The sequence below is a fragment of the [Borrelia] turdi genome (assembly GCF_030439285.2).
Lineage (GTDB): Bacteria > Spirochaetota > Spirochaetia > Borreliales > Borreliaceae > Borreliella > Borreliella turdi.
Genome location: NZ_CP179621.1, coordinates 1 through 42,127, shown reverse-complemented (window position 1 = coordinate 42,127; position 42,127 = coordinate 1). Strand labels below are relative to the sequence as shown.

34 protein-coding genes and 7 pseudogenes are annotated in these 42,127 nt (G+C 25.5%); 21 read left to right on the top strand and 20 right to left on the bottom strand.

Annotated elements, in window-relative coordinates; genetic code table 11:
• Nucleotides 1-426: 426 nt before the first annotated feature.
• From QIA31_RS05300 to QIA31_RS05285, 4 genes and pseudogenes are all read left to right on the top strand, one after another.
• Nucleotides 427-1,395 (top strand): hypothetical protein, encoded by a 969-nt coding sequence (locus QIA31_RS05300; protein WP_418905358.1) that lies wholly within the window; start codon nucleotides 427-429, stop codon nucleotides 1,393-1,395.
• 186 nt (nucleotides 1,396-1,581) lie between these two features.
• A pseudogene (locus QIA31_RS05295) lies at nucleotides 1,582-1,831 on the top strand (UTP--glucose-1-phosphate uridylyltransferase); the annotation flags it as partial.
• 196 nt (nucleotides 1,832-2,027) lie between these two features.
• Nucleotides 2,028-2,297, top strand: coding sequence for a hypothetical protein (locus QIA31_RS05290; RefSeq protein WP_418905357.1), 270 nt, complete (start codon nucleotides 2,028-2,030; stop codon nucleotides 2,295-2,297).
• A gap of 307 nt (nucleotides 2,298-2,604) precedes the next feature.
• On the top strand, nucleotides 2,605-3,771 hold the full coding sequence (locus QIA31_RS05285; RefSeq protein WP_418905356.1) for a variable large family protein: 1,167 nt from the start codon (nucleotides 2,605-2,607) through the stop codon (nucleotides 3,769-3,771).
• Nucleotides 3,772-4,770: 999 nt separating this feature from the next.
• Here QIA31_RS05285 and QIA31_RS05280 read toward each other — a convergent pair.
• Nucleotides 4,771-5,820, bottom strand: a complete 1,050-nt coding sequence (locus QIA31_RS05280; RefSeq protein WP_418905355.1) for a hypothetical protein — start codon at nucleotides 5,818-5,820, stop codon at nucleotides 4,771-4,773.
• Between the two features lie 374 nt (nucleotides 5,821-6,194).
• Between QIA31_RS05280 and QIA31_RS05275 the strand changes: the two are divergent.
• The 3 genes and pseudogenes from QIA31_RS05275 to QIA31_RS05265 form a co-directional block, all read left to right on the top strand.
• Nucleotides 6,195-6,440, top strand: a pseudogene (locus tag QIA31_RS05275) (hypothetical protein); the annotation flags it as partial.
• A gap of 94 nt (nucleotides 6,441-6,534) precedes the next feature.
• Nucleotides 6,535-7,449, top strand: coding sequence for a hypothetical protein (locus QIA31_RS05270; RefSeq protein WP_418905354.1), 915 nt, complete (start codon nucleotides 6,535-6,537; stop codon nucleotides 7,447-7,449).
• A gap of 254 nt (nucleotides 7,450-7,703) precedes the next feature.
• On the top strand, nucleotides 7,704-7,925 hold the full coding sequence (locus QIA31_RS05265; protein WP_418905353.1) for a hypothetical protein: 222 nt from the start codon (nucleotides 7,704-7,706) through the stop codon (nucleotides 7,923-7,925).
• Between the two features lie 679 nt (nucleotides 7,926-8,604).
• Here QIA31_RS05265 and QIA31_RS05260 read toward each other — a convergent pair.
• The gene (locus tag QIA31_RS05260; RefSeq protein WP_418905352.1) at nucleotides 8,605-9,468 is read right to left on the bottom strand and encodes a S2/P23 family protein; all 864 of its coding nucleotides are present in this window, start codon (nucleotides 9,466-9,468) and stop codon (nucleotides 8,605-8,607) included.
• 1,538 nt (nucleotides 9,469-11,006) lie between these two features.
• Here QIA31_RS05260 and QIA31_RS05255 point away from each other — a divergent pair.
• Nucleotides 11,007-11,297, top strand: a complete 291-nt coding sequence (locus QIA31_RS05255; protein WP_418905351.1) for a DUF261 family protein — start codon at nucleotides 11,007-11,009, stop codon at nucleotides 11,295-11,297.
• Nucleotides 11,298-11,411: 114 nt separating this feature from the next.
• Here QIA31_RS05255 and tnpA (QIA31_RS05250) read toward each other — a convergent pair.
• A pseudogene (tnpA, locus tag QIA31_RS05250) lies at nucleotides 11,412-11,826 on the bottom strand (IS200/IS605 family transposase).
• A 38-nt stretch (nucleotides 11,827-11,864) separates the two neighbouring features.
• Here tnpA (QIA31_RS05250) and QIA31_RS05245 point away from each other — a divergent pair.
• From QIA31_RS05245 to QIA31_RS05230, 4 genes and pseudogenes are all read left to right on the top strand, one after another.
• Nucleotides 11,865-12,997 (top strand): annotated as a pseudogene (locus QIA31_RS05245) (RNA-guided endonuclease InsQ/TnpB family protein).
• Nucleotides 12,998-13,549: 552 nt separating this feature from the next.
• Nucleotides 13,550-13,960, top strand: a complete 411-nt coding sequence (locus QIA31_RS05240) for a hypothetical protein (protein WP_418905350.1) — start codon at nucleotides 13,550-13,552, stop codon at nucleotides 13,958-13,960.
• A 99-nt stretch (nucleotides 13,961-14,059) separates the two neighbouring features.
• A complete protein-coding gene (locus tag QIA31_RS05235; protein WP_418905349.1) occupies nucleotides 14,060-14,320 on the top strand; it encodes a hypothetical protein in 261 nt (86 codons plus the stop codon).
• Between the two features lie 701 nt (nucleotides 14,321-15,021).
• Nucleotides 15,022-15,936, top strand: a complete 915-nt coding sequence (locus QIA31_RS05230; protein ID WP_418905348.1) for a virulence associated lipoprotein — start codon at nucleotides 15,022-15,024, stop codon at nucleotides 15,934-15,936.
• A gap of 377 nt (nucleotides 15,937-16,313) precedes the next feature.
• On the opposite strand, the gene QIA31_RS05225 is transcribed toward QIA31_RS05230, so the two are convergent.
• Together QIA31_RS05225 and tnpA (QIA31_RS05220) are read right to left on the bottom strand one after the other, a co-directional pair.
• Complete coding sequence (locus QIA31_RS05225; RefSeq protein WP_418905347.1) at nucleotides 16,314-16,490, bottom strand: hypothetical protein; 177 nt, start codon at nucleotides 16,488-16,490, stop codon at nucleotides 16,314-16,316.
• 59 nt (nucleotides 16,491-16,549) lie between these two features.
• Nucleotides 16,550-16,964: pseudogene (tnpA, locus tag QIA31_RS05220) on the bottom strand (IS200/IS605 family transposase).
• Nucleotides 16,965-16,992: 28 nt separating this feature from the next.
• Here tnpA (QIA31_RS05220) and QIA31_RS05215 point away from each other — a divergent pair.
• Nucleotides 16,993-18,123 carry an RNA-guided endonuclease TnpB family protein gene (locus QIA31_RS05215; RefSeq protein WP_418905346.1) on the top strand — a complete coding sequence of 377 codons (1,131 nt, stop codon included), beginning with the start codon at nucleotides 16,993-16,995 and terminating at the stop codon, nucleotides 18,121-18,123.
• A gap of 537 nt (nucleotides 18,124-18,660) precedes the next feature.
• Here the strand turns inward: QIA31_RS05215 and QIA31_RS05210 are convergent.
• The 5 genes and pseudogenes from QIA31_RS05210 to QIA31_RS05195 all read right to left on the bottom strand — a co-directional run bounded on the left by QIA31_RS05210 (nucleotide 18,661) and on the right by QIA31_RS05195 (nucleotide 21,608).
• Nucleotides 18,661-19,392, bottom strand: coding sequence for a virulence associated lipoprotein (locus QIA31_RS05210; protein WP_418905345.1), 732 nt, complete (start codon nucleotides 19,390-19,392; stop codon nucleotides 18,661-18,663).
• A gap of 304 nt (nucleotides 19,393-19,696) precedes the next feature.
• Nucleotides 19,697-19,972, bottom strand: coding sequence for a ParA family protein (locus QIA31_RS06270; RefSeq protein ID WP_472842402.1), 276 nt, complete (start codon nucleotides 19,970-19,972; stop codon nucleotides 19,697-19,699).
• Entirely contained in the window at nucleotides 19,956-20,072 is a 117-nt protein-coding gene (locus QIA31_RS06265; protein WP_472842399.1) for a hypothetical protein, read from the bottom strand. The genes QIA31_RS06270 and QIA31_RS06265 overlap by 17 nt, the downstream gene beginning before the upstream one ends.
• A gap of 171 nt (nucleotides 20,073-20,243) precedes the next feature.
• Nucleotides 20,244-20,486, bottom strand: a complete 243-nt coding sequence (locus tag QIA31_RS05200) for a DUF226 domain-containing protein (protein ID WP_418905344.1) — start codon at nucleotides 20,484-20,486, stop codon at nucleotides 20,244-20,246.
• A 208-nt stretch (nucleotides 20,487-20,694) separates the two neighbouring features.
• A pseudogene (locus QIA31_RS05195) lies at nucleotides 20,695-21,608 on the bottom strand (plasmid maintenance protein).
• 1,072 nt (nucleotides 21,609-22,680) lie between these two features.
• Here QIA31_RS05195 and QIA31_RS06260 point away from each other — a divergent pair.
• From QIA31_RS06260 to QIA31_RS05180, 3 genes are all read left to right on the top strand, one after another.
• Nucleotides 22,681-22,800 carry a hypothetical protein gene (locus tag QIA31_RS06260; protein ID WP_472842398.1) on the top strand — a complete coding sequence of 40 codons (120 nt, stop codon included), beginning with the start codon at nucleotides 22,681-22,683 and terminating at the stop codon, nucleotides 22,798-22,800.
• A gap of 717 nt (nucleotides 22,801-23,517) precedes the next feature.
• The gene (locus QIA31_RS05185; protein ID WP_418905360.1) at nucleotides 23,518-23,646 is read left to right on the top strand and encodes a hypothetical protein; all 129 of its coding nucleotides are present in this window, start codon (nucleotides 23,518-23,520) and stop codon (nucleotides 23,644-23,646) included.
• A gap of 156 nt (nucleotides 23,647-23,802) precedes the next feature.
• Complete coding sequence (locus QIA31_RS05180) at nucleotides 23,803-27,624, top strand: Eco57I restriction-modification methylase domain-containing protein (RefSeq protein WP_418905342.1); 3,822 nt, start codon at nucleotides 23,803-23,805, stop codon at nucleotides 27,622-27,624.
• A 415-nt stretch (nucleotides 27,625-28,039) separates the two neighbouring features.
• Here QIA31_RS05180 and QIA31_RS05175 read toward each other — a convergent pair whose 3' ends face one another.
• The 3 genes from QIA31_RS05175 to QIA31_RS06250 all read right to left on the bottom strand — a co-directional run bounded on the left by QIA31_RS05175 (nucleotide 28,040) and on the right by QIA31_RS06250 (nucleotide 29,354).
• Complete coding sequence (locus QIA31_RS05175; RefSeq protein ID WP_418905341.1) at nucleotides 28,040-28,210, bottom strand: hypothetical protein; 171 nt, start codon at nucleotides 28,208-28,210, stop codon at nucleotides 28,040-28,042.
• 877 nt (nucleotides 28,211-29,087) lie between these two features.
• Nucleotides 29,088-29,162 carry a hypothetical protein gene (locus tag QIA31_RS06255; RefSeq protein WP_472842401.1) on the bottom strand — a complete coding sequence of 25 codons (75 nt, stop codon included), beginning with the start codon at nucleotides 29,160-29,162 and terminating at the stop codon, nucleotides 29,088-29,090.
• Between the two features lie 42 nt (nucleotides 29,163-29,204).
• Nucleotides 29,205-29,354 (bottom strand): hypothetical protein, encoded by a 150-nt coding sequence (locus QIA31_RS06250; protein WP_472842397.1) that lies wholly within the window; start codon nucleotides 29,352-29,354, stop codon nucleotides 29,205-29,207.
• A gap of 132 nt (nucleotides 29,355-29,486) precedes the next feature.
• On the opposite strand from QIA31_RS06250, the pseudogene QIA31_RS05165 reads away from it, so the two are divergent.
• Nucleotides 29,487-29,711, top strand: a pseudogene (locus tag QIA31_RS05165) (hypothetical protein); the annotation flags it as partial.
• 6 nt (nucleotides 29,712-29,717) lie between these two features.
• On the opposite strand, the gene QIA31_RS05160 reads toward QIA31_RS05165, so the two are convergent.
• The 4 genes from QIA31_RS05160 to QIA31_RS05145 form a co-directional block, all read right to left on the bottom strand.
• Complete coding sequence (locus QIA31_RS05160; protein WP_418905340.1) at nucleotides 29,718-30,023, bottom strand: amidohydrolase family protein; 306 nt, start codon at nucleotides 30,021-30,023, stop codon at nucleotides 29,718-29,720.
• A gap of 180 nt (nucleotides 30,024-30,203) precedes the next feature.
• Nucleotides 30,204-30,953, bottom strand: a complete 750-nt coding sequence (locus QIA31_RS05155; RefSeq protein ID WP_418905339.1) for a ParA family protein — start codon at nucleotides 30,951-30,953, stop codon at nucleotides 30,204-30,206.
• On the bottom strand, nucleotides 30,929-31,468 hold the full coding sequence (locus QIA31_RS05150; protein WP_418905338.1) for a DUF226 domain-containing protein: 540 nt from the start codon (nucleotides 31,466-31,468) through the stop codon (nucleotides 30,929-30,931). Before QIA31_RS05150 ends, QIA31_RS05155 begins: the two co-directional genes overlap by 25 nt.
• Nucleotides 31,461-32,378, bottom strand: a complete 918-nt coding sequence (locus tag QIA31_RS05145) for a plasmid maintenance protein (RefSeq protein ID WP_418905337.1) — start codon at nucleotides 32,376-32,378, stop codon at nucleotides 31,461-31,463. The genes QIA31_RS05150 and QIA31_RS05145 overlap by 8 nt, the downstream gene beginning before the upstream one ends.
• Before the next feature lie 549 nt (nucleotides 32,379-32,927).
• Here QIA31_RS05145 and QIA31_RS05140 point away from each other — a divergent pair.
• On the top strand, nucleotides 32,928-33,539 hold the full coding sequence (locus QIA31_RS05140; RefSeq protein WP_418905336.1) for a chromosome replication/partitioning protein: 612 nt from the start codon (nucleotides 32,928-32,930) through the stop codon (nucleotides 33,537-33,539).
• Between the two features lie 494 nt (nucleotides 33,540-34,033).
• Here QIA31_RS05140 and QIA31_RS05135 read toward each other — a convergent pair whose 3' ends face one another.
• Entirely contained in the window at nucleotides 34,034-34,153 is a 120-nt protein-coding gene (locus QIA31_RS05135) for a hypothetical protein (protein ID WP_418905359.1), read from the bottom strand.
• Nucleotides 34,154-34,541: 388 nt separating this feature from the next.
• Between QIA31_RS05135 and QIA31_RS05130 the strand changes: the two genes are divergently transcribed.
• The 3 genes from QIA31_RS05130 to QIA31_RS05120 all read left to right on the top strand — a co-directional run bounded on the left by QIA31_RS05130 (nucleotide 34,542) and on the right by QIA31_RS05120 (nucleotide 40,657).
• On the top strand, nucleotides 34,542-38,357 hold the full coding sequence (locus QIA31_RS05130; RefSeq protein ID WP_418905335.1) for an Eco57I restriction-modification methylase domain-containing protein: 3,816 nt from the start codon (nucleotides 34,542-34,544) through the stop codon (nucleotides 38,355-38,357).
• Between the two features lie 1,409 nt (nucleotides 38,358-39,766).
• On the top strand, nucleotides 39,767-39,973 hold the full coding sequence (locus QIA31_RS05125; RefSeq protein WP_418905334.1) for a BB0158 famile outer surface lipoprotein: 207 nt from the start codon (nucleotides 39,767-39,769) through the stop codon (nucleotides 39,971-39,973).
• A 453-nt stretch (nucleotides 39,974-40,426) separates the two neighbouring features.
• The gene (locus QIA31_RS05120) at nucleotides 40,427-40,657 is read left to right on the top strand and encodes a hypothetical protein (RefSeq protein ID WP_418905333.1); all 231 of its coding nucleotides are present in this window, start codon (nucleotides 40,427-40,429) and stop codon (nucleotides 40,655-40,657) included.
• Between the two features lie 132 nt (nucleotides 40,658-40,789).
• On the opposite strand, the gene QIA31_RS05115 is transcribed toward QIA31_RS05120, so the two are convergent.
• Nucleotides 40,790-41,107: a plasmid maintenance protein gene (locus QIA31_RS05115; RefSeq protein ID WP_418905332.1), complete on the bottom strand. Its 318-nt coding sequence runs from the start codon at nucleotides 41,105-41,107 to the stop codon at nucleotides 40,790-40,792.
• Between the two features lie 17 nt (nucleotides 41,108-41,124).
• A complete protein-coding gene (locus QIA31_RS05110; protein WP_418905331.1) occupies nucleotides 41,125-41,832 on the bottom strand; it encodes a hypothetical protein in 708 nt (235 codons plus the stop codon).
• Nucleotides 41,833-42,127 lie beyond the last annotated feature (295 nt).

Below are 42,127 nucleotides of genomic sequence, written 5' to 3'. Positions count from 1 at the left end.
ATCTATCTTTTGTAATCTGTTTCTATTAAATTTTTTAAATCATCAATTGGCATGTTTTTTGTTATTTTGTTAGGATTTTATTTTTGATTTTTATTTACTTCTTGATGGAGGTTGCTTCTATTTTATATTCTAATCCCCTTTTGTCAGATTTTAGGGGAGTTTTTATAAAATTTTGTTTTTTTTTGCTAAGATTGATTCTTAATATCTTTTCTGACGGTGTTAAAATCTGGATTGCAAGTCAAGTATTAAAAGTAGAAAAATAGTAGACATAACTTTACAAATTCTATTTTTAGAATAGCTTAATATAATCATTTTCTTCTATTCTTATTGAGCTTTTTGATTATTATTATTTACATATTATTTGAAATATAGCTGTTATTGCCATATATTTCTATAATATTATTAAAATAAGAGAAGGTACAATGAATGTATTTTTATATTGGAAAAATTACAAAAAAATTCTTTACAGTTATTATAACTTGCGTGTTGTTTGTATTTGAAAGTTGTTCTTCTCAATCTCCATCCAAAGCAACAGAAAATGTTTCATTAGCTTTAAGAGATTCTAAAGGAAATAAAAAGGAAGATAAAAAATATAATAAGGAAATGTTAAAGCCAAATATAAAAATTTTAAAATCAACCCCATACTCGACTTTGTCAGAACAACAAATAGCAGATTACAAAGTTGCAAATGAAAATTCTCTATTACCAAATCTGGAAATGGAAAATAATGATTTAAGAGAAAAAAGTTTGTCAGATGTAAAGGTACAAGATGGGATTATTACTAAAGCAAATCAGCAATTTAAATATACACGTGTTCTACTCACAGAAGATCAAATTAAATCTAACTTGGATAAGTTTGCAGAAAAAGATTATGAGAAAAAATCTCTTATGGAGATTAAAAAAGCAGAACTTATCTTAAAAGATCTATCTAAAAAGAACTTAGATAAAGACATTTCTGATATTAACCTAGATTATAAAAGCTTGTTAGATTACCTTTTTTCCTTTCATTTTTTGTTAGATAAGCTTAATAAAGCTCCTCAGTCAAAAAGATATTTAATCAGACAAATGCAACGCGTTAAGCCCATAATACAGAAAAACTTAGAAGAGATGTATATCCATACCCAAAATGCGCATAATTACTGGGGATCTGCTAAAAACATGTTAGAAAATGCTAAGAATAAATTAGGAGAATCTATTCATAAAAGAATACTTAATGAAAATAGAAAAGAAGATATGATTGATATAGGCTTTAGCAAAAGTGAACAGAAACGTGCAAAAGAATTAGCAAACTATTCAATAGAATATGCAAATACTTGTATAGAAAATATAGAAAAAACAATTAGTTCTCTTCAATATGGAAACACCTGCAAAAAAGAAATAAAAAAATATATATAACGATAAGCCATATAATAAAAGATTCTTAATAAATAAAGAGATATTGAAATAAAATTAGGAATGCGTTATATTCCCTGTATTGGCTTCCTAATATAGGAGCTCTCTTCTTGGATTTTATTTTTATTCGTTTATTTGTTTTTTATAGTAAAATATGCAATCATATACTTATCTGATAAGTATATGAGAGGGATATTGGCAATAAATGCTGAGAATTGTTCAATTTATGTTGATATTGGTGGGGGAGGCATTTCTTCAGAGATTATACAAGAATTTGAGAGTAAAAGGGCAACAGGCTGTTATTTAATTGTGCTACCGGGCTTTTTAATTTAGAGTATTTGATAAAAAAATATTGATGAAATAATAGAAAAAATGCTAACTAGAATTATAGAGCAAGATAAAGAATTCGGGGGAATATATTTTGGTTGAGCAAATAACCTAGGAAGTGTTAAAATTAATGAAAAATCTGTTATAATGATATTAATTTTTCAGAAATTAACTTTAAGCTTTTAACCGTATATTTTTTTCAAACTCTTTGGTTGAATTTTGGGCCTTAAGCTACTTTAGAGAGCATTAAAGAATATAGTAAATAAAAGGGGAAAAGTTTATAAAGAAATTTCAGTAGATTATGTTATATGGGAAAATTTGGTAATTTAAGTGTCATAAACGATAAATATAATAATTTAATTAAAAATCTTGCGGGGCTTGAGTATTATTTTATTATATTTTTCAGCCCATCCTATCTAAAACGTTTTTATTTTTTAGCTATTCTTATAGATAGAATTAATGACAATAGCTATAAAATACTGGATATTGAAGCATCAATAAATAGTATAATGACATTTAAGTCAAAGCTTAAATTTTTAGAGGATTATGGTACAAAAAACATATATATAAAAAAATAAAAAATTTTTTAGATCAAGATCAGCTAGTAACGCGGCATTATCCAAATCTTTTAAAATAAGTAATATAATGGCGATTTATAATAATTTTTAACAAATTGTTATAATTAATGGGTTCTTCTAGACAGCTATAACTATACTTATTATATTAATTCACTTAAATTTTCCTCTTACTTGCCTTGCCTAAAGAAGAAATAGCTATTCTTAAATTACTAATCTTGTTATCACAGAGCATAGCTAATAAACTTGCTAAAGTACTAATTTTAAGCTAAGATAATATTCCTATACTCTTTATATTAAGGAGACTAATATGAAAAAAATATCAAGTACAATTTTTACAATAGCTTTTCTTGTTTTTATCAATTGTAAAAGCGATACTAGAAAAGCTATTAATCCAATCCAAACCCAAAAATTTACTTCCTTTGATGGGCTGATTAACGGCTTTCTAAGCCTTAAGCCAAACCCAAAAAAATCTGAGGTAAAAGATTATTTTAATAGCATGGCCAAAACATTAAATAAGGCCAAAGATAAATTTGCTAAATTTATCAGTGAAAAAGGTGATAAGACAATAGAAGGAAAGAATCCTGATACTGATACAGAAGATAATAGCACAGTAAACCCTGTTGATGATGAAATCAATAAAATTAAAGATATGATAGATAAAATGATAGATGCTGCTAATACTATTGTTGAAACTGTAGCAGAAACTGTAACTGAAGTTATGGGAGAAGTTGTAGAGGTTAAGCATAGTGGTAATGTAACAACCAAAGCTGATGCAAAGAGTGTTATTGCAATTGCCAAAGGAATAAAGAAGATTGCTGGGGCTGCTGGTATTGCTGATAAATTAAAAGCTGAAGCTGATAAAACCACAAAGCCAATCAGCGAAGAAAGCAACAATAGGGACGCGGGCAAAATGTTCTCTGGTAAGCAGGGTGATCAGGGTGGTAGCGTTATTGATAGTGGTGCTATTCCAACTGAGATTGGAGGAGGAGCTAATCCAATGGATATTAATAAGGCTGCTAAAGCTGTTAAAAATGTTAGTGGAGAGCAGATATTAGGAGCCATTATTGCTGCTGCTAAGGCTATTGAAAGCGGTGGTGAGGCGAAAATAGCGGGAAAGAATGCCAATGAGGCTAAAAATCCGATTGATGCTGCCATCGGGGGAAATGACGATTCGGATGCTACTGCATTCACGGGCAATATGGAAAAAGATGCTCAAATTGCAGCTGCTATTGTTTTGAGAGGAATGGCTAAGAACGGGAAATTTGCTGTGAAAATGGGTCGAGAACCAAGTGGTGATGGTAATGCTATAAGAGCTCTTGTTAAAAATGCTGCTAATAAAACTGTTGATGCTTTATCTAAATTAGTACTAAAAGCTATTAATGAAAGCTTAACAACAAAAATAGCTAAGACTATTAAAGCTAGCGGAGAGGCAGCTAACGAGGCAGTTAATTCTAATTCTCCTAGTGTTAAATAAAGAAAAGAGAATAGCAGGATATATATAAGGCATTTCACTGTTTCAAGCGAAAAGATCTAATAAAGCGTTGATAATTAAAAGAAGGAGAAATAGTGCTATTTTATATAGCACTATAAATATAATAATTAATTATGAAAAGCATAGTTGATAATCCTAAACTATACACAAAAGTTAGTAATAATAAACTGCTCAAACCTTGATACAAGAATAAACCCGAGTTACAATTTACTTACAAACAAAACAAAGGTTTACTTGTCCTCAAGATGCTTTATATGAGACATTTTTTTGTGAAATAGATTTTCATATTATTTTATTATTTATTTACTTTTTTAATAAAAACTTATTAAACGTCAAAATTCTATAATTGTTTTACATATAATTCTTCACAATATATGGCAACAATTAATTAATGCTCTAATTTATATGCTTTGTAAGATTGGTTTTTTATAGTTTTATTATTTTGTTATAGTGCTTCAAATGTGATTTATTTTTATCAAATTTGCTTAGATATACTGGGGAATATGCTATACATTCTATTTAAATTGCAAATAGAACACCTTTATAGACTATTATTAGTTGAATTTTTTAGCATTTTTATCTTTAAAATTTAGATATTTTTATTGTTAATATTGATTTGCTATTTTTTATTTTGATTATTATTTTATGAATTTTTGTAGAATTTTGTATGCCATCATTGTTCAATTTTATTGCTTATTTTTGCTTATTTTATTTTCTTTTAAATTTTACATTTGCATGTAATTTTGAATAATAAGCTTTTAGCATTTCTAGAATCAAATTCTTTAAAATAATATTTGAGCACAATAACACTATCTATTGGGTTTACTATGGATTAATACTCCCCTTACTTTCTTTAATCCATTCAAATAAAACATTTCAAGCAACTAAACAAAGATCGCACAATAAAAAATTAGTAATCCATTAGATTAAGGGAAATAAAATCTTGTTTTTAAACTTCATTATTGTTATCTTATTCGCTATTTAAGGCTTAACTTTCTTATAAACAAAGCATAGATTATCAATAGCGGTAATCATACGTTCTACTTCTATGCCACTTTCCCTTTTAGCAAAAATCTTTGCTCTTTTAAATCCATCCTCATATTCACCATGAATACTAGTAATAGCACCCACAATAACATCGACAGCATGGTCTCCCTTTCCATTAGCATATTGATTTGCAGAAACACTAAAATCTTTAATAGCTTTCTTAAATTCCATAGAAGATAAGCTATCTGCTATAGAAGCATAAGCATTGGCATAAGCTATGCTGGCTACTTCTATAGTTTTTTTAATAACAGGAAGAAAATTTCTAACATTTTTTAAATGAACTATATTTTCTTTCTTTTTCTTTTCATCAGCATCTATAGCTTCTTTATAATCTTTTACTTTCTCTATTTTACTTTCAGCCTCAATGGCTTGATTTATGGCTTCCTCATATTCCTTTATTGTATTCTCTAAATCTTTTTTGTCATAACCAAAAGCAGCTTCTTTTAGCATATTGTTAAGACTAGAATATTCTTGGTCTAGATTTAATTTTTTTAATGTATCAAGGGCTTGACTACGCCTTGCAGAAGGCGCTTTACTAAAACATCCAATACTATAACTGTTACAAGCAGTATAGGTATCAATAGTATTATAAGATCCTGTATATTTGTTATAGATATTATCTAGACCATATTGATATGGTCCAGTTTTTTTAAAAAAAGCATTAAGTTTTTTTTCGTCTTCTTTCGTTAACTTAGTATCCTTTTCTTCTTGCTTTTCTGCACTGCTATTGGCAGTAGAATCATCAGCAAACATGGCAAAACTACTGCCACGATCATCAACTTGAGCTAGAGCAGTCTCATCCGTTGTAACATTATTTGTATTTCTTCCTTGTTGACCTGAAGTAACTGAACCTGAATTGCTGATATTGCTAGTAACGTCAAGCAGGAAATCTTCTTCTTTACTTGTAATATTTTTTCCAAAAAACTTGCAAGATATAAATATTATTGTTACTAGTAGTAAAATGCACATATTAATCTTTATCATTAATACTCCTTTTTATTTAGTTATTCTGCTTAAATATTATTTATAATATATCTTAAGTTTAGAAAAGTTTCTAAGAAATTTGTGAAATTTGAATGTGAGTTTACAGAAGAAAATGACCTTATAGCTATACCCCTTAAGTGTTTTATGATTTATATCAATATAATATATTTAATGAAGTCAATGGAGAAGATGTAGCTGCAAGTAGCAGGTATAAAAAATGTCATCGGGTTATTCATTATTCATCAATGGGGAGTTTTAATTTTTCGTTTGATAAATTTGGATACTTAGCAAATATTAGCTTAATAGTATCAGTAAATAGCCTTGGATTTAATGCAATTTCATAGGTTTCATCTTTATTAGTAAAAGGAGTTTACTACACTCCTAGCCCCATTGTTAGTTTTATTGTTAATAGTTTAAATGAAATGCTTAAAAAAGAATTTAAGTTAAATCATGGTCTTACAAATAAAGAAAAAGTTACAGTACTGGACTTTGCAACAGGAACAGGTACATTCTTACTTGAAGTTATTCGTACTATAATGCTAAAGGAAATCCCAGAGGAATCTGGTAGACAAAAAGACTATATTAATCTACATATACTTAAAAACTTATATGGTTTTTAGTTGCTACTTAATTTATAGATTCTAGATAAAGATAAAAGTAATAAAAGTTATTAAGCTGTTATGGTATATTATTTTAATATGTATAGGTGGTAAAATGAAATTAATAGCTAAAGTTTTAATGATAGTTAGTTTAATTAGTAGCAATTTTATGTCGTGTAAGCTATATGAAAAGTTGTTAGATAAAAGGGAAGAGCTTTTAGATAATAAAGGGAAATATTTTAAAAAAAATAAATTAATTGTGGGGCCTACTGATAATGTAGAAACTGATACTTCAACTTATTATGTACAAGATAGTGATAGAGGTGGGCTTAGGACTAGGAGTGTAATTAAAGGAAGAAAAAGTGAACAGAAAGAATATGCATTAGAAAAGCGGATAGACAAGGACATAAATATTAAGTTTTCGGTTGATAGTAGATCAAATAGTAGTAAGAATACTCCTTATAAGTATTATGAACAAGTTGCTAATAAAGTTAAGGAAGCTGAGAATATTAAAAATAAAGCCTCTTTTTATATAGCAGGGGCTGACGTAATGGCTGCTAGTTTAAATAAGATAAAGTTAGAACTTGATGAAATAAAGACTAAGATTGATACTGCTGAATCTGATCTTCATAAAGCAAGAAGAAAATCTGGGATTAGTGAATCTAAGAAAAAATTATTGCCCGACTTGCATAAAGCAATTGTTAGGGCTAAAAATAGTAGGGATTATGCTGACAAAATATGTTATAGCGATGCAGTTGGTGTATTAAAAATTGTCAGGGATGGTTTTGAAAATGCAAAGAAAAGAGCGGTTGATGCTTTAAAAGAAACCCAATATGACGGTTCTTCTATGACATATCGTGATTATTCTTACTTTTATTGGATGGAAGAAGCCAGAGAAGCAATGAATAATGCAGAAAGAATGTTTAATAATGCGAGTAAGTATCAAGAAGATCTTAAAGCTAAGATGGATCAAGTAAATAAAGAATTTGCTCAGTTGGAAGAAAAAATATTAAATTTGGGAAAAATATGAATCTAATATTTATAGGTAATATTTGAGCATTGTATTATATATGTTTTTTGCATTGCTTTTAGTATTAATAGACTTGGCTAATTGATATAATAGGGATAGGACATGTGTGAATAATTTAGCGTATAAACAAACACCAGAATATAAATATATAAAGAAGGCGTTTATTGATAAGGGGGGGTTGAATCTTTTGTTTATAAATAGCATAATTTATTTAATATTTTATTTTAAATATTGAAAAAACTTTTTTAAATTATATGAAATTTAAAATTATTAAAAAAATTTTCACATTAATATTAATTTTTAGTTTAACAATGCAGATCTTTGCACAAGACAAAATTGAAAAAGATGTTGGGTGTGTTGTAGCCAAGATGAAATATGAAAGCAAAAAAACAAGTGCAATTATACCAGTTCACTTTGAATGCAGCTTTAACTTTAGGGGAGTACTTTGTCCTCCAAGAGGATTATATTGGTGGTAACGCGGTACTTGAAACTCAAATATTGGGGGTTGATTATAATTTTAATTATTGTGACTTAAAAATAGATTTAGATCGGGATTAATTAATAGCTTAATTAAATTAACAGAAAGATATAGTATATTAAAAAATGAAGTTGGATTTTTTATGTAAATCATTTTATGCCTTATAATATTTAAGACCGGGAGATCAAATATTAGAAATAATTTAATCAAGCCTAGTCTAAATATTAATTAAATCCCTTACCTAGCATAATCACAACCTCCATTACATTATTATAACTATAAATTATAATAATATGTAGCAATATGCAACACAATAAATAAAAATAATCGACTCTTCAAGAATACTAGCTAAAATAGACCTAGAAATCTATTTGCCCTTTGCTTTGAATTCTTTTTCATATATATTTTGCGATTCTAAATGCTATAAAGTAGCCAAGTCTCTCGTATAGCATATTTCTTAGGGTTTTTTATTATTATATAATAATGTCTCCTATTCTTATGAATTTATTTTTTGCTATAAATGCCGCTGGCAACCCAAGATTCTAAAAATTATGTAAAATATATGATTCAAAATCAACTTATTATTTATAATTTTTTATTACGGTTTTATCTACAAAAACACACTGGATATCGATATTGTCAATTGCTGATTTTTCAAATAAAAATTACGACCTCTATTATTCATCAATAGGAAGTTTTAATTTTTCTTTCGACAAATTTGGATACTTGGCAAATAGCAACTTAACAATATCATTAAATAGTTTTAGATTTAATGCAATTTCGTAAGTTTTATCTTTATCCGTTTCTTTATTTCTTATAGTAAGATATGCCAGCATAATATTACATTTCTTCTTTTTATAAAAAAGTTGAAAAGAATCTGTTAAGGAATTGTCAAAAACACCAAAATTATATGAATTAATGTATCCAACTTCTTTAGAAGCTTCTTTTAGGCTAATTTTAGGAAAACCAATTCTATATTTTTCAAAATTAACATTCGAACCTTCGGAATTTAATTTTAAACTTCTAACTTCGTATTTTTTTTCAAACTCTTCAGTCGACTCAAATGCTATTATCTTAGCTATGGGTATTTCGTAACCAAATATCTTATAATTATCCTCGTTAACACTATAGGTGTAACTATTACTAAGCCATGAAAAAGTTTTGAATCGAATTGGTGAAAAAATATAAGAATACTTAAGTTCTTCAAGATCTTTAATTAAATTATTATATCTATCTTTTAGAACACTTAAATTATTAGATTTTACCCATGTAACATAACCTCCTGCAAGTAATTCAAACACCTTCCCTTCTTTTATCCCAGATTCTTCATAGAAAGAACAAATATTTTGATTGCTTTCTTCCATGTTTTTTTTGATATATTTGCTATATTCTTTAACATCTTCTCTGATTGTCTTAGACTTAGAATAAAAACTTCTGTTTGAATATTTGATACTTTTTGAAGATTTTGGTGATGTCAAAAAACACGAAAAAAATAATAATATAAATACAAATACATTCAAAATGTAAGCATATTTTTTCACAAAATCTTCCCATTAAACTTGACACTAAAAATTTATAAAATGTTTTTTCATTATATCATAAATATCAAAAAATAATTGATAAAAAACAAAAAATTATGTATATCAATATCAATTGAATAACGCTCTCTTGTCCCCATATTTTGAGTGTAATGCACAACGCTACCATTTCTAGTCCTATCTTTTCCAAATTTTATTAGTCTGGTTTTAATCAACCCAAGCTCCGTTAATAATTTTTAAATCCCAATGCACAGTGCGTATGCAAACACCCCTCCCTTTTCCTATCTTTTTGTGAGGAGCAAATAAGCGACTATTCTATACACATATCACAAGCTAAGTAACTCGCAACCCCCAGATGTTTTTTTATAATTTTATTTTTAGTGATAATTGCCCAATAAACTTTTAAAAAGTATATTGCATCGGTTTGATCTCATTTTCTTAATCAAATATTCGACTTGAGACGCTCCAATAGCCTTTGCCGCAACTCTTTTAGGATTTGGTGATACAAATTAAAAAGCATGCTATTTATAGATATATTGTTGTAATAATCAGCTTATGGATATAATGCCTGAAAAACATTTGCCTTTCGGGTTATTAAGTTTTGGGTGCTTCAGCAACACCTGGACTTATTATTCATCCTTCCTTTAATTTTTTCTTAGGATACATTTCTCTATACTAATAGATGTTAAGTATATTATATAGCAATTCATTATTTTATCTAAAAAAATTTTAACAAAAAATTTTATTATATATATAATATTTTTTTTACAAAAACGATATAGAATTATCAAACATCTAATATGGTCAACGCCATATTAGATGTTTGTAAAATAATCTAGCTGCTAATCTAGCTTCTTTTTATTTTTATCCGTAATAAAAATATAGATTTTTTACTGATAAAAATAAAAAGAAGAATTAAATGATAAAAACCAGAAAACAAATAAATATTTTTACTAGCATTGCAGCAATTGACAATATCTATCTCTAGAATAGGAACATACGCTTTTAAAGAAATTCTAGCTGATTTAAAAACCTCAGCCTTGATTTTCAAGATTGAGGTTTTTAAAGAATTTTAGAGCTACTATAATGTTACGATTAAAAACGAATTCGAAGAAATAAAAAATTTTATTAAAGAATATCTCAGAAAAACCACATCTCTTATAAATTCTGTTAACAAAGAAAATCTGGCACTAGAAATTAAAAATATTCTTTCAAGAAAACGAATTAAAATACAAGCGCTGTTAAAAGAAGAGATAGAAAAATATTTTAATCCGGTTAATTTGGGAAAAATTAATGAATAACAAAATGTTTCTATGCATTTACAATTTTTTCTATAAGCTGCTCAAAGACTACTTTATAAAAAGTACAAATCAAAATTATTTAAAAGTGAGCCATGTTTTCAAAGCTCTCACAAATAAAATACAAAAGAAGTTGAAATTAATAGACTTGTGGTGCCACTACAAATGAAATTCAAATAACAAAACAGGATTATATCTCAATTTGGATGTTATTTTCTTTATATTTTGTTCATTTAACCTGTAGTGAAAGAAATTAAAAACAGTGTTGAAAAATGTTTTGATTGTTTTGAAATCGATTTCCTTTTTAAAGGACTTGTAAACAAAGGCTGTTTAAGGGGTGCTAATGCCTACATTAATTCTCTAAATGCTATATTTGCAAATTTGGGTATTGATGAGGATATTTATTTTGACAAAAAACATCATCCCACTTCTTATGTTCCAATAGAATCCAATATTTTGATTGTGGAGTACAAAGATGAAAGTTCTGGTTTTTATCATTTTGCAATATTAAATAATGATAGAACTATAATTTAGAATTAACTTAACAATTCCAAAACCGTTTCTAACGGACACTTAGAATCTTTAACACGAAATAACAAAGAATTCTCCACCTATAGTTTCTATAAAATTTAGGTGGAGATGAATTTGTTAATAAATGGATTTTCTTTGATTTTGAATATATTTTTTGATGATATCAATAGAACCCTCCCCCAGTAGAAATAAGACAATAACTTCTAGACCAAAAATAAGGTTTCCAATAATACTTATATAAATAAGTAGAATATTTTTTTCTTATAAGCCTTGAAGATACTGTTTTTAGATTATTGATAAATTTAGAAGGCTGAATATTGGGAGTAAATTCTAGTAACAAATGAATATGATCTTTATCATGGTTGAATTCATTACGGCTCACTTTCCATAAAGAACATATATTAAGTATTATTTGGTAAAGAGAAGATGAAATCTCAGTATTTATACATTTATGCCTATATTTAGTAACCAATACTAGGTGGTAATTGATAGAATATACTCGGTGATTATTAAAAGTTAGTTTATGCGACATATACACTAATTATAAAATATTATAAAATAATAGAATATATGGGTACTAATAAAGCTTATAAGTACAGAATATATCCTGACACTAAGCAAAAGAAATATTTTTCAAAGGTATTTGGATGTGTAAAATTTTTATATAACAAAATGTTAAGTGATAAGAAAGATTATTTTAAAAAAAACAAATAAGGGCTTATTACTTATCCTAGTAAGTATAAAGAAGAATTTTTCTTTTTAAAGGGGAAGTTGATAGTTTAGCTCTTTGCAATGCCCAAATTGACTTAAATTCTGCATATAGTAATTTTTTTAGAGAAATTAAGAAAGGAAATAGAACGCAAGGATTTCCTAAATATAAAAGTAAAAAAATAGACAAACCTATAGAACTAATAATCAAAAAAACTCTATAAGAATAGAAAATGATTATATAAAGATACCTAAAATAGGATTTGTAAAATTGGCGTTACATAGAAATATTAAGAGCAATGAAGTTATTAAAAATGTAGTAGTAGAAAAAGATGCTAATGATAAATATTATATTTCAGTAGCAGTTGAGTGCTTGGATGTTAAAAATAACGATAAAACTAAAGATAATAAAAAAGAGGTAGTTGGCATTGATATGAGCATGAGGCACTTTTTAGTAAGTAGCGAGGGTGAGAAAATCAATCATCCTAAATATTTACTAAAAAATGAAAGTAAACTTAAGAGATACCAAAAAAAACTATCAAAAAAACAAAAGGGTTCTAGAAATAGGGCTAAATCTAGATTAAGACTTGCTAAGTTGCATAGGAAAATTTCAAATCAAAGAAAAGATTTTTTACATAAATTATCTTATTATTTTGCAGCTAATTACAAAAATATAGTAATAGAAAACTTATCAATTAAAGGTATGCGAAAAGGAATGTTTGGCAAAAGTGTTAATGATTTAGGATGATATGAGTTTGTAAGGCAATTATCATATAAATCAGAGTGGTATGGATCCTACTTGCATAAAGCAGATAGATATTTCCCATCAAGTAAGCTATGCAACAATTGCAGTATTAAAAATACAACTCTAAAATTAAGTGATACTAGGTGGACTTGTAGTGGCTGCAATACTTTTGCATGATAGGGATATAAATGCGGCCCTAAATCTTAAAAATTATTACAAAGAAATAAAAACTAAGGCAGGAACTGCCTGAAGTTAAGCTTGTGGACCATGCTCTAGTGGATGATCGTTCTTTTAGAACCTAAAAAGCTATCATGGGATGAAACAAGAAGCTATTTCTATAATCTTTGATTTAGAAATAGTAGTTCACGGATATTTAAAATTCAAAATAAAGTCATTTTAAGACCAGTCAAAAACAAGCAAGCTAGAATTTTACACTACGAAATTTAGAAGCAATTTGGGGGTAATATAAATTCTTTTAGTAGTGACAAATTAGATATTGTAAGGGGAAAATATGACATTTATAAGCTCAATTTTAAGATTGGTTTTTCTATTAAAGACAAAATCGAAAAAACAATGAAGATAGCGCTGTTGTTGAGCAAATTGACACCCGGCTAAAAAATACAATTGAATATTATATATAAACTCTACATAAATAAAACTGAACCGATTGTAATAGAGTGTTAAAAAAAATACAGTAAAAGATAATCGTGGTTTTTACTAAATACAAGATAATGGCATAGAAAAATCCCAAAATACCTCAGAATTTGAAAATAGTAACTATTCTTTACAAAATTCAACTGCCTTGAAATTATCTAATGATGCAAATATTAAGGCTGATAATTACAATTTAGAAAATATTGATACAAGTTTGAAGCCCGAAGCCTACAATTCAAGTGAAAAAATCTCAAATTTAAAAGAAGACACTTCAAAAAATTGTGTTTCTTTTGGCCCCGATATTGTATTTTTTACAGATGCGGGGAAAGTTTTCAAACTTGCTCCTTTTTATAGATATTGCAAGTATTATTTTATAAGAAAAATAGTTGATCCAACCTTAAAAACAGCTGCAAGCAAATTAAGCTTCAATATAAGTAGACTTTCAGAAGAGTCCTTAAATTTTTTATTTTTTAGAAACGAAGACGTATTTGTGAAAATAAATTATCAAAACAAGCCCCCCTTTTTTAGAGGAATTTTAGAAAAATTTTTCAGCAAATAACTTTTCAATAGTACTAAAAGCGTATCTTTAACGGTTAATGACTATTCAGGTCTTTTAAAAATTGTATTCTAAAATCCAGTTCAATCTCTAATCAATTTTATGCCAGACTGGCTTTTTGTATATAATCCTTTAGTAAAAGAACTTTTACTTGTTCATTTAATAATAGAAAAAACCAAACTAAAAAACCTTATTGATGATGAAGCTAGTGGAGCAATCCTCGACAAAATTCCAGATGTAATTATTGATTCTGGAGAAGATATTGAGACTATTTTCAAGCCTTGTTGTATGAATTTGGATATGCATATACTTTCTCAAAAACAGGTAAATTATAAACTTTACCAATTTGGAAAAGCAAGGTAATTAAGCAAGATGTTGAAATCTGCTCTTTAGATGCGTCTAGTTATATTATGTCAAAAAGTAGTTCTAGTAGTTGCAATTCAACTAGAGTCATTTGGAGAGAAGATAAGTCCCAAAGCAAAGAAGAAGCAATATATCAAAAAACGACCATTATACTCAACGCCAATAAATGTGGCTGGTTCTTACAATTCACCTTAAGTAGCGGTACTTCCAAAAGGTATGGTGTATCCCAACTTTGTTTGTAAAGTCGGCAGCAGCGGTGTTTTTTCAGAATATGACCCTAGTAGCTGGTTAGATACAGTTTACAAATGGACTTCAAAAAACACAAAGTTTAGCACGACCACTAAATCATAAATGAACATTTGGCAATAATTTTCACACATAATCTAGAAGCAAGATTTAGTACTGATTCTACCATCAAGCCTGGTAAATAAAGAATATTTTCCAACTAAAGCTAAGCTTTGATTTAGAAACGCTTCAAATAATCAAGGTTCTCGTTACATCTACTATTTTGACATCTATAGTGACGTTTTTTATACCACAACTATATTGTAATACATAATATTATACATTATAATATATACATATTCTATTAAATAATTCTATTAAATAATTCTATTAAATAATTCTATTAAATAATTCTATTAAATAATTCTATTAAATAATTCTATTAAGTATTAGATTTTAGGCAAAGGAGAATATTTATGAAATATAATACAATTATAGGGATATTTGTATTTTTATTTTTGTTAAATTCCTGCAATCCGGATTTTAATAACGTAAAACAAAAAAAAGAGTTTGATGAAAAAACAGCCCTAAAAAAAGAAGATCTTACTGATAAAGGAACAGCTCCAAAAGAACAAGAAGCGCGTGATAAAGAAGCAACTCTAAAAGAAGAAGAAGCGCGTGATAAAGAAGCAACTCTAAAAGAAGAAGAAGCGCGTGATAAAGAAGCAGCTCTAAAAGAACAAGAAGCACGTGATAAAGAAGCAGCTCTAAAAGAAGAAGAAGAGCGTGATAAAAGAATAAAAAATGAATTGATTGGTGATTTAAGAAATTTAATAGAAATAAGTAATACAGATAGAGAAAAATATGTAAAAAAAATAGAAGAAGAGCCCGAAAATCAATATGGAATAGAAATTTTCAAAAGATTGAATTGGGGCAAGCCATCAAAAGATACGGTAGAGTCTAATAACGAAAAATCTATAGAATATAGAAAATTTGTTTATATCGCATTAAATGATATCGATACTAATGACTTGGGTGAATTTTCAAAAATTTTACTGCTTTCAGGACAGTTAGAAATCTTAAACTATTTAACTGGCTTCGGAAGAGCTTTAGATCCCTCGATTGTTCACTTATATTCTAAAAAAGAGACTTTAGACAAGCTAGACATCTCAGATTTAGAGAAGCTTAAAAATTCTTTTAAAGAATTATGGTCTATAAAGACAGACTTCTCAAAAACGTTTAACCAGCTTTTATTAGATTATCGAAATGATAATAATCTTATAAAAACAGATAATGGCAAGCTTAGATCTTATGTAATTGCATTATTTGATCAAATTAAAGAAAAAATCATAGAAGCAGAGGAACTAGTGGGTAAAATAATTTCAATATAAATTCAAAAAAATACAAATAAATAATTTATAAGCTCAATTATTCGTTGAAATATACCTTTAGTTTGCTTTTTCATTGTTGCTTTTAGTAAAAAAATAAGTAATTTTGGATAGAAAGGAGTAAGATAGATAACAATCTTAATAAAATGATATAAGTCTAACCTGTAAGGAAGTTTTAAATATGGGAAGTATATTTAAATAAATTTAAATATACTTCCCATAACGTCTTGTAAGTTATGGCATTCAAAATTAAACGACATCATGGAAAAGATGATACAAAAATAGGGATAGATGGTTTTTTACTGGAAAAATATTAGAAGTGTTAAATAAGAATGGCAATATTGAGTCTGATAAAAATTGGTTATGATTTATGCGAAAAGTCAAATAAAGTAATAGAAAAATTTACAAAAGATTGCTGTGAAATATCTAAAAAGATTTGAATTACTACCATTAAAGAATCCTTGAAAATCAAGTTTGTAGAATTTGCTAGTTGTATTTGCATTGATTTTTTCTTTATTGTATTCAATAGCTAAAGGCAATTTGTCATTATTTAACACGAAATAACAAAGAATTCTCCACCTATAGTTTCTATGAAATTTAGATGGAGATGAATTTGTTAATAAATGGATTTTCTTTGATTTTGAATATATTTTTTGATGATATCAATAGAACCCTCCCCCAGTAGAAATAAGACAATAATTTCTAGACCAAAAATAAGGTTTCCAATAATACTTATATAAATAAGTAGAATATTTTTTTCTTATAAGCCTTGAAGATACTGTTTTTAGATTATTGATAAATTTAGAAGGCTGAATATTGGGAGTAAATTCTAGTAACAAATGAATATGATCTTTATCATGGTTGAATTCATTAAGGCTCACTTTCCATAAAGAACATATATTAAGTATTATTTGGTAAAGAGAAGATGAAATCTCAGTATTTATACATTTATGCCTATATTTAGTAACCAATACTAGGTGGTAATTGATAGAATATACTCGGTGATTATTAAAAGTTAGTTTATGCGACATATACACTAATTATAAAATAATAGAATATATGGGTGCTAATAAAGCTTATAAGTACAGAATATATCCTGACACTAAGCAAAAGAAATATTTTTCAAAGGTATTTGGATGTGTAAGATTTTTATATAACAAAATGTTAAGTGATAAGAAAGATTATTTTGAAAAAAACAAACAAGGGCTTATTACTTATCTTAGTAAGTATAAAGAAGAATTTTTCTTTTTAAAGGAAGTTGATAGTTTAGCTCTTTGCAATACCCAAATTGACTTAAATTCTGCATATAGTAATTTTTTTAGAGAAATTAAGAAAGGAAATAGAACGCAAGGATTTCCTAAATATAAAAGTAAAAAAAATAGACAAACCTATAGAACTAATAATCAAAAAAACTCTATAAGAATAGAAAATGATTATATAAAGATACCTAAAATAGGATTTGTAAAATTGGCATTACATAGAAATATTAAGAGCAATGAAGTTATTAAAAATGTAGTAGTAGAAAAAGATGCTGATGATAAATATTATATTTCAGTAGCAGTTGAGTGCTTGGATGTTAAAAATAACGATAAAACTAAAGATAATAAAAAAGAGGTAGTTGGCATTGATATGAGCATGAGGCACTTTTTAGTAAGTAGCGAGGGTGAGAAAATCAATCATCCTAAATATTTACTAAAAAATGAAAGTAAACTTAAGAGATACCAAAAAAAACTATCAAAAAAACAAAAGGGTTCTAGAAATAGGGCTAAATCTAGATTAAGACTTGCTAAGTTGCATAGGAAAATTTCAAATCAAAGAAAAGATTTTTTACATAAATTATCTTATTATTTTGCAGCTAATTACAAAAATATAGTAATAGAAAACTTATCAATTAAAGGTATGCAAAAAGGAATGTTTGGCAAAAGTGTTAATGATTTAGGATGGTATGAGTTTGTAAGGCAATTATCATATAAATCAGAGTGGTATGGATCCTACTTGCATAAAGCAGATAGATATTTCCCATCAAGTAAGCTATGCAACAATTGCAGTATTAAAAATACAACTCTAAAATTAAGTGATACTAGGTGGACTTGCAATGGCTGTAATACTTTGCATGATAGGGATATAAATGCGGCTCTAAATCTTAAAAATTATTACAAAGAAATAAAAACTAAGGCAGAAACTGCCTGAAGTTAAGCTTGTGGACCATGCTCTAGTGGATGATCGTTCTTTTAGAACCTAAAAAGCTATCATGGGATGAAACAAGAAGCTATTTCTATAATCTTTGATTTAGAAATAGTAGTTCACTACTTTTTCTATCTTATATAAATTTTTCTATTACTTTATTTGCCTTTTCGCATAAATCATAACCAATTTTTATCAGACTCAATATTGCCATTCTTATTTAACACTTCTAATATTTTTCCAGTAAAAAACCATCTATCCCCATTTTTGTATCATCTTTTCTATGATGTCGTTTAATTTTGAATGCCATAACTTACAAGACGTTATGGGAAGTGTATTTAAATTTATTTAAATACACTTCCCATATTTAAAACTTCCTTACGGGTTAGACTTATATCATTTTATTAAGATTGTTATCTATCTTACTCCTTTCTATCCAAAATTACTTATTTTTTTACTAAAAGCAACAATGAAAAAGCAAACTAAAGGTATATTTCAACGAATAATTGAGCTTATAAATTATTTATTTGTATTTTTTTGAATTTATATTGAAATTATTTCACCCACTAGTTTCTCTGCTTCTATGGTTTTTTCTTTAATTTGATCAAATAATGCAATTACATAAGATCTAAGCTTGCCATTATCTGTTTTTATAAGATTATTATCATTTCGATAATCTAATAAAAGCTGGTTCAACATTTTTGAGACGCCTGTCTTTATAGACCATAATTCTTTAAAAGAATTTTTAAGCTTCTCTAAATCTGAGATGTCTAGCTTGTCTAAAGTCTCTTTTTTAGAATATAAGTGAACAATCGAGAGATCTAAAGCTCTTCCTAATCTACTAAAAAAGTTAAGGGTTTGTGCCTGTCCTGACAGTATTACAATTTTTGAAAATTCACCTAAGTTGTTAGTATCGATATCATTTAATATTGCATAAACAAGTTTTCTATATTCTATAGATCTTTCAGTTTTGGCCGATATTGACTCTTTTGATAACTTTTCCCAATTTAATGTTTTGAAAACCGCCATTCCATATTGATTTTCGGGCTCTTCTTCTATTTTTTTTACATATTTTTCTCTATCTGTATTACTTATTTCTATTAAATTTCTTAAATCACCAATCAATTCATTTTTTATTCTTTTGTCACGCTCTTCTTCTTTTGGAACTGTTTTTTTATTAAGCTCTTCTTTTTGTTTTACGTTATTAAAATCCGGATTGCAGGAATTTAACAAAAGTAAAAATACAAATATCCCTATAATTGTATTATATTTCATAAATATTCTCCTCTACTTAAAATCTAATACTTACTTAATAGAATTACTTAATAGAATTACTTAATAGAATTACTTAATAGAATTACTTAATAGAATTACTTAATAGAATTACTTAATAGAATTACTTAATAGAATACAATGCTAATACAAGACGCTTTACATTATAATGCATAATATAATATATTACAATATTTAAATATAAGATTGGTGTATTATATTATAATAAGGATTTGCTTGTATTATAATATTGTATTTAAAAGCACATATATACAAGCAAAAATTAAGTTTCAAATAAAACTATTACTTATATTACTTGCCCCATATTTAATCTCAAAAACCAAATTAATGAATTTTTTATTATTCTTTTGTATTCTAATTTTTTTATAATAAAAATGCCTAAAGAGATACAAAATCTATACAACTTATTTTTAATATTAATATTTTGAATATTATTGATAGTTTCCGTTAAAATAGAAAAGCTTTCTATTGGCCATCTTTCTAATTGAACTGGAATTATAATATGGCCTGTAACATTTAAAGCATTCTTTAAAAGGAAATTTCTACTAGGAAAAGTATCTATTATATTTAATATTGGGAATATATTGATTAAAATAAGAAGTTAAAGAATTTTGTGGATCTAAATCAATTAATAGTACTTTTTTGCCCAATTCTTGTAACACGTAAGAAAAAATTATAGAAAGTGAGCTTTTCCCACCCTCCCTTTTTTAAACTTGCCAGTGTAATTATAATTGGTTTTTTTTGATCCATTTATTTATACCCCCCATCTTTTAATTTTTTATTATAAAATTCATATTTTATTATGAAATTCATATACTTTTTTTCCCATTTTTTTAAGTGTGATAAATTAAATTGATAATACTCGGTTGATAATACTCGGTATTTTCTTTATTCTTTCTTAGAAGCGTTATTAAAGATTTAACATATGCTTTAATAGAGCCATTTTTAAAGGCAAATTCTATATAATAGAGCTTTTTTATTACATAGGTTTTATTATTTTCCCTTTTAAGAAAAAAGGGTTTATCGAATTTATCATGCCTATATCTTATTCCTAAGAACTTGTCATCTTCCTTCAAAGTAAAGAGATTAAAAAAAGAAAATCTTTAGCATTATTAAATTTCTGAAAAGTAAGTCTTAGTCTTTCTCCCCTATTTGTAATTCTAAAACCAATTAGATGTTTAAATATTTTTGTGTAGTATATTTTTCTGCTATTTACTTCCTCAATTCTGTTAAATATGATTTTTTTCTATGTTATTTTTTTTGTTTCTGAGTTTTTCAAGTAAATTACTCAAATTTTAATCCCTTTGTTAAAATGTTAGCTAAAATATTATTAGCTATTATACCAGCATGTCCTGAAAAGCTAGTTATTTTATTTATTTTCCATTTGGTAGTATAAGTATCTTTAAATTCTCCTTGCAAGAACATAGAAATCGGGTTTAGAGGGTACAGCTTTTCTCATAAAGTGAATTTTATGTTTGTAGAGATTTAGTTTAAATAAAAAAATTCTTTAATATCTCTTAATTCATAATCATATTTTAGATGATTTTTAAAATCTTTATAATTTAATAAAGTATTTTTCAGTGTTTTAATTGATTCTTTGGTTCTTTAGCAGATTCTTTGGTTCTTTAGCATTAGAAATTATTGATTTAATTTTTTTAAAAAAAGAGTTTTCTATAGAATTCTTATTATATATATTTATATATTGTTTATTATGTACAGTGATATTTTCAGTGATATTTTGAGGTTTAAAAGACCCTTTTTCTTCCTTTAGAGTATTTTTTTCTTCTTTTACCTTCTTAATTAAGTTTGCTTTGGTGCTACTAAAATATGTATCAATTAATTTTATGTGCAATGGGGGACTCTTTATATATGAAAAGTTTTCCTTTGAATTCTCCAAAGTTATTTGAAAATATTAGTATTTTTTTTTCTAATGCTTTTAACTTAACTAAAAATCTTAAATCTATTCTTAGAACATTAATTGTAGTTTCTTTTCTATTTTCTTTATATATATTTGAGGTTAGCACGCGAAGTATGTCTCCTTGACGGTGAACTCGAAGCCCGTTTAGTTTTTCGGAATCAAAATGAATTCTGTGTATTGATACATTATATTTTTTCTCAAACTCTTTATTTAAGTAAATAATAACTGAAATTATTTTTTTAAGCCTACAGTCTTTTGAAAGTAATTTATTAGATTTAATTTAGTAGCTATAATTAGATATAACAGCTTTCATTTTTTTATCTCCTAGTTTAATGTGTATTTAATTATTAATTAACAGTTAAAAACTGTTATATATAAAATAATTAATTTCAACCTCTGTTAAAATTAAAGCTAAAAACTATATTTAAATTAGGGAACAGTTTATTTTTTTGACAAAAAAATGTCGAAATTTAATGCAATAACTAGTATAAACTTTTTTAATGAGCCCGATTAAAAATAGAATTGTAAATAGCCCCCAAAGTATCAAAAATTAAAATAATTTTAAAAATATATTTTCTTTATCTACTATTTATGCAATCTTTGACTTTAAAATAGTTTTTTGTATCGTTCAGAACCGAACGATTTTTGATTATTGACAATTATTTATTATCAATAAATTATAAATATTGATACAAATTCAAGTTTGTGGCAATATTTATTCACAGATTAGTATCATAGGATTTTCTACATGTCTTTTTTTTGTTTCATATTATTAGTAGGAATTTATTTTTTAGATAATAATTAATGGTTAACTATATAGAAATTTATACTTTAAAACAAAAAATAAATGCAGGAGAACAAAATGGCAAATAAAATAAAATAAAAAATAGGTCATTTTAAATGACATATTTAAAGATTTTATTGATAAAAGTCAAAACTTAAATAATAGTCAAGATGAAAATTTAACCATTTATAATGATCTAAAAGATCAATTAAAGCTTAATTTAAAAGATGATATTGATAATAAAATCCAAAGAATGGAAATTCTATATAAAATCAAGCAAAAAGAACTGAGCTTTATAAATAAAATGGTTTTAAAAGCTTTGAGCAATTTATAAAATCTTTTATAAATTGCAAAAACTCAGGCTTATATATATTAAAAAGTTTATGAAAAGGTTTTGGAAGGCATTATTTCTATTGATAAAATTAAGGAAGTGGGTTTTAATAGTATATATCATGCCATACAAAAACAAGGGATATTAGAAATAAATTAAGAAAATATAAATAAAAATAATAAAGGAAATACCCCAATTAGAATTTTAATAGAAGATAGATAATGAATTATATATTTTTTGCAAAAAAAATACCAAAAGAGTCATTTTATTTTAAAGGAGATTTTTAAAAATAAAAAAGATATTTTATCAGAGATCATAATTAAATATGATAATTCTAAAAAGAAAAGGAATAAATAAATTTTCAAGTTTTATTGACTTTAACGTTTAATTAATGGTAACCTATTACTTCTAATAGGCTTAAGTTTATTTTGCCTAGTTTAATGTCGAAAAGATGCCCGGAAAAGGGTTTTTTTCATTTTAAAATCTAAATTTTAGGGCTTATTAGTTTTATTAAACTTTAAATCATTTTTGCATATCTTAAATTTATAATCTCTCTATTGCTGTATTTTTATATTCAACTATAAATCAATAAAATGATTATATGTAAAAAATCTTTTCTTTGATTTAAAATTTTCTTATATAGCTTAGCCACTCTTAATCCAGATTAATTCCAATATAGAGCCTTTTTATTTTTTTTGATATTTCCTTTTAGTTTCATTTTTTATTAAATATTAGGATTATTGGTTTTATTCCTTTCATTATTTACTAAAAGATTGCAAATTATAAGCTCTTACAGTAATTTTTAAATTTTTACTGCTTTCATAACTTTGAATAAAATGTTTCTAGAGAAGAAATTAACAAAGAGCTAGATAATTATGATTTTGAAAATAAAAAGGATAGAAGCTTTTTTGCCCATGCTCCATAAATTAGAAGTTGTTTAAGAAAAATTGGGAAAAATTAAAGAAAAAAGTGTTTTTAGATGCTCTTCATGTCGTGGGGTGCCCCATAGAAAATAATAGAAAATAAATTAATAACTCTAATTATATTTATGAGGCCTGAGATAATAACTTCCTTATAAAGGATTATTTAGATCGAATTTTAAATTATTTAATACAATTCAACTCGCACAAAATTGATTTTGTTGAGAAATATAGAAAAAAGCTAGGAATAAGTTTGAACAATCTTATTGTAGAAATAGAGTAAATAAGGTTAAACAAATATTAAAACAAGTTTTGGCCAACTTACCTAAGATTAGTTTTTTTAACTTTTAAAAAAACTAATCTTAGGATATACTGTGAGTATTAAGAAAAGCTAAAAAAGATTTATAAATAACATAAATAGCTTCTATAAGCATAAATAATGAAAAATAATAACATTATAAAAACAAATGATCCAAATATGTCTCTTTATAAAGAACTATCAAAGAATTTTATAAAGCAAGAGAATATTAATCAACTAAAAGACTTTTTTATTCTTATAAAAAAGAAACTTTCTTCAATAGATGATAATTCAACAAAAGCAAATATAGGGTCTTTATTAAGATCTATATTTGAAGAACTAGATTATTCAGTAGAACAGCAAAAGGTTGGGCAAATAGAAGGAGTGGGGTCTAGAGTAGACATACTACTTTTTGAAAATGATAAAGATAGAGTAGATTTTAATAATAAATTAGAAGAAGCTAAAAAAAATAATGAACCTATTTTAGCCGAAGATATCTTACTTATAGTAGAGGTTAAGCGTTCATCATTTAGTTTTGACACTAAAAATAAAGTAAAAGAAGCAGAAGATCAGCTATATAGATATTTAAATCAATATCAAAAACATTATGGGGTAATTTCAAATGGAAAGGTGTGGAGATTATATGACAAATCTAAAGTTCTTTATGGAGAAAAAAGATATATTGAATTTAATTTTTCTAAAATTAAAGAAAAAGAAGAATACAAAGAACAAGGTTGGTTTATTTTATTCATCTACCTTATAAGAAAAGAAAGATACTTAAAGACAAGCAATGTAATAGAGATTGAAAAAGAACAAATAGCTAAAGAAAAAGAAATAATTCAAAAAACTTTAAAAGAGATACTTTATGAAAGGCCCGACGATTCTATAGTATTTAAAATTGCAAAAAATATATATGACAAGGAATTTAACGTATCAGGCAAAGAAATTACTCAAAATATTTTAGCTAGCATACTTGAAGAATCAATTATTTTTATTTTAAGAATATTTTTTATTGCATATATTGAAGATAATGATATTTTTAAGAAAATATTAGAAGAAAATAAGCTATACAGATCTTCTATATCTTTTAGATATTTTTTTTATGATGAAAATACAAAAAAGAAATTAGGATATAAAAAAATAATAACAATTTTCAATCTGCTTGATAAGGGAAGTGATGCAATAAAGTTTCCTATATTTAATGGGGGATTATTTGCAGAAGACAGAGTTAAATATTTAAATAATGAAAGTTTACTAAGTATTAGTGAACTTGAAAAAGTACTGGTTAAAATACTTTTTTTTGAAGAAAAAAATATTAAAGATGAAAAATTTGTAGAGTATTCAAAGCTAGATCCTAAAAGTTTTGGAGAATTATACGAGACTCTGCTTGAATATGACCTAAGAATTGCAGATACTACTGTTCATCGTATTGTTGAAGACGGGGTTTATCTCATTCGTACCGAAGAAGAGCTTAAAAATAAGAACGTCAACAAAGTTGCTACATATTATAAAGGCAATATCTATCTTACATCCAGATCTCTTGATAGAAAGAAAAGTGGCGCATATTACACCCCAGATGACTTAACTGACTTTATAGTAATATCAGCAATTGAAGAACAGCTTAAAACTAAATCTCCTTTAGATATAAAAATCATTGATAATTCTTGTGGATCGGGGCATTTTTTAATTTCTTGTTTAGATTACCTAACAGAGAAAGTGTGGTACGAGCTAGATAAATTTGAAGATGTAAAAAAAGAGCTTGATAAAGAATATAGAGCTATTCTTAAAGAAAGTGAAGAATATGATGTTAAGGATAATATAAGTAAAGAATTGGTACTTAAAAGGATGCTACTAAAGAAGTGTATTTATGGTGTTGATATTAATCCCATTTCGGTTGAAATTACTATGCTAAGTTTATGGATTAATACCTTTATTTTTGGAACGCCACTAAGCTTTATTGAACATCACATTAAAGTAGGAAATGCCCTGCTAGGATATACCAAAGATGAATTTTTTGATATTACAAAAAAGAAATTTGAAGGTGGATTTTCTTTGTTTAAAAAAAGAATTGAAGAAATTACAATTATTTTAGAAGATAGCTATCAAAAAATTAAAGGCATTAACGATACTACCAAAGAAGATATAGAAAAATCTAAAAATATATACAAAGAATATGGGGAGAGTAAAGATGCGGATAATTTAAGAATAATATTTTCTTTAATTAAACTTTATTCATTATCTTTTTATAAATCTTTAAATATAGAATTTAGTGATATTGCAGCTGTAATCAGTTTAATTGAAAATATTTTGGGCAATAAAACTTCTAGTGAAGATAAAGAAAAAATAGAAAAAATTAAAAAATTAAGTAGCTACTATAAATTTTTCCACTATGGAATTGAGTTTCCAGATATTCAGGAAGGATTTGACATTGTAATTGGAAATCCTCCGTGGGAGAAAACCAAGTTTGACGAATCTGAATTTTTTTCAAAACATGTTCCTGGCTACAGGAAACTAAGCATAAAAGAACAAAACAAAATAAAGCAAGAAATACTCAGTAAAGATAATCATCCTTTAAGCATTGAATACAATGAAGAAAAAAATAATATAAGTACCATTAACAATATTTATAAATTTGATTTTAACGACTTTGCTAGTGGTGGTGATCCAAATCTTTTTAGATATTTTGTTGCATTTAATTTAAAATTACTAAAAGAAAAAGGCAATCTGGCCTATTTAGTTCCCGCAGCTTTTTGGAGTGAATCTAGTTCCAGGGCATTAAGAAAACATATATTTGCTAACTATAAACTTAATTATATATATCAATTTGAAAATAAAAAGAGATTTAAAGATGTGCATTTAAGTTTTAAGTTTGCAATATTCCAAATAAATAATACCAAGCAATCTACATCAAATTTTAAAGCAAAATTTATGATCCAACATAGTGATAATATTTTAAAAGAAATGGTTAGTAATTTAAAAGACAATAAGGATGATCCTTATAAAGGAATTGAATTAAATATAGACCAAATTAAAAAACTATCTCCTACTCAAGAGTCAATAATAAAATTTAAAAATAATAAAGAATTTAGCTTAATTAACAAAATGTTTGATCAATTTAGTATTTTTAGTGAAGAATATATTGATTTTAAAAAAGGCTTAGACCCGAGTATTAAGAATCATAAATCTTTATTAAAAGAATATAATAATGAAAACTTTATATTTCTTTATTGTGGAGCCAATATTCATCAGTTTAATTCAAGATTTTTTGAAAATAAGGAGGCAAAAGAAAGTTCTGAATTACTATGGATAGATAAAGAAGACCTAGAAAAAGTATTAACTAAAGAAAATCAATATCAAACTGAAAGAGTATTCTATAGAGCAATTGCAAGTAATACAAATGAAAGAACTATGATTAGTACTTTGTCTCCTAAAAATTGTTATTGTGTAAATTCAATGTATATAAATTATGAGAAAACACCAATATCGCTTTATAAAAAATTATTTATTATATCTATTTTTAATTCATTAACATTTGATTTTTTGCTAAGAAGATTTGTTGACTCTAATGTGCTAAAATCATGTCTTTATCAATGTCCAATGCCACAACCTGAAAAAGATGAAATTCTAGCCAATCCGCTATTTTTAACTTTAGTTAAAAACACTTCCTTACTAATAGCTAAAAATGATCCTTTAAATTTCTCTAATTTGCTTTATTTAGAATACTTTAAGTTTAGTAAAGAAGAAGTTGGCAAAATGTTAAATCTAGATACCAAAGATGAATTCTTTAAAGAAAAAGAAAACGAAAATAATTTTATTGTAGCTAGTCTTTATTCACTGACCAAAGAAGATTTTAAGGTTTTACTTAATGACTTTGAGGTGCTAAAAAATAAAAAAGGAGAAGTTTATATTTCGTCTTTAATAAAAGGATATGAAAATTATTTAAAAATAAATAAACTTAGCTAACCTTAACAATTTAAGTTTATCCAATTGCTATAAAGAGATTTTATTTACTTAATAAAATATATGTTTTTACTAAAAAAATTACGATTAAAATGATAAAAAAGCTATTCTTAGAGAAGTTATTCTTAAAGAAAGCAGTAGATAAACTAAAAAGCTTTAATAAATTGAAGAAACTAATGTTTATGGATATAATAAAAGATTCTTAATAAATAAAAAGATATTGAAATAAAATTAAGAATACGTCATATTCCCTATATTGGCCCCTAATATGGGAGCTCTCTTCTTGGATTTTATCTTTATTGGTTTATTTATCTTTTATAGTATTTATCTTTTATAGTAATATATTATTTTTAATATTTTCTTAAATATGTCATTATCCATAACAAAAAGCATTCTTAAAATAAGAAGAATTACTTTTTTAAAGTATCTTGTCTAAATCAAATTTAGTACATATTTTTTGCAATTTTAATAAAATAGAATTGTAAAGCATACTTAAACACAGCATTTTTTCTTCATTAAGAGCAATGCCAATCACAACAACCTTTCTATTGGGAGCATTATTACAATCAAGACTCTTAATTTTTTCCAATAAAAATCTTATTATTTATAAGCATAAGAAAATAATTTTTACAATCTAATAATAAATAGGCCCCGTTAAGAAACTTAAATTTAAAAACTATTAACAAAACCTATTACTAGATTTTAAAATTGCATTAGTATGAAATACAATCACTGTTAAGTGAACAAAAATTGTTTAAATTTTGCAAGTAAACACTTATATGTTTTGCTTTGTTTTTTAAAATTATTACATTATACTGTAACTTACAGTATAAAAAGCGATAATCCTTCCCTTTTTTAGGGAAGAGCTTAAAAACCAAAAATTACTAATAATTCAGAGAATTTCAATGAAAAAACCTGCTGTAATTACACATTACATAATAAATAAAAAATAAAGTCCCGCGCCGCGCTTCTTGATTTATCCCCAATAAAAATCTTTTCAATCTATAAGTATCAAATTAGGTAAGTAAAATAACATTTAAACTCGCCAAAGATAAATGTATAAATTATAGCTTCTTATCCTCTCTTTACTAAATAATGCTTAATATACGCCCTTGTATGGAAAATTTTTATAAATTGGCTTACGATAAAGATCATATCCATTTATCACTAAAATTTACTACTGATGTTTAATCTTTTAAATTTATCAGCAATCCAAAAACAACGCCTTAAATTTATAATAAAAATACATTCTACTCATAAATTTTATAAAAATTATAAGCAGAAGATGCTTTGTTATTTTCTTAAGATTAAGATCTGGCGACCATAAAAAATTGCCCGGGGCAAGCATTTTATCGTTTAACATGAAAAGAAAAAGGTTATCTGCCTTAATTCGATGTATATATTATGCAATTTTAATCAAGAGTTAGATTTTTTCTTTTTATTTTTTCTATAATTTCCATACTCAACTATAAGATTTGATAAAATAAAATAAATATTTTAATATCTTTTTTGCAAAAATCATAAACTTCTTTATCTTCCATTAAAATTCTGATTAGGTATACTTTGAGTACTATCACCTTCTTCTACATTTTATTTAACAACACTTTCTTTATATATATATTTGAAAACCTGTTTTTTAATACATATTTATATGTAGCCACTAAATCCATCTCTTTAACTTTTTCTATAGAAATGGTCCCCTCCAAAACTTTTTCATAAATTTTCAAATACATATAAGCCTGGCTTCTAGTAATTATGCAAGATTTTATAAATTGTTTAAAACTTTTGAAGCCATATTGATTTGGATTCTAATGAAGAATTTTATAGTAAGTGTATCATCTAAAATTAAATATTTAGCAATGTAAATAGTGATGGCCCTAAGAAGTACTATATTTATAGGAAAAACAACTAATGCATTTCTCTATACAACTCTTTCCCTAATTGCCTTAAAATTTGAAATTGATTTTATGCCCAATAAATACAGCATTTACTCTAAATTATCAACTTCTTTTAAAAAAGCTATTCTTTTGAATTTAGGAATCTCTACAGATAACTTACATCCTGTATATTCTATTGTTGAACACCCATGATCAGTATCAATGCCTGTTAGATATATATTTTAAAGTTAAATTTTCATTTATAATCCTAATATCTTTGTTAATTACGTCTTTAAAATCCATCACTTCAGACAAATAGTAAACATCATTAACTTCCATCAATTTTTCTACATCTTTATCATCCAATACATACCCCGAAGTTTCAAATTCTGAAGACCGATAGGACACAAAAAGAAGGAGTTCCAAAAAAAATAAATTTAGTTTTTTAGGATTATTTATCATAAAATTAATATCATCAATACCATTAACATTTGATATTTGATGAGAATCGCTAATTATTGCCATAGTACCCGCTGAACTACCAAATAATCAAAGTTTAATGGAATAAGAAAAGAACTTTCTATATACATATGCGCATCAATAAATCCTGACAGGATATACTATACTCATCTAATACCGCATTAATTTTTGTTATATTCATAATACAACTCACTATTACTATATCAAAGACTATAAAATAGTAGTTTACAGTATATCTTTTAAAGCATTTTCAGCTTCTCTATAATAAATTTCTCTCAAAGAAGGCTCTAAAAGGTCGTTTATAAAAACTTTTATACTATTTGAAAAGTGAATTTTTCCTTTTATATATTTACCATACTTTTTATACAGTACGTCCTCCACCTCCTTTAAGGTGTTCCTATTTTTAATAAATTGGTTTTCTATAATAGAGATATTATATTTTTTATTTTTAATATTTTGAATATTATTGATAGTTTCCGTTAAAATAGAAAAGCTTTCTATTGACCATCTTTCTACTTGAACTGGAATTATAATATGGTCTGTAACATTTAAAGCATTCTTTAAAAGGAAATTTCTACTAGGAGAAGTATCTATTATAATATAATCAAAATCAAAACTTTTACTACTTTTATTTAATCTAAATTCTAAAATAATTTCTTTATAATCTATATCGTCTGTGTTAAATTTTTCTAAAACAGGATGAGAGGGGATTATAGAAATATATTCATTAATTTTATTTTCACATTTATCAAAATAGGCATTTCCTTTTAAAAATTCATAAACATTGTGCTTTTTAATATTAGAAATATATTGATTAAAATAAGAAGTTAAAGAATTTTGTGGATCTAAATCAATTAATAGTACTTTTTTGCCCAATTCTTTTAATACATAAGAAAAAATTATAGAAAGTGAGCTTTTCCCAACCCCCCCCTTTAAACTTGCTAGTGTAATTATAATTGGTTTTTTTTGATCCATTTATTTATAATCCCCCCATCTTTTAATTTTTTATTATAAAATTCATATACTTTTTTTTCCATTTTTTTTAAGTGTGATAAATTAAATTGATAATACTCGGTATTTTCTTTATTCTTTCTTAGAAGTGTTCTTAAAGATTGAACATATGTTTTAATAGAGCCATTTTTAAAGGCAAATTCTATATAATAGAGTTTTTTTATTACATAGGTTTTATTATTTTCCTTTTTAAGAAAAAAGGGTTTATCAAGTTTATCATACCTATATCTTATTTCTAAGAACTTGTCATCTTCCTTCAAGGGAAAGAGATTAAAAAAAAGAAAATCTTTGGCGTTATTAAATTTTTGAAAAGTAAGTCTTAGTCTTTCTCCCCTATTTGTAATTCTAAAACCAATTAGATGTTTAAATATTTTTGTGTAGTATATTTTTCTGCTATTTACTTCCTCAATTTTGTTAAATATGATTTTTTTTTCTATGTTATCCTTTTTGTTTCTGAGTTTTTCAAGTAAATTACTCAAATTTTAATCCCTTTGTTAAAATGTTAGCTAAAATATTATTAGCTATTATACCAGCATGTCCTGAAAAGCTAGTTATTTTATTTATTTTCCATTTGGTAGTATAAGTATCTTTAAATTCTCCTGCAAGAGCATAGAAATCGGTTTTATAGGGTGCAGCTTTTCTCATAAAGTGAATTTTATGTTTGTAGAGATTTAGTTTAAATAAAAAAAACTCTTTAATATCTTTTAATTCATAATCATATTTTAGATGATTTTTAAAATCTTTATAATTTAATAAAGTATTTTTCAGTGTTTTAATTGGTTCTTTAGTGTTAGAAATTATTGATTTAATTTTTTTAAAAAAAGAGTTTTCTATAGAATTCTTATTATATATATTTATATATTGTTTATTATGTACAGTGATATTTTCAGTGATATTTTGAGGTTTAAAAGACCCTTTTTCTTCCTTTAGAGTATTTTTTTCTTCTTTTACCTTCTTAATTAAGTTTGCTTTGGTGTTACTAAAATATGTATCAATTAATTTATGTGCAATGGGGGACACTTTATATATGCAAAGTTTTCCTTTGAATTCTCCAAAGTTATTTGAAAATGTTAGTATTTTTTTTTCTAATGCTTTTAACTTAACTAAAAATCTTAAATCTATTCTTAGAGTATTAATTGTAGTTTCTTTTTTATTTTCTTTATATATATTTGAGTTTAGCACGCGAAGTATGTCTCCTTGATGGTGAACTCGAAGCCCGGGTAGTTTTTCGGAATCAAAATGAATTCTGTGTATTGATACATTATATTTTTTCTCAAACTCTTTATTTAAGTAAATAATAACTGAAATTATTTTTTTAAGCCTACAGTCTTTTGAAAGTAATTTATTGGATTTAATTTGGTAGCTATAATTAGATATAACAGCTTTCATTTTTTTATCTCCTAGTTTAATGTGTATTTAATTATTAATTAACAGTTAAAAATTATAATATATAAAATAATTAATTTCAACCTCTGTTAAAATTAAAGCTAAAAACTATATTTAAGTTAGGGAACAGTTTATTTTTTTGTCAAAAAAATGTCGAAATTTAATGCAATAACTAGTATAAACTTTTTTAATGGGGCCGATTAAAAATAGAATTGTAAATAGCACCCAAAGTATCAAAAATTCAAATAATTTTAAAAATATATTTTCTTTATCTACTATTTATGTAATCTTTAATTTTAAAATAGTTTTTTGTATCGGTTCAGAACCGAACGATTTTTGATTATTGGCAATTATTTATTATCAATAAATAATAAATATTGATACAAATTCAAATTTATGGCAATATTTATTCACAGATTAGTATTATAGGATTTTCTACATATCTTTTTTTGTTTCATATCATTAGTCGGAATTTATTTTTTAGATGATAATTAATGGTTAACTATATAGAAATTTACACTTTAAAACAAAAAATAAATATAGGAGGACAAAATGGCGAAAAAAGAAAATAAAAAACAAAATAAAAAAGAGATCATTTTAAATGACAGATTTGAAGATTTTATTGATAAAAGTCAAAACTTAAATAATAATCAAGATGAAAATTTAATCATTTATAATGATCTAAAAGATCAATTAAAGCTTAATTTAAAAGATGATATTGATAATAAAATTCAAAGAATGAAAATTCTATATAAAATTAAGCAAAAAGAGCTTTATAAATACGATGGTTTTAAAAGCTTTGAGCAATTTATAAAATCTTTTATAATTGCAAAAACGCAGGCTTATACATATTTAAAAGTTTATGAAAAGGTTTTGGAAGGCATTATTTCTATTGATAAAATTAAGGAAGTGGGTTTTAATAGTATATATCATGCCATACAAAAAGAAGGGGTATCAGAAATAAATCAAGAAAATATAAATAAAAATAATAAAGAAAATACCCCAATTAGAATTTTAATAAAAGATAATGAATTATATAATTTTTGCAAAAAAGATACCAAAAGAGTCTATTTTATTTTAAAGGAGATTTTTAAAAATAAAAAAGACATTTTATCAGAAATCATAATTAAATATGATAATTCTAAAAAGAAAAGTAATAAATAAATTTTCAAGTTTTATTGCCTTTAACGTTTAATTAATGGTAACCTATTACTTCTAATAGGCGTAAGTTTATTTTGCCTAGTTTAATGTCGAAAAGATGTCCGGAAAAGGGTTTTTTCATTTTAAAATCTAAATTTTAGGGCTTATTAGTTTTATTAACTTTAAATCATTTTTGCATATCTTAAATTTATAATCTCTCTATTGCTGTGTTTTTATATTCAACTATAAATCAATAAAATGATTATATGTAAAAAATCTTTTCTTAGATTTAAAATTTTCTTATATAGCTTAGTCACTCTTAATCTAGATTAATTCTATTATAGAGCCTTTTCATTTTTTTGATATTTCCTTTTAGTTTCATTTTTTATTAAATATTAGGATTTTTGGTTTTATTCCTTTCACTATTTACTAAAAGATTGCAAATTATAAGTTTTTACAGCAATTTTTAAATTTTTATTGCTTTCATAATTTTGAATAAGATGTTTCTAAAGAAGAAATTAACAAAGGGCTAGATAATTATGATTTTGAATATCTCTATAATAAGATTGTTCAAACTTATTCCTAGCTTTTTTTCTATATTTCTCAGCAAAATCAATTTTGTACGGGTTGAATTGTATTAAATAATTTAAAATTCGATCTAAATAATCATTTATAAGGAAGTTATTATCTCAGGCCTCATAAATATAATTAGAGTTATTAATTTATTTTCTATTATTTTCTATGGGGCACCCCACGACATGAAGAGCATCTAAAAAGACTTTTTTCTTTAATTTCTCCCAATTTTTCTTAAATGACTTCTAATTTATGAAGCATGGGCAAAAAAGCTTCTATCCTTTTTAGATAGAGTAAATAAAGTTAAACAAATATTAAAACAAGGTTTGGCCAACTTACCTAAGATTAGTTTTTTTAACTTTTAAAAAAATTAATCTTAGGATATACTGTGAGTATTAAGAAAAGCTAAAAAAGATTTATAAATAACATAAATAGCTTCTATAAGCATAAATAATGAAAAATAATAACATTATAAAAACAAATGATCCAAATATGTTTCTTTATAAAGAACTATCAAAAAATTTTATAAAGCAAGAGAATATTAATCAACTAAAAGACTTTTTTATTCTTATAAAGAATAAACTTTCTTCAATAGATGATAATTCAACAAAAGCAAATATAGGGTCTTTATTAAGATCTATATTTGAAGAACTAGATTATTCAGTAGAACAGCAAAAGGTTGGGCAAATAGAAGGAGTGGGGTCTAGAGTAGACATACTACTTTTTGAAAATGATAAAGATAGAGTAGATTTTAATAATAAATTAGAAGAAGCTAAAAAAAATAATGAACCTATTTTAGCCGAAGATATCTTACTTATAGTAGAGGTTAAGCGTTCATCATTTAGTTTTGACACTAAAAATAAAGTAAAAGAAGCAGAAGATCAGCTATATAGATATTTAAATCAATATCAAAAACATTATGGGATAATTTCAAATGGAAAGGTGTGGAGATTATATGACAAATCTAAAGTTCTTTATGGAGAAAAAAGATATATTGAATTTAATTTTTCTAAAATTAAAGAAAAAGAAGAATACAAAGAACAAGGATGGTTTATTTTATTCATCTACCTTATAAGAAAAGAAAGATACTTAAAGACAAGCAATGTAATAGAGATTGAAAAAGAACAAATAGCTAAAGAAAAAGAGATAATTCAAAAAACTTTAAAAGAGATACTTTATGAAAGGCCCGACGATTCTATAGTATTTAAAATTGCAAAAAATATATATGACAAGGAATTTAACGTATCAGACAAAGAAATTACTCAAAATATTTTAGCTAGCATACTTGAAGAATCAATTATTTTTATTTTAAGAATATTTTTTATTGCATATATTGAAGATAATGATATTTTTAAGAAAATATTAGAAGAAAATAAGCTATACAGATCTTCAATATCTTTTAGATATTTTTTTTATGATGAAAATACAAAAAAGAAATTAGGATATAAAAAAATAATAACAATTTTCAATCTGCTTGATAAGGGAAGTGATGCAATAAAGTTTCCTATATTTAATGGGGGATTATTTGCAGAAGACAGAGTTAAATATTTAAATAATGAAAGTTTACTAAGTATTAGTGAACTTGAAAAAGTACTGGTTAAAATACTTTTTTTTGAAGAAAAAAATATTAAAGATGAAAAATTTGTAGAGTATTCAAAGCTAGATCCTAAAAGTTTTGGAGAATTATACGAGACTCTGCTTGAATATGACCTAAGAATTGCAGATACTACTGTTCATCGTATTGTTGAAGACGGGGTTTATCTCATTCGTACCGAAGAAGAGCTTAAAAATAAGAACGTCAACAAAGTTGCTACATATTATAAAGGCAATATCTATCTTACATCCAGATCTCTTGATAGAAAGAAAAGTGGCGCATATTACACCCCAGATGACTTAACTGACTTTATAGTAATATCAGCAATTGAAGAACAGCTTAAAACTAAATCTCCTTTAGATATAAAAATCATTGATAATTCTTGTGGATCAGGGAATTTTTTAATTTCTTGTTTAGATTACCTAACAGAGAAAGTGTGGTACGAGCTAGATAAATTTGAAGATGTAAAAAAAGAGCTTGATAAAGAATATAGCGCCATTCTTAAAGAAAGTGAAGAATATGATGTTAAGGATAATATAAGTAAAGAATTGGTACTTAAAAGGATGCTACTAAAGAAGTGTATTTATGGTGTTGATATTAATCCCATTTCGGTTGAAATTACTATGCTAAGTTTATGGATTAATACCTTTATTTTTGGAACGCCACTAAGCTTTATTGAACATCACATCAAAGTAGGAAATGCCCTGTTAGGATATACCAAAGATGAATTTTTTGATATTACAAAGAAGAAATTTGAAAGCGGATTTTCTTTATTTAAAAAAAGAATTGAAGAAATTACAATCATTTTAGAAGATAGCTATCAAAAAATTAAGGAAATTAATGATACTGCTAAAAAAGATATAGAAAAATCTAAAAAGATATACAAAGGGTATGAGGAGGGTAAAGATGCGGATAATTTAAGAATAATATTTTCTTTAATTAAACTTTATTCATTATCTTTTTATAAATCTTTAAATATAGAATTTAGTGATATTTCAGATGTAATCAGTTTAATTGAAAATATTTTAGGCAATAAAACTTCTAGTGAAGATAAAGAAAAAATAGAAAAAATTAGAAAATTAAGTAGATACTATAAATTTTTCCACTATGGAATTGAGTTTCCAGATATTCAGGAAGGATTTGACATTGTAATTGGAAATCCTCCGTGGGAGAAAACCAAGTTTGACGAATCTGAATTTTTTTTAAAACATGTTCCTGGCTACAGAAAACTAAGCATAAAAGCACAAAACAAAATAAAGCAAGAAATACTCAGTAAAGATAATCATCCTTTAAGCATTGAATACAATGAAGAAAAAAATAATATAAGTACCATTAACAATATTTATAAATTTGATTTTAACGACTTTGCTAGTGGTGGTGATCCAAATCTTTTTAGATATTTTGTTGCATTTAATTTAAAATTACTAAAAGAAAAAGGCAATCTGGTCTATTTAGTTCCCGCAGCTTTTTGGAGTGAATCTAGTTCCAAGGCATTAAGAAAACATATATTTGCTAACTATAAACTTAATTATATATATCAATTTCAAAATCAAAAAAGATTTAAAGATGTAGTATCGCTTTTTAAATTTGCAATATTTCAAATTAGTAATACCAAAGTTCCTACAACAAATTTTAAAGCAAAGTTCATGATTAAGAGCAGCGATAATATTATTAAGGAAATAACTAGTGATTTAAAAGACAATAAGGATGATCCTTATAAAGGAACTGAATTAAATATAGGTCAAATAAAAAAACTATCCCCTGTTCAAGAGGCTATAATAGAATTTAAAAATAATGAAGAATTTAGCTTAATTAATAAAATGTTTAGTTCATTTAGTATTCTTAGTGAAAAATATATTGACTTTAGAGGGGGGCTGCATTTAACAAAGTATAAAACATTTTATAAAGAATATAATAATGAAAACTTTATATTTCTTTATTGTGGAGCTAATATTTATCAGTTTAATTCAAGATTTTTTGAATATAAAGATGCAAAAGAAAGTTCTAAATTACTATGGATAGATAAAAAAGACTTAGAAAAAGTATTAACTAAAGAAAATCAATATCAAACCGAAAGAGTATTTTACAGAGCAATTGCAAGAAATACAGATACAAGAACCATGATTAGTACTTTGTCTCCTAAAAATTGTTATTGTGTAAATTCAATGTATATAAATTATGAGAAAACACCAATATCGCTTTATAAAAAATTATTTATTATATCTATTTTTAATTCATTGGCATTTGATTTTTTGCTAAGAAGATTTGTTGACTCTAATGTGCTAAAATCATGCCTTTATCAATGTCCAATGCCGCAACCCGAAAAAGATGAAATTCTAGCAAATCCGCTATATTTAACTTTGGCCAAAAACACTTCTTTACTAATAGCTAAAAATGATCCTTTAAATTTCTCTAATTTGCTTTATTTAGAACATTTTGAGCTTAGTAAAGAAGAAGTTGATAAAATATTAAATTTAGATACCGAAGATGAATTCTTTAAAGAAAAAGAAAATGAAAATAATTTTATTGTCGCCAGTCTTTATTCACTAACCAAAGAAGATTTTAATACTTTGTTGAATGACTTTGAGACACTGAAAAATAAAAAAGGGAAAGTCTATATTACATCTTTAATAAAAGGATATGAAAATTATTTAAAAATAAATAAACTTAGCTAAGCTTAACAATTTAAATTTATCCAATTGCTATAAAGAGATTTTATTTACTTAATAAAAATATATGTTTTTACTAAAAAAATTACGATTAAAATGATAAAAAAGCTATTCTTAAATAAATCAGTAGAGAAACTAAAGAACTTTTAGAAATTGAAGAAAATAATGTTTATAAATTTAAAAATGCAAAGTATCATTTTAAGCGTTTAAGCTAAAGACATTAGAAATAAAGAGTTTGTAGTCTATATAAAAGTTATAAAGAGCATATATTAGTGACATTTTGTAATTCTTTTTGTGCTACATATATGGGGCAAAAGAAGATGATTTAGTAAAAATTATTGGTAATTTATAAAAAGAGTTTTATGGTTTTTATATTAATTAACTAGAAATTTTTTTTAAAGGCATATTGTTTTTATAACATATTTTAATAATATCTTCTTGATTTTTTTATATTAAAAATTAATTAAGTATTATTTAGGATAATCTACACTATATACTTCACATTTTATGGCTTTGAAAATTATCTCTTTCTTTCTAGAAGTTTCAAGTTATTCTTCCATTTCTTTTAAATAACTTTTTAATCTTTCTAAATCATCCCGAATATCACCAACTTTTACAGTATTTTATTTATTATTATCTTTTATTTTGCTTTTTGAAGTGCTTTGAGTATCTTCTAAGAGATAAATCTATTTATTTATTCTAAAAGTGAGACATCAGGGTTTACTCTTATAAATGTTGGGGGCAAACTTTATCCTACGCTTGCATATAAAACTTACACTTGACTCGCCTTATAAATCCTATCAAGTTTTGGGAATAACTAAAAACTTAACAGGTTATTTAAAACTTGACTTTTTTTAAACTTGACTTTCTTATTTATAAATATCACTTAACTTATTAATAGCTCTAATCATATTCTTTACTTCGCTTCCTTCTTTATTGCTAGCGAACATTTTTGCTCTTTTAAACTTATCTCTCCAAATCTACTATATGTTATACCAGAAATAGGGCTTTACACAATAACATCGATAGCATTATTTACTTTATCCCAATTAGGAGGGGGGACTGTTTAGCATCAACATTAAATCATTAATGGCTTTTGCTTAAAATTCGTTACGAGATAAACTAGACATTACAGCAATAAAAGTATCATTATAGATATGCAAGGCAAATATCAATGATGCCGTAAGATCTTGTATATTTATTATCAATAGAATCTAATTCTATTGATATGTTTTAGTTTTGCTAAAAATTCATAAGCTTCTTATTGTCTTCTTCAATTAATTTATCTTTGGTTTATTGTTTTTCTTTACTAATGCCGGTGGGGTGGGGTATCAACAAGCATTTTAGGGATACTCTTATTCTTTTTAGCTTTGCCTATAGTTAATGATAATAACTATAAAATATTGGGAAGTAAAGTGTCGATAGCTAAAATAATAGCATTTGGGTCAACCAAAGAGTTTGAAGAAAAATATGAAGTTAAAAGCCCAAAGTTAATTTCTGCAGGATCAAATATTGATTTTGAGAGATATAGAACTGGTGTTGCTACAATTAGTTTAAAAGAAGTTTTAAAAGAGTCTGGATACATTAATTCATATAATTTTGGAGTTTTAATGATGACTTAACAAATTCTTTTAAACTTCTTTATAAGAAGGATGAATATAGCTATATGCTTGCATCCCTTACCATAAAAGATAGTTTTGCCTTTCTTGAAGAAAGGGAGACCATGCTGTCGATGTTATTGTGGGTGCTATTGCTAGTATTCATGGTGAATATGAAAAGAGCAAAGATTTTTGCTAAAAGGGAAAGTGGCATAGAAGTAGAACGTATGATTACCGCTATTGATAATCTATGCTTTGTTTATAAGAAAGTTAAGCCTTAAATAACTAATAAGATAACAATAATGAAGTTTAAAAACAAGATTTTATTTCCCTTAATCTAATGGATTACTAATTTTTTATTGTGCGATCTTTGTTTAGTTGCTTGAAATGTTTTATTTGAATGGATTAAAGAAAGTAAGGGGAGTATTAATCCATAGTAAACCCAATAGATAATATCTTGATTTTAAGATAGATACTTTGAAAAGTGAACTTAATGCCAAAATTGATAATGTAGAAAAAAATTTGAAACAAAATCTTGACGAAAAACTAAAAATTAATAATCAATTTTTACTGGAAAAAATAGAAATTAATAATCAATTATTGTCTAAAAATTTTGACTCAAGCAATAGATTAATAACTATTATGTCAATAGTATTAGTACCTATTGCTATAATAGCTATTATAGGGCCTTTTGTTTTTTGTCGCTAATTAATGGCTTTTTCAAACAGTAATTACTAGTAATTTTTTACTACAATTAATTAAGAAAAAAATTTTAGATATAATTCTGTTTTGTAATTTACTAGAATTTTTACTCATATTTAGTTCAAGCTAGTCGTATTACTACCCATAATATTCCTTGATTTTGTTGTAACATGTTTCTATGGGATAATTGAGTTTGTAATATACAACAATGTTGTTGTATATATCTTTACTGTAAAATCTAGCTATGACTTTTATTTCTTCTAATTTAGATAGATTAGTTTCTAATGATTTTAGTGTATCTTTAGATATACCAAATTGTTGGATTATTTGATTGTATTCATCCAAAATTTTTTTTGGATGATAGTGGCTAAATTGTTTGCTTTCTTGTTTTATTGTAAACATAAGTGTTTGTAGTTTGATCAGTAATTTGGGTTGTTGACTTGGTTGATTTTTCACAATTGCGCTAAAAATTTTCAGCCAATCAGAAATATTTTAGAAAAAATTCGCTTTTGTAATTCACTAGTATTTTTGTTAATTCCTAGTTTTTTTAGGTTAGCATTAATGTACAATTTTAGATTGTACAAATTTTTGCAGGGCGCATTTTTAGAAAAAAACATCACAATTAAATTTGCAATAGCATATGTATTTTTGTTCTTACTTTTTCTTAAGATACTTAGATTCTTTTCATCAGGACCCACAAGTTTAAAAGAGCTAATGTATTTGATTTTTTCACCTAGATTTAGGATACACGGCTTTTTATTTATTCGGATATTTCCTGGATTTTTGGTATATTTGTTATCTTCGGTTGTTTCTTTAGACTTTACAATCAAAGAATAAGCAATTTTCAGTTGTTTAGTAGTTATATTGAAGTCAAATATCTTTTTTGCTACATAATTAATTTTGTCTGTGCTAATAGATAACAGTTCACTTTTGTTTAGATTTTCAATGCATTTAGAAATTTCATTGGAACAGACTAAAGAATAGGTTTTCAACCTAAAGCCGTTGTCCAGTACATAATAAGAAAGTATATTGGATTTTGGATTGTGTGAGGTTTTGATATTTGGATTTTTCAAATCAGATAATGGAATTTCAGAGGCCATAATAATTCCAAGTAATTGTTGAGTAGTGCTAGAAGTCTTCAAAAGATTTTTACTAATCAGAATGAATTCCTTTGGATTCATTTCACAAATAGGATTTTCTCTATTCTTAGAAGTCTTGAATTTTAGAAAAAAAATTTGCTGAATTTCATATTCATATATATTGTATTGCGTTTTTACAATAATCCAAAACTTAAAGTTTACGATTTTGTTGATATAAAAACCACTAGAAAAAGGTATTAATTTACGCTACTACTAAAATAGTAGGCATTAAATATTTCGATAGTGGAGTTATATGTTGAGATAATGGGATTAAATGTTGAGATAGTGGTATTAATCTATAAGTATCCAAGTATTTATACTAAACAATAATTATAAT

What these genes read in the sequence shown, in the direction of transcription:
- QIA31_RS05300 (WP_418905358.1), top strand. Translation starts at nt 427, where the DNA reads ATGTATTTTTATATTGGAAAAATTACAAAAAAATTCTTTACAGTTATT.
- QIA31_RS05290 (WP_418905357.1), top strand. Translation starts at nt 2,028, where the DNA reads ATGGGAAAATTTGGTAATTTAAGTGTCATAAACGATAAATATAATAAT.
- QIA31_RS05285 (WP_418905356.1), top strand. Translation starts at nt 2,605, where the DNA reads ATGAAAAAAATATCAAGTACAATTTTTACAATAGCTTTTCTTGTTTTT.
- QIA31_RS05280 (WP_418905355.1), bottom strand. Translation starts at nt 5,820, where the DNA reads ATGATAAAGATTAATATGTGCATTTTACTACTAGTAACAATAATATTT.
- QIA31_RS05270 (WP_418905354.1), top strand. Translation starts at nt 6,535, where the DNA reads ATGAAATTAATAGCTAAAGTTTTAATGATAGTTAGTTTAATTAGTAGC.
- QIA31_RS05265 (WP_418905353.1), top strand. Translation starts at nt 7,704, where the DNA reads ATGAAATTTAAAATTATTAAAAAAATTTTCACATTAATATTAATTTTT.
- QIA31_RS05235 (WP_418905349.1), top strand. Translation starts at nt 14,060, where the DNA reads ATGCCAGACTGGCTTTTTGTATATAATCCTTTAGTAAAAGAACTTTTA.
- QIA31_RS05230 (WP_418905348.1), top strand. Translation starts at nt 15,022, where the DNA reads ATGAAATATAATACAATTATAGGGATATTTGTATTTTTATTTTTGTTA.
- QIA31_RS05215 (WP_418905346.1), top strand. Translation starts at nt 16,993, where the DNA reads ATGGGTGCTAATAAAGCTTATAAGTACAGAATATATCCTGACACTAAG.
- QIA31_RS05210 (WP_418905345.1), bottom strand. Translation starts at nt 19,392, where the DNA reads ATGAAATATAATACAATTATAGGGATATTTGTATTTTTACTTTTGTTA.
- QIA31_RS05180 (WP_418905342.1), top strand. Translation starts at nt 23,803, where the DNA reads ATGAAAAATAATAACATTATAAAAACAAATGATCCAAATATGTCTCTT.
- QIA31_RS06250 (WP_472842397.1), bottom strand. Translation starts at nt 29,354, where the DNA reads ATGTATTTGAAAATTTATGAAAAAGTTTTGGAGGGGACCATTTCTATA.
- QIA31_RS05160 (WP_418905340.1), bottom strand. Translation starts at nt 30,023, where the DNA reads ATGGCAATAATTAGCGATTCTCATCAAATATCAAATGTTAATGGTATT.
- QIA31_RS05155 (WP_418905339.1), bottom strand. Translation starts at nt 30,953, where the DNA reads ATGGATCAAAAAAAACCAATTATAATTACACTAGCAAGTTTAAAGGGG.
- QIA31_RS05145 (WP_418905337.1), bottom strand. Translation starts at nt 32,378, where the DNA reads ATGAAAGCTGTTATATCTAATTATAGCTACCAAATTAAATCCAATAAA.
- QIA31_RS05140 (WP_418905336.1), top strand. Translation starts at nt 32,928, where the DNA reads ATGGCGAAAAAAGAAAATAAAAAACAAAATAAAAAAGAGATCATTTTA.
- QIA31_RS05130 (WP_418905335.1), top strand. Translation starts at nt 34,542, where the DNA reads ATGAAAAATAATAACATTATAAAAACAAATGATCCAAATATGTTTCTT.
- QIA31_RS05110 (WP_418905331.1), bottom strand. Translation starts at nt 41,832, where the DNA reads ATGAATCCAAAGGAATTCATTCTGATTAGTAAAAATCTTTTGAAGACT.